The sequence below is a fragment of the Pseudomonas sp. FSL R10-1350 genome, from assembly GCF_009600525.1.
GTDB lineage: Bacteria > Pseudomonadota > Gammaproteobacteria > Pseudomonadales > Pseudomonadaceae > Aquipseudomonas > Aquipseudomonas helleri.
Genome location: NZ_WIVR01000025.1, coordinates 1 through 57,671 on the forward strand (window position 1 = coordinate 1; position 57,671 = coordinate 57,671).

Genomic DNA, 57,671 nt, shown 5'->3' on the forward strand with positions numbered 1-57,671 from the left:
CCGCGCCTGATCGACGCCGATTGGCTCAAGCCCGGCGCCGTGGTGATTGATGTCGGCATCAACCGCATCGATGACAACGGACGCAGCCGCCTGGTCGGCGATGTGGATTTCGACAGCGCACTGACCCGCGTCGCGGCCATCACCCCGGTGCCCGGCGGCGTCGGCCCGATGACCATCGCTTTTCTGATGAAAAACACCGTGACCGCTGCCCTTAACCAATCACAGGCGCAACGCTGCCTGTCGGAGGCCGTATGCCCTTCAATCTCTTGAAATACGGGCTGAGTTCGGAGTACCCGGTAGAGGTCGACTTACCGCCGCCCAAGGCGCTCAAACCCAGCTATGACGTGGTCATCATCGGCGCGGGCGGGCATGGCCTGGCCACCGCTTATTACCTGTCCAAATACCACGGCATCAGCAATATCGCGGTACTCGAAAAGGCCTATCTGGGGGGCGGCAATACGGCGCGCAACACGGCAGTCATTCGCTCCAACTACCTGACCAGCGAAGGCGTGAAGTTTTACGCCGAGTCAGTGCGGATGTTCCAGTCGCTGTCCAACGAATTCGATTTCAACATCATGTATTCGGAGCGCGGCCAACTGACGCTGGCCCACACCGATGCCACCGTGCGTTCGTTCCGCCAGCGGGCCGAGGTCAACAAGCACTTTGGCGGGCGCAGCGAGATGATTGACCGCCAGCAGATCCGCGAACTGGTGCCCACCCTCAACCTTGATCCCGGCCATCTGCCGGTGCTCGCCGGGCTGTGGCACATCGACGGCGCCACCGCCCGTCACGATGCCGTGGCCTGGGGTTATGCCAAGCAGGCGGCCAAGCGCGGGGTGGAGATTCATCAACTGACCGAGGTTCAGGACCTGGTGATCGAGAACGGCGCAATCACCGCCGTCAAAACCAATCGCGGGACGATACGCTGCGGTTGCGCCGTGCAGGCCATTGCCGGACACAGCTCGCTGCTGATGGCCAAAGCCGGGATCCGCTCGCCGATTCAGACCTTCCCGTTGCAAGCCATGGTCACGCAACCTTTCAAGCCGTTTCTCGACCCGCTGGTGAGTTCGTCGGCACTGCACTGTTACGTGCAGCAAACCAGCCGTGGCGAAGTGGTGTTCGGTGGCGGCTCCGACCCCTACCCGCTGTACAACACCCGCTCGACCCTGGACTTGAAAGAAAGCCTACTGGCCCACGCCATCGAGATGTTCCCTTTTTTGGCCAACGCCAAACTGATGCGCCAATGGGCCGGGAGCACCGACATGACCCCCGACTACAGCCCGATCATGGGCTTGTCGCCGGTAAAAAATTACTACCTCGACGCCGGTTGGGGCACGTGGGGCTTCAAGGCCACGCCCATCTGCGGCAAGACCATGGCCGAGCTGGTTGCCAGCGGCGGCAAGGTGCCCGAGCTGATCAAACCGTTCGCCCTCGAACGTTTTTCAACCTTCCAGCAAGTCAACGAAATGGGCGCCACGGCGGCCAGCCACTGACCCGGAGCACGCAATGAAAATCATGATGTGCCCGCTCAACGGGCCGCGCAATATCAGTGAGTTCACCTACGGCGGCGAGTTCAAGGTCATGCCAGATCCGACCACCTGCAGCGATGGCGAATGGGCCGACTACGTGTTCAACAGCGAAAACCTCGCCGGGGTGGTGCGCGAATGGTGGATGCACACGCCGTCCAGCTACTGGTTTATCGCCGAGCGCCACACCGTCAGCGATGAAGTACTGCGCACCTTCGACCCCAAAGAGCTGTTTACACGCCGTGTCGAGTTCAGTACCGCCGCCAAGGAGATTGCAGGATGAACCGCCTCCCCGCCCCGATGGGCCTGCTGATCGACCGTCATCAGCCGCTGGACTTCACCTTCGATGGCGAGCGTTACCAGGGCCTGCAAGGTGACAGCATTGCCAGTGCGCTGCTGGCCAACGGCCGGTTTCTGCTCTCCCGCTCGTTCAAATACCATCGCCCCCGTGGCCCGCTGACCATGGCCGGGCAAGACGCCAACAGTCTGGTGCAATTGCCCAAAGAACCCAACGTGCTGGCCGATGCCTGCCCGCTGACGTCGGGTTTGCAGGTCAGCGCGCAAAACGTCAACGGCAGCCTGGACCATGACCGCGACGCCTGGCTGGGCAAGTTTTCCAAATTCATGCCGGTGGGGTTCTACTACCGCTCGTTCTACAAGCCCAAGGGCATGTGGAAGCTCTGGGAGCCGATGATTCGCAAAAAAGCCGGGCTGGGTGGGCTCGACCTGAATTTCACCCCCGAGTACTACGACAAGGCGTATTTATTCACGGATCTGGCGGTGATCGGCGCCGGACCTGCCGGTTTGCAAGCCGCGTTGACGGCCGCCAATGCCGGGGCCAAGGTGCTGCTGATCGAGCAGCAAGCGGTGCTCGGTGGCTCACTGACCTATGCCCGCTTCGACATTGAAGGCATGCAGGCCAACGCTGTGCGCCATTCGCTGCTGGCGCAAGTGGTGCAGCACGCCAATATTAAAGTGCTCACCGAGGCGACCTGTAACGCCTGGTTCACCGACAACTACCTGCCGGTGATTCAGGGCAAACGCCTGTACAAGGTGCGGGCCAGCCAATGCCTGGTGTGCAGCGGGTCGTTCGATCAGCCGGTGATCTTTCGCAACAACGACCTGCCGGGGGTGATGCTGAGCAGTGCCGCCCAACGCCTGATGAAACTCTATGCGGTCAAGCCCGGCCAACGTGCCGTGGTACTGACCGGCAATGACGACGGGTATCTGGCCGCGCTGGATTTGCATGAGCAAGGCGTGGAGGTTGCATCGCTGATCGACCTGCGGGCCGCGCCGGGTAATCCGGCGCTGCGTGAAGCCTTGCTGCAACGCAAAATCCCGTGCCTGAACAACAGCACCGTGTACGAAGCCCTGCACGAAAAAGGCATGCGCCACGTGACCGGGGTCGAGGTGCGCACCATCCTCGCCCAGGGCCGCGTGGCTGACAGCGGCAAACGTCTGGAGTGCGATCTGTTGTGCATGTCGGCAGGCTATATGCCGGTCTATCAACTGCTGTGCCAGGCGGGCGGAAAACTGGCCTATGACGACCAGCGCGCCGAGTTCACCCTCAGCGGGCTACCGCAAAACTTGCAGGTTGCCGGGTCCGTCAATGGCCGCCACTTACTCGACAACGTACTCGCCGACGGCGCCCGTGCCGGTGCCGCTGCGGCACGGGCACTCGGCCTGAGCGCAGATGCAGCCCCTGAACGGTGGCGGGCAGAAGCGCCAGTCAACTTCAGCTGGCCGATATTCCCGCACCCCAAGGGCAAAGACTTCGTCGACTTTGACGAAGACCTGCAAGTGGCCGACATCGTCAACGCCACGCGCATCGGCTATCGCGACGTGCAACTGGTCAAACGCTACTCCACCGTGGGCATGGGCCCGTCCCAAGGCCGTCACTCGGCACTGCCCACTGCGCGCCTGGTGGCTTGGGCGACGCAACGCAATATCAGCGAGACCGGGGTCACCACCGCACGGCCGCCGTTTGTGGCAGAAAAACTCGCCCATGTGGCCGGTCGCGCGTTTGACCCGTATCGCCAAACACCCATGCACATCCGCCATGTGCGGGCAGGCGCGAAAATGATGCCGGCCGGTATATGGCAACGCCCGGCCTACTACGGCGCGGCCAAAGACCGCGAAGCCTGCGTGCAGGCCGAAGCCCTGCACGTGCGCAACAAGGTCGGCATCATTGACGTGTCGACCCTGGGCGGCCTCGATGTGCGCGGCCCGGATGCCGCTGAGCTGTTGAACCGCCTGTACACCTTTGCCTTCATCAAGCAGCCCGTGGGGCGCTCGCGCTATGCGCTGATGACCAACGAGCATGGGGTGGTGATTGATGATGGCGTGTGCGCACGCTTTGCCGAGCAACACTTTTACGTCACCGCCACCACCAGCGGCGTAGACCGCATTTACCAGCAGATGCTGAAGTGGAACGCGCAATGGCGTCTGGACGTCGACATCACCAACGTGACCGCCGCCATTTGCGCGGTCAACGTAGCCGGGCCGGACTCACGCAAAGTCCTCGAACTGCTCTGTTCTGACCTCGATTTAAGTGCCAGTGCCTTCCCGTATCTGGGCGTGCGCCAAGGCACGGTGGCCGGGATTGCAGCGCGCTTGCTGCGGGTCGGTTTTGTCGGCGAGCTGGGGTATGAGATCCACGTTCCGGCCCGTCACGGGCTGGCGCTCTGGGATGCCCTGATCAGCGCCGGCAAAGCATTTGATATTCGACCGTTTGGCGTTGAAACCCAGCGCTTGCTGCGCCTTGAGAAAGGCCACGTAATCATCAGCCAGGACACCGACGGCATGACCCACCCGGCAGAAATCGACATGGGCTGGGCGGTGAGTCGCAACAAACCCTTCTTCGTCGGGCGGCGCTCGGTGGACATCCTCGAGGCCCAACCGCTCAAGCGCAAACTGGTGGGCTTCAGCTTGCCCAAAGACAGCGCGCAACCGCTTGAAGGGCATTTGGTGCTTAACGGCCCGGACATCAGCGGCAGCGTCACCTCCTGTGAATACTCCGCCAGCCTGGGCAAGATCATTGGCCTGGCCTACGCGGGCATCAACCAGAGCACGCCGGGACAACGCATCCCGATCCGTGTTGAAGGGGGTATGACCGTTCAGGCCGAGGTTGTCGCCCTGCCCTTCTTTGACCCTGAAAACCAGCGCCAGGAGCTTTGACCCATGACCAGCCTGAGACAACAGCAAGTGCCCTTGATTGGCTGTGCCCTGAGCGACTTGACCGACCTGCCCCGGGTCGGCTTTCGCGGGGCTGACAGCGCCGACTACCTGCGCGGCCGCGGCTTCGAACTGCCGACCGCCCCCAACCGCGCCATCACCCAACCTGACGGCAGCCTGGTGGTACGGCTTTCACAGACTGAATACCTGCTGATCGCCAGCCACCTGCAAGACGAACGCATTGCCGACGAAGAAGCACGCTGGGAGATGGACCATCAAGCCAACTACCTGCTGCCGCGCCAGGACAGCCACGGCTGTTTCCAGCTCAGTGGCGAGCACCTGAGCGCGATCATGGCCAAGCTCTGCGGCGTCGACCTGAGTGCCGAAGCTTTCGGGTTTGGCGCCGTGGCGCAAACCTCGGCGGCGCGTATCAACGTCATCGTCATCAACTCGGGCAGTGCGCAGCAGCCGGCTTTGCACATTTTGTTTGACCGTCCCTCGAAAGCCTATTTCCACGAAGCGCTGGTGGATGCGATGCAGGAGTTTATTGGGGGGTAAAAAGGCCTGTAGGAGCTGCCGAAGGCTGCGATCTTTTGATGAATAACGTCAAAAGATCGCGAGGCAAGCTCGCTCCTACAGGTGGGTGACGCTTATCAATGCAGCGAAGCCGCTTCCAGAATCAGGTCCGCGCCGCGCTCTGCCACGGCCATGACCGCGCCCTGGATGTTGCCGGAGACCATTGACGGAATCACCGAGGCGTCGACCACGCGCAACCCCGTCATGCCCCGTACCCGCAGGGACGAGTCGACCACGGCGTCAGCATCTTCGCCCATGCGGCAGGTGGCGATGGGGTGATAGATGGTCTGGCCGTTACGTTGGGCAAATTCAAGCCATTGTTCATCGGTTTGCACGTCAATGCCCGGGCCGGTTTCCAGCTCGACAAAGGCTTGCATGGCTGGCCGCTGCATGATCCGTCGGGCGATTTTCATGCCCTCGATCAGGCTTTGGCGGTCTTCTTCGACGCTCAAGAAGTTCGGCCGAATGGCCGGCATGACTTGCGGGTCGGCTGACTGGATATGGATGCTGCCCTTGGACTTTGGCCGTAACTGGCTAACCCCGATGGTCATGCCCGGGTGCTTGTCGAGAATCCGCTCGGCCGCGTTGGCGTAGCTGGCGTGCACCACAAAGTACTGCACGTCCGGGGTTGGCATCTGCGCCTGGCTTTTGACAAACCCGTGCACCAGCCCGGTACCCAGGGTCAGAATCCCGGTGCGCTGGGTGAAGTACTCGAACACCGCCATGCCCAAGCGCCAGCCACGGGCCATTTGGTTGAGGGTGATCGCGTTTTTGAGCTTCCAGTTCAGGCGGGTGGCAAAGTGGTCGATGTAGTTTTCACCGACCCCGTCCAGCCGGTGCTTGACTGCAATGCCGACTTTTTCGAGGACATCCGGACGACCGATCCCGGACAACTCAAGGATCTGTGGCGACTGGATCGCCCCGGCACAGAGGATCACGTCCTGCAACGCGTTGACGGTGATTTCCCGGCCATTCTGGCGGTAAGTGATGCCCGTGCAGCGATTGCCCTTGAGCTCCAGCCGCAACACATGGGCATGGATTTCAATGCTCAGGTTGGGCCTGCGCCGGGCCGGGTTCAGGTAACCGTCCACCACGCTCCAGCGCCGCCCTTGGTGCTGGACCACCTGGTAGTAGCCGAAACCGGTCTGCTGTTCATTGTTGTAGTCGCTGTTGAACGGCTGATTGTCTTGCTTGGCCGCGAGCATGAACGCGTCGGCAATGGGATAGCGCTCGGACACCTGGCTGAGGTGCATAGGGCCGTCATGACCGCGGCGATGATCGCCCAGCGGATAGTTTTCGATCTTCTTGAAGTACGGCTTGAGGGTGGTGAAGTTCCAGCCCTTGGCGCCAGCGGCCTCCCAGGCGTCGTAATCACCCGGCTGACCGCGCACGTAGATCATCCCGTTGATCAAGGTCGAGCCACCCAGGCCTTTGCCGCGTGGCACGGCAATTTCGCGGCCTTGGGTGTTCTCTTCGGCCTGGGTCTTGAAACGCCAGTTATAGCGTTTGTCGACCAGCAGTTTGCTGAAGCCTGCCGGAATCGGAATCCAGAACCCCTTGGGTTCACCCCCAGCTTCCAGCACCAGGACACGGTACTTGCCGGAGGCAGTCAAACGGTTGGCGAGAATGCAGCCTGCGGTGCCGCCGCCGACGATGATGTAATCAAACGCACTCATGACAGGACTCTTTCTTGCTCGACGACATTGCCGCTGCCATCAACTCAATCTGGCAGAGCAGCATAGGCAGGCCTTCGTGGATCCGGCAGCCAACTTTTTGCGCCGCCGCCAATAATGGGGTGATGACTGGTTTCATGATGATCTCGGCAACCACTTGATCGGCCGTGAGCAGCGTGACGTCACACGGCAGCGGGTCGCCCTCCTTGAGCCCCAGTGACGTGCCGTTGACTACCAGGTCGTAGCCTGAAGGGTCGGAGGTTCCGACCGTGACTTGCAGATCAGGAAACGCCTTGGCGAGACGGTCAACCAGCGACGTGGCTTTCTCGCGACTGCGGTTGGCGATGGTCAGCCAGCCAATCCCGGAGGCTGCCAGGGCAAAAGCGATGGCATTGGCCGCACCGCCTGCGCCCGCCAGGTACACCGCGCGGCCTTCAAGTTCGATGCCCGCTTGCCGCAAGCCGCTGACAAAGCCTTCGCCATCAAGGATTTCACCGTGCAATTTGCCGTCGCAGGTACGGGTCACAACGTTCACCGCACCCACCAGGCGCGCGGCCTCGGAAACGCTGTCGCACAGATCAACAATGGCGGTTTTGTGCGGCACCGTGACGATAAAACCGTCAAGGCTCTTGATACCGCGCAAGCCGTTGACCACCCGCTCAAGGTCAGACGGCGACACATGAAACGGCACCAGCACCTGGTCCAGCCCCATCGAGGAAAACAGCCGGTTCATGGCTTGCGGGGTCTGCACGTGGTGGATCGGGTCGGCAAGGATGGCGAAGACCCGTGTGGTGCCGCTGATTTGAGTGATGTCATTCATTGCTTCAGGCCAGGGTGTAGGCGGTTTTTACGCCTGTATAAAATTCACGGGCATAGCTGCCCTGCTCTCGCGTGCCGTAGCTGGAGGCCTTTCGGCCGCCAAACGGGGCGTGATAGTCGACGCCTGCGGTGGCCACATTGACCATCACCATGCCCGCGCCGGAACGCTGCTTGAAGTCAGCGGCGTATTTGAGCGAGGTGGTGCAGATACCCGAGGACAAGCCAAAATCGGTGTCGTTGGCCAACATTACGGCCTGCTCGTAGTCCTTGACCCGGATCACGCTGGCCACCGGACCAAAGACTTCTTCGCGGTTGATGCGCATGTCATTGGTGGTCTCGGTAATCAGCGCCGGGGACAAGTAAAAGCCCGGGGTTGCACGTTCCAGCCGTTCGCCGCCAAAGACCAGGTTGCCGCCTTCACTGCACGCAATGTCGATGTACTCGCAGTCCTGCTTGAGTTGCGCCTGGGACACCACCGGGCCCATGTCGCAGCCGTCGGCCAGCGCATGGTCGACCCGCAGCCCGGCGAGCCGTTGCTTCACGGCCTCGACAAAACGGTCGTGGATGCCGTCTTGCACGATCAAGCGGCTGGAAGCGGTACAGCGTTGGCCGGTCGAGAAATACGAGCCGGACACCGCGACTTCCACGGCTTGCTGCAAATCGGCGTCATCCAGAATCACCAGCGGGTTTTTACCGCCCATTTCCAGCTGCACCTTGGCGCCCCGTTCCATGCAGGCCAGGCCCACCTGGCGGCCGGTGAAGGTTGAGCCGGTAAAGGTCACCGCGCGCACTTTGCGCGAATGGGCCAAGACGTCACCCACTTTTGAACCCGGCCCCATGACCAGGTTAAACACCCCGGCCGGCAGCGCCCCGGCCCGCACAATGATTTCGGCCAGCGCCCAGGCACTGCCCGGTACCAGATCTGCGGGTTTGAAGACCACGGTATTGCCGAACGCCAATGCGGGGGCGATCTTCCACGCAGGGATCGCGATGGGGAAGTTCCACGGCGTGATGATCCCGATCACCCCTTCAGGCTCACGGCGTACATCGACCTCGACGCCAGGGCGAATGGAAGGCAAACGTTCACCCGACAAACGCAGGGCTTCCCCGGCAAAGAATTTGAACACGCGCCCGGCCCGCACCACTTCCCCGACGCCTTCGGCCAGGGTTTTGCCTTCTTCACGGGCCAGCAAACGCCCGAGTTCTTCGCGACGCGCGAGGACCTCGCTGCCGATACGGTCCAGCGCGTCACTGCGTTGTTCTGCGGTAAATTTTGCCCATGCGGCCTGCGCATCAAACGCCGCTTCAACCGCCGCTTGCGCCTGCGTGGCATCTGCCCGCGCATACTCACCGATTACATCGTTGGTGTCTGACGGATTGATGTTTACGTTCACATCAACGCCGGTAACCCACTCTCCGCCTATATAGTTTTTATTCACGCGTAGTGCTCCAGCGAGGGAATAAACACGTTCCAGGTTCACTATGGGTGTGCTGCCTTGAAGGCAGCCGAACGCCTTGACCATGACGCAGGGCGCCAGCTTTTAGGGGGCGAAATACCCTGGAAAATGCAGTCAATCGCTATTAAGAAGGTGATGGCAAAAACATACGCTGAAGCCCGGACAGCGTCTATGAATTGGCTGTGACGGGGGTTCATACCCGCTGTGCCAGGACGGCACAGGGCTATTGGTTTGCTGCCATCGTCTTCGACGCCGCGCTGTCGCGCAATAAACAGGCCACCGAATATCTTCAGCATCCCCCAATCGGTTCCCTCTCCTTCGGGAGAGGGCTAGGGTGAGGGGGCTCTTAGATCAAGATCAAAAGATCGCGAGCAAGCTCGCTCCTACAGGGGCTTTAGAATCAATCACTTATTTTGTGTTTGACAAGAGTGACCGCCCCGTCTTCGACGCCGCGCTGTCGCGCAGCAAACAGGCCACCGAATATCTTCAGCATCCCCCAATCGGTTCCCTCTCCTTCGGGAGAGGGCTAGGGTGAGGGGCTTTTGACTTGAGTACATATCCATTGCTGCGGCAACGGCTACTTAGGGTTCCGGCCTTACGCCGTGCCACTTTGAAAAGCGCAAAGTGGCAAAACGCTTTTTGCCCCAACCCCTCGGTGCCTCGCTGTGGCTCGGCATGCCCTCACCACAGGCCTTGCTCCGAGGGCCGCCGCGATCGGCCATCCCTGGCCGTGTCGCGGCTAACCCGGCGTCCTGCCGGGTTACCCTCTGCGCAAAACCTGCGTTCGGCCAGCGTGGTTTAACGGGGCCTCTTAGATCAAAAGCCGGATCAAGATCAACAGATCGCGAGCAAGCTCGCTCCTACAGGGCCTTTAGAATCAATCACTTATTTTGTGTTTGATAGGAGCTGCCGAGGAACGAAGGCTGCGATCTTTTGCGGTTAACCCGGGTAGCGGGTTTCCATGACCACGGACAAGGCGTCCGGGCGCCAAAACTCCTGGTCAAACTCAACCGGTTGGCCGGCTTCACCAAAGTTCAGGCGTTCGAGGTACAAGCTGCTGGAGCCGACACTGAGTTGCAGCAGTTCGGCCTGATGCTCGTCTACGGTGCCGGTGTGCATGGCCAGTTCGCAGCGCGACTGGACACGGCCAAAACGTTCTCTCAGCACAGTGGTCAGCGAGGTGTTGAGGTCAGCATCGAGTAACCCCGGGCACCAGTTGGCGACCAGTGCGTTGAATTCCAGGAGCACCGGGCGCCGATCCACCCAGCGCCGCCGTTGCAGATAAAACACCGGCTCGTCAGCCGATGCCAAGCCCATCCGCCGTGCCAGCCAACTGCCCGCCGGGCGCAGTTCGGCGTGCAGGCATTCGGTTAATGGCGTACGCCCTTGGGCGGCAACGTAGTCCATAAAGCCGGTGATGCGCGTCGGGTCGTAGCGAATACGTTGGGGGCTGACGAACCAGCCCCGGCGGTTTTCCCGGTATACCACCCCTTCGGCTTCGAGTTGCTGCAACGCTTGGCGCAATGTCACGCGGGTGCAGCCAAAACGCTCGGCCATCTCACGTTCGGACGGAAATTTGTGGTCGGCGCAGGGCGTCCCGCTGGCGACGTCAGCGGCAATTTCGTCACGAATACGCAAGTAATGAGGGGACACGGGATCAAATGGCATTGGCACATCCACGGGCTTGGGTCTGCGCTTCCTGGCTCAGCAGGTCACGCTTCCAGCTACGGTAGCCATAGAACGCCAGCAGCACAAACCCGGCGTAAAGGCCTGCCGTCAGTTGCAGGTCTTTGCTCAAGTACATGCCCACGTAGACAACGTCCAGGGCTATCCACAACGCCCAACTGGCCACGTATTTACGTGCCGCCCAGACGCTGGCGACCAGACTGAATGCTGTCAGTGATGCGTCCAGCCACGGCACAGCGGCATCGGTAAAACTGGACATCAGGCCGCCCAGCAACACGGTGCCGATGACTCCGGCAATCGCGCCCAGTACGGCATCGCGCAATGGCAGTCGCGCCACGTGCACTTTGCCGTGATCCAGCCCGCCCTGGCTCCAGCGCCACCAACCGTACCCCTGCAGAAAGGCAAAGATGATTTGCAGCAAGGTGTCGGAATAGAGCTTGGCGTCGAAAAAAATCCACGCATACAACAGCACGGCAACGACACTGACCGGCCAGCACCAGCGGATGCGCTGGGTGGTCAGCCAGACCCCGAGGACATTGATCAGCACGGCGACGATTTCCAGATTTGACATTCTTGCGCCCTCAATAAAGTGGTGCAGCACCCAGGGGTGCTGCCCGAATCAGAAGTTCACCGTGGCGGACAAACGCGCGGTTCGCGGCGCACCCTGGAATACGTAGTCGTCGCCCATGTAGGCACCCACGTCACGCCAGTAGCGTTTGTCGAACAGGTTGTCGACCGTCAGGCGAAACACCGTGTCGTAACCTTCGATGCGGGTGCTGTAGCGGCTGCCGACATCGAACACGGTGTAACCGGCGGCTTTGACGCTGCCCTGCTGATTGGCATATTTGCTGGCGCTGTATTGCCCGCCGCCCAGTAAGGCCAACCCCGGCACCCCCGGAATGCTGTAGTCAGCGTGCAGGCTGGCGCGCAGGTTCGGGACGTTGATGGCTTGATGCCCGTCATAGGCGTCGGTGCCGCTGTCGCTGACCCGTGCGCGGATGGCGGCAACACTGGCGGCGATTTGCAGGTTAGTGCTCACGTGGCCATTGGCCGATAACTCGATCCCGGTGTTTTTCTGCTTGCCCTGCTGCACGAAGGTGAAGGTGCCGTCGCCGTTAGGCTTGTTGTACTGGTAGTCCTGGCTGATCTGGAACAGCGCGGCAGTCAGGCTCAGGTTTTGCCAGTCGTGCTTGACCCCCAATTCGATTTGACGCGAGGTGGTGGGTGCGAGGATTTCACTGGCATTGGTGCTGAACCAGGCCGCCTGGCCGCCCAGTGACAAGCCCTTGCTGTAGCTGAGGTACACCGAGGTATCCAGCCATGGCTTGTAGATCAAAGCCGCTTGCGGCAAAAACTCCGAGCGTTGGGTATGCCGATTGGTCGCCCCGTCGCTGTCATAGGCTTTTTCGTCGAGGCGAATCTGCCGCCCGCCGAGCACCGTTTGCCACTGCTCGTTGAAGCTGATGCGGTCGGTCACGAACACGCCGTATTGGCGGCTGTCGAGATGGCGGTAAGTGTGGCCCGGGGTGCCGTCATACGGGTCCAGCGGTTCAGGGGTGGAGCCAATCGTGCCGGAACCGATCATCTGGTTGAACTCAGGGCGGCTGTCGAGCACCCGGCGAAATGCGCTGCTGCCCACCGTCAGTTCGTGCTTGAGCGAACCGGTGTCGAACTGGCCGCTGAGTGCCAGTTGCGCCTCATCATTGCGCCGCGTGTCATCGGGGTTGCGGTAGTCATAAATGTCGTAGTTGCCTTCAGGGCTGAAAGTGTTCGGCACGGCGGCGTCGGCGCAACTGGCCGAGCCGTAGCAGCCCCAGGCGAAGGTGCTGTAGTCATCAATCACCACCCGGCTGCGCGAGGCGCTGAAGCTGGCTTTCCAGTTCTCGTTGAAGCGGTACTCGTACAAACCGTCCATGTTCAACGAGTTGATGGTCACCGGTTTCGACCAGCTTTGATAAGCCAGCAGATCGTGTGGGTTGACGTGATGGGGCAGCTCAGTGCCGCCCAGCAACTGATAGCCCGGCACCGAACGCTGTTGACGGCGCTGGTACTCGGCATTCAGTTGCAACGTGCTGTTGGGGTCGATGTTCCAGTCCAGCGCCAGCGAGGCAAAATCGCGCTTGCCGTCGGCATGGTCGACATAGGAATGGATGTCTTCATGGGCCAAGTTGGTGCGGATACCCACCTGCTGCTCGCTGCCGAACCAGCCACCCAAATCAGTTGCCAAATAGCTACCGCCCTGATCGGTGGTCGATACCGTCACCGAGCGCACATTTTCCGGGCGTTTGGTCACGTAGTTGACCAGGCCGCCAGGCTCGGACACGCCACTTTGCAGGCCCGCCAGGCCTTTGAGCACTTCGACCTGCTGCTTGTTTTCCAGGCCGACGTTTTGCTCGCCGGTGATGGTGCGCCCATTAATCTTGTAGCTGCTGGCCGAATTCAGGGAGAAGCCGCGCACCTCAAAGTTTTCGTAATAACCAATCGGCGCATAGCTTTCGCCCACGGAGGCATCATTGCGCAGCACTTCGCTGAGCAGGCGCGCTTGCTGATCCTTGATCTGCTGATCGGTGATCACGCTGATTGCCGCGGGCGTGTCGAGCAGAGGCGCCGAGTCAAAGCCGCCGACCGAGGCCGAGGTGGCCTGATAACCGCTGTCGTGCTCGCCGACTACGGTTACGGCGTCCAGTTGAACGCTATTGGATGAAGCCGCCGGGCTGTCGGCCCATGCCCCTGCCGGCAGCAAGGTTGTGCCCACACCAAAGGCCATCAATATGCCGGCGCGTAACAGATTTGGCGAAAACCGAGGGAGGGATAACTCGGCAGTTCGATACAACATGACCATGAAAGCTCCTTAACGGGCACCGCCGTCACCGGCGCTATTTGCCAGGCACGGTGCCGCAAACGCGCCAGAACTGCAAAGCCCCGGTACTACTTGGATTGATTGGCCAGTGCCCGAAGGCCCGTGGACGTCAGGCCGGAGCTGCTCCGGTGGTCATTGGCAAGCGCGGGTCGGCGGCCCATTCCTGGAGGGAACCGTCGTAGATATAGACGTCACAGCGACCGACTAATGTAAGGGCCAGCGCCTGCGCGGCAGCAGAAATACCGCCCCCGCAGTACACCACCACGGGTGCCGCGGCCTGCAACAGCGGCGCCAGCACCTCACGCAAAGCATGGGGTTCGAGGTAGCGACCGTGGTCATCGAACACACTGCGGGCTGGCACATTGAGGCTGCCCGGAATATGCCCGCGACGTGCATAACGGGTCACGGCGCTGCCCTCGAACAAACCGGCAGACAAGGCACAGACCAGGGTCGCGGAGCGCTCCCCGGCGAGTACGGCCTCAACGCCTGCACGGTCGATCCAAAAACCTTCGACAAAGGCTGGCAGCCACTGGCTTGGCTGCGACGCCTGCGCCCCGCTCTGCTCGGGCAAACCAGCGCGCTGCCAGGCCCTGAAACCGCCGTCCAGCACTTGGCTGTACAGGCCGACACTGCGCAGCATCCACCACAGCCGCGCCGCCCAAAATCCGTCATTGCGGTCGTAGATCACCACCCGTCGTTGCGGGCTGATGCCCAGTTGCGTCAAACCGTCCGCCAACTGCGCAATGCCCGGCAAAGCAAAACTGAAGGACGCTTGCTGATCTGCCAGAGCGCCGTACAGGTCGGCATGCAACGCTCCCGGAATGTGCGCTTGCAGCCAGCCATCGCGACCGCTGCGCACTTGATAGTCGCCATCAAAACGCGGTGCAGGCAGTTCAACCGTGGCATCGATGATCAACAGATCCGGGTCGTTCAACGCCGCGTGCAGGGCCTGCGGGCTGATCAACGGGCTGTTCGCGACGTCGCTCATGGTTGCTCACCCTCTTTGGCGCGGGCGGCCAAATCGTGCAGATGAGCCAGCAGGCGTTGACCTTCTGCGCCGTTAAACCAGCGCGTATGGCCGATCAAGTAGGCCTCGTAGGCCACCGTGGCATTGGCCTCGGAACCGACGATGCCCTGGTAATAGGCGACTTCTGACAACGCAAAATCGGTGTGCACCAACGGCAGCAAGGCCGCCAGGGTCAGCAAGTCCTGGGCCGACAAAGGCCGCACGCTGTGGTAGCCCTGCAAAATCGCGTCGACCGACTCCAGCGAGGCGGCAGCGCTGCCGCCGATGTCCAGGTCCAGCCAGGGAATGCTGTTGCGCTCCACAGCCGTGGCCAGATCGAACAAGGCAAAGGTCTGATCGGCCAAACCAAAATCCAGCACGCTGCTGACCTGGCTGTCTGGCTGCGTGGTGTCCCAGAGCAAATTGGAGGCATGCCAGTCGTTGTGGGTCCACAAGGGCTGTTGCGTGGCGAGCAACGGATACAACTGCTGATGAAAAGGCAGATGCAGGCTTTGCAGGTCAGCACGCCAATCGCGCTGGCTCAAGTACGCCGCCAGTGCCGGATCATTCACGCAGGCCGCTTCAATGGCGGCAATCGGATCGGGCTGGCTGAACAGACGGAAGTTGGCCAACAGCACCGGCGCCTGACGCGGCGGCGCAGTAAACCCGCTGGCAGCGTCATGCAAACGGGCCAGGCTCTGCCCGGCTGCCCAGGCATGTTGATACGCCTGAAACGGCGTCCACGACAGCGCCTCACGGTAGAGGTCATGCCCGACGGCGATCTGGTGCACTTCATACGTCCACTCGCCAAGGGCAATGGCCGTGTCGCCCTCAGCACTGCTCAGCACCTGGGCCACCGGCGCGCCGTTGCCACGCAGATGGGCCATAAAGCGATGCTCTTCGCGCAACCACTCCGGCTCACGCACCGAGCGATGATGACGTTTGACAAACAGCGGCTGCTCACTGGTGGTGATCAGGCAGGCGGCCGAGAAAGGACGCGGGCTGTGCCAGCTGACTTCACGCAGGCTGCCGACCGCCGGGTAGTGACTGAGCAGTTGCTCAATCGCCGCATCGTCAATCGCTGGCCAGTCGGCTTGTACCGGCTCCCGTCCCACACCATGAGCACTGCTGCGCGCGTCTGCCATCAGAGCGTCTCCGGCAGATAGGCATTGGTGGTTGCACCACGCCAGGCGTGTGCGTCGTTCAGCACCTGATGCTCATGCAGCCACTGGGCATAAGGTTGCAGCAGGCTTTCACGCTGCTCACCCCAACGGCCCTGGTGCAGCCAGGTCGGGGCGATGTGCTGCAAAGACTGCGCGAGCAGTTCACGGGGGAAATACGGCGTGGCGAGTTCATAAGCTTGTAAGGCGCTCAGGGGGTCTTGCGCGGCGGCCAGATAACCGCGAGCGGTGACGGCGAGGAAGGCGCGGGTCAATTCAGGGTCAGCGGCCAGGGTGTCTTCGTGGGCGCCGAGCAAATAGCTGTGATACGCCGGGGCACCGATGTCATCCACCGGCCACACCACGCGACGCTCTTCGGCAACCGGGCTGGCCATCAACGCTTCCCAGGCCCAGTAACCGCCAAAACTGGCATCAGCGGCACCGGCGGCCAACTCTTCGGGGCGCAGTTCGCGCACGCCGCTGTCGACGATGATGACCGCATCCGGATCGCCGCCATCGGCTGCCACTAGGTGACGCACCATGGCCAGACCGCGTGGGGTCGGGTTCAACGCAAGGCGGCGCCCGGCCAGATCACGGGGCCGCGTAATGCCCGAGTCGGTGAGGGTTTGAATCGACTCCAGGCCGCGATGGTTGATCGCCGCAATGCCGCGCAGTGGCTGGCCCAAGGCGCGACGCACCAATAAGCGGTTGCTGGGGAACAAACCGAAGTGCACAACTTTGCCGAGCAAGTGATCCAGCGTGTCACCACGCCATGGGTCATGCACCACCAGTTCGACGTCCAGACCGGCGTCGCTGTACCAGCCCTTTTCACGGGCCAGATAAAGCCCTGCCGAGTTCGGCCAGGGGTGGAAATATTCGAGCATTACGCGTACGCCAATCATTACCGCGCTCCTGCCCTGCCACTCAACGGTGAAGGGCGCTGTTTTTTGAGTAGGCGATTTATAAAGGTGAAATCTGGTCTATACCAATATCGTTTTTTGCTATGGATATAGCTGTTTTGGTTTTGCTGGTGCCATGTACCCCGGTGCGTAGTAGGGGCCGCCCCGTCTACGACGCCGTGCTGTCGCGCAGCAAACAGGACACTGTAGTCGCTGACGAGGTACGAAGGCTGCGATCGGCTGCGTGCAGCCGTAAAACCATCCACCTCCGGATTCTTGGGTACATATCCATTGCTGCGGCAACGGCTACTTAGGGTTCCGCCCTTACGGCGCGTCACTTTGAAAGCGCAAAGTAACCAAACGCTTTTTGCCCCAACCCCTCGGTGCCTCGCTGAGGCTCGGCATGCCCTCACCACAGGCCTTGCTCCGTGGGCCCGCCGCGATCGGCCATCCCTGGCCGTGTCGCGGCTAGCGTGGTTTAACGGGGCCTCTTAGATCAAGATCAAAAGCCAGATCAAGATCAAAAGATCGCGAGGCAAGCTCGCTCCTACGGGGGTTAGTTTATAAAGATGCTCGACCCGGCAGCGGTGACTCGCGCAGCAGGTCTATAACGATGCGCACCCGGGCGGTCATCGCCGGGGACGCTGGCCATACCGCATGAATCGGCAAACCCGGTGCCTGATACGCTTGCAACAACGCCACCAAGGCGCCCGTCTTGATCTGTGCATCGACCAACCAACCGGGCAACTGTGCCACTCCGTGGCCGTCGAGAGCCGCAGCTGCAACGGCTTCCATGTCCCCCAGACGCAATCGCGCAGGTAGTTGCAACAGGCTCGTGCGGCCCTGCAAGCCGCTAAAATGCCAGCCCTCGACACGCCCGTTGCGCAGCGTTCCAATGCAGGCATGGCTGGCCAGGTCTGCGGGAGATTGCGGCTGACCATGCGCCTGCAAATAGGCCGGTGACGCACATACCACCAGGCTTTGGCTGCCTATATGTCTGGCCGCCAAGGTGGTGCTGTCTTCCAGCGTGCCAATGCGAACCGCCAGGTCGTAACCCTCTTCGGCAAAGTCCACCGCGCGGCTGGAGAAGACCATTTCAAGTTCAAGTGCCGGGTACTGCGCTGCCAATTTCAAGAGCAACGGCGCAATCCAGTAGCGCCCCAGCAAGACCGGAACAGCCACGCGCAATCGCCCGGAAGGCACGCGACGACGCTCACTTAAAGAGGACTGCGCGCGCTGTAATTCCTCCAGCGCCAGCACGCAGCTGTCATAGAACGCCAGCCCTTCATCCGTCAGCGACAGGCTGCGGGTGGTGCGGTGCAGCAATCGCGCGTCCAGCCGTTGTTCAAGCCGCGAGACCGCTTTGCCAATACCCGAAGGTGTCTGCCCCAATTGGCGGGCAGCGCCACTGAAACTGCCGGTTTGCACAGCCGCGACGAACGCTTGAATACCGGTCAATCCTTCTACTGAAACCATGGCTGAGGCCTTTTCTATTTGAGACTTCTAGTCCTGAGAGCTTGGTATTTATAGCTGAACTGCGGATTAAACCTCACAGATAAAATACGCAAACTTCTTTTGCACGAGTCTTGTCTGCCATGTCTTCTGCTATCAAAACCCACAGCCGCTGGCTAGCGTTGGGGGGCATTTCCATTGCCAGCTTTCTGGGATGTATCGACTTCACCATCGTCAACACCGCGATACCGGCGATTCAAACCGAGTTGAATGCGAGCATCGATCAAAGCCAATGGGTGGTGACGATGTTTGTCATGGCGCTCTGTTCATTCATGGTCGCAGCCGGACGGCTGGCGGACGTGTATGGCCGCCGTGGCGCGCTGTATACCGGCATGCTGGTATTTGCCCTGGCGTCATTGGGTGCTGGCTTGTCGACTTCAATCGGCATGCTGATTGCCTGGCGCTTTGTGCAAGGGCTGGCCTGCGCCGTGCTCTACACCACCTCGGCCAACCTGGTGGCCGATGCGTTCGCGCCCCGGCAGCGCGGCATGGCCTTGGGGCTTCTGTTTGCCGCCAATGGCCTGGGGCTGGCAGCGGGCCCGGTTGCCGGCGGGTTACTGGTGGCGGCATGGGGCTGGCGCTCGGTGTTTTTACTCAATGTGCCCTTGATCGTGCTCGCCTTTGCGCTGTGTCTGGGGCAGTTGCAAGCCTCACGCCCACCTGCAACGACGCAAAAGCTCGACATCCCCGGCTTGCTCCTGCTCATGCTGGGCATCCCCGGCCTGCTGCTGTTGATCAGCCATGCCGGTGAATGGGGTTGGGGGTCTGTTCAGACGCTGCTGCTGGCGGGGGGAACGGCGGTGCTGCTGGGCCTGTTTATTCGCATCGAGCTAAGGGCTGAACAACCGTTGGTAAACCTCGGGATTTTTACTAACCGGCGCTTTATAGCGGCCAGTATTGCGACGTTTTGCCTGGCGTTTTTTTACTGCGCGGCGTTTTTTCTCATGCCGTTGTATCTGGGTTTAATCCGCGGGCAGGACAGCGCGGGCATTGGCTGGATGCTCCTGCCGACTACCTTGGTGATGGCTGCAGTATCCCCGCTCGCCGGACGACTGGTTGATCGCTACACCACCACGCCAGTGTTGATTGCGGGGCTGCTGTTTCTGGCGCTGTCGGCACTGATTCAGTCGCGTTTTACCCTGAACAGTGACCTGTCCACGGTGTTGCTGGCATTTGCCTGTATGGGCATCGGTTGGGGATGCATGCTCGGCCCTTCGACCATGGCGGCCTTGTCTTCGGTGCCAGAACAACTGGGCGCAGTCGCGATGGGTACGTCATGGACCTTGCATAACCTGGGCGGCGCGCTCGGCGTGACGATTGCTACGGCGCTGTATACCTCGGTGACATCGTCCGCGGGCGTGTGGACACAGGTGGTTTTTTTATCGGGCTTTCAGGCCGCGATGGGCTTGCTGGTCGGTGTTTCACTAGCAGGAGGGCTGGCAGTACTGGCCTTGAGCCGTCGATCGGGCATGACTGCGCCAGCGCAGACGTGGTCTGGTAAGTAGAACACTCACTCCAGCTGCTGCTTGATCGCCTGCAAAACGATGCGTGACAAGCGCTCGACAGCCACGGATCTTTCCGCCTGCTGATAGCGCAAGGTCAAGGCGATGCTCGGCAGTTCTGGCAGTCCGAGGTGCTGCTCATCGAGCACGCAGGTGCCGGCCTGCATGCCCAGGCGGGTTCTGATGGTGTAGCCCAGACCTGCCTGGGTGGCGGCTGCCAGGCCGGGCAAGCTGGAGCTGGTGAACGCCACGCGCCAGTCGATGCCTTGACGGCTCAATGCCTCGGTGCCCGCCGTGTGAAACGGGCAAGGGGTGTCAAACATGATCAGCGGCAGGGGCTCCGCTGCATTGGCTTTCCAGGCGAGTGACTGCTGTTCGGAGCCGATCCAGCGCATGGGCAAACGGGCGATGGTTTCACTGCGCCGGGCGCCCTCGCCCCACACCACTGCCATGTCCAGCGCACCGGACTCCAGGCGGTTGAGCAAATCGGCATTGCGGGCAATTTGCGCCTCGACCCGGACCTGCGGATGGGCACGGGTAAATTGCCCCAACACCGAGGGCAGAAAACCGCTCAAATCTTCTTGCAGGCCGAACCGCACCCAACCTTGCAAGGACGCCTCTGAAACCGCAAACAGCGCTTCGTCATTCAGGCTCAGCAAGCGCCGCGCATAGTCCAGCAATTGCTCGCCCGCCTGAGTCAACTCAAGCCCCCTGCCCGCCTTGCGCAGCAACGGCGCACCCACTTGGGCCTCGAGCTTTTTCATCTGAGCGCTGATGGCCGATGTCGAGCGCGCCAGCTTGTCCGCCGCTGCCGCAAAGCTGCCGGACTCAACCCCGCAGACGAAGCTGCGCAACACATCAAGGTCGAAACTGACTGGTCGCATAATCATCCTGTTTTTCGGGATCATTTTAAAAATTAATTGATTTTGCGCACGATCATGGCATGGGACGCTGGCCGCTCACAAGTCACCCAACGGGAGAGCGTCAATGCCACTCAATCAACAACATCGCTGGAAAGTACTGGCTGCGGGAGTTGGCGCGAACGTCAGTTTTTCCTGCGTGGTCGGCGGTGTACCGGCCACGGCGGTGTATCTGCGCAGCAGCTATCAGTTGTCGAACAGTGAATTGGGGCTAGCACTGGGTATTCTCGGGCTCGGCATTGCCGTGAGTGAAATCCCCTGGGGTTTGCTGACCGATCGTTGGGGCGACCGGCCTGTGCTGCTGACAGGCTTGTTGAGCGCTGCACTGTCTTTACTCTTGCTCGCGGCTTTTGCCGGGCATGCCCCCACCGCGCTGGGATTGTGTCTTGGGCTGTTCGCTACCGGCGTGCTGGGCAGCAGCGTCAACGGCGCCAGTGGCCGGGCGATCATGCTGTGGTTTCAGGAGCGCGAACGCGGGCTGGCCATGAGCATTCGGCAAACCGCCGTACCCACTGGCTATGCATTGGGCGCAATCGTTTTGCCCTGGCTCGCCCACACCTATGGGTTCAGCGCGGTGTTTGCTGCTGCCGCGGCGTTGTGCCTGCTGTGCAGTGGCCTGGTCTGGCGCTGGATTCATGAACCAGAAATCGCCCAGGCCAAGCCTGCGCTCAAGCGTGTCAGCCCGCTGCGTGATCTGAACGTATGGCGCGCCGTGCTCGCCATCAGCCTGCTCTGCGCACCGCAATTTACTCTGGTGACCTATGCCGTGGTGTTCTTCCACGATGGCGTCGGCCTGAGCGTGGCGACGGCTTCGTTGGCGCTGGCAGTGATTCAGGCGGGCGCCATTGTCGGCCGCTTGTGGAGCGGCCACTGGACCGATCAACGCAATAACCGCCCGACCTTTTTAAAAGCCTGCGCCTTGTTCAGCGCCGCAGCGTTCCTGGGGCTGAGCATCGTCACCCGCGTGCTGCCAGTCCCTTCTTCACTGGCCAGCGTTGTGCTGCCCATTGTGCTGATCGTTGCCGGTACGCTGGTGTCGATCTGGCACGGTGTGGCCTACGCCGAACTGGCCACCCTTGCCGGGGCCCAACGCTCAGGCACGGCCATCGCCATGGGCAACAGCGGCGCCTTCCTCGGTTTGTTCCTCGCGCCTCTCGTTGCGTCTGCCGCCGTGAGCCAGTGGGGATGGGGAGCGCTCTGGGCACTGTGCGCGTTGTGCGCGCTGGTGGCGGCCTTGTTATTTACCGTTCAAAACCGGTAGCAACACCTTCACTTCGAGCCCGCCGTCAGGGCGATTGCAGAGGGTTAGCGTGCCGCCCTGCCCCAGCACAATCGCTCTGGCGGCTGACAAGCCCAAGCCCACGCCGCCGGTGTTTTTATTGCGCGACCCTTCAAGGCGAAAGAACGGTGCGAACACCTGTTCCTGGCTCTCCGGTGCAATCCCCGGGCCTCGGTCAAGTACCAGCAAGGTCACCTGCTGGTCATCTGCGCTCAGCTCAATCGTCGGCTCTTGAGCGTATTTGACGGCGTTGTCCAGCAGGTTGCCCACCACCCGCTTGATGCCCATGGGCCGACCAAAAAAGACCAGATGCTGCGGGCTGCTGATTGCGATGTCGATGGACTGATCGCGGTAGTCGTCCGTCAGGGTCCGCAGCAGTTCTGCCAGATCAAATGAAGTCGCCTGCTCAAGGCGGGCGTCGTCGCGGAAGAACTCCAGGCTGGCATTGATCATGGCCTGCATCTCGTCGACGTCGCGAAACAGCCGCTGCTGTTGCTCGGGGTCTTCAATGAACTCGCCGCGCAGACGCATGCGCGTCAGCGGCGTGCGCAAGTCATGGGAAATAGCCGCCAGCATTTGCGTGCGGTCGTTGATGAAATGCTGCAATTGCCCCTGCATGGCATTGAACGCAACGATTACCTGGCGGATTTCTATGGGCCCGACCGGCTCAATCGGCGGAGCAGCGAAGTCTGCGCCGAAACGCCGGGCCCCTTCGGCAAAATGGCGCAACGGTTTGGCCAGATGACGCGTCGCAATCAGCGCGACCAGCACGGTAGAGATCAGCACCAGGACGATCAGGATCAAGTTGCGCTGCCACTCCCCCAACCCCCAACTGCGCGCAGCAGCGCTGAACATCAACCAGGAGCCATCTGACAACTGCACGACCAAGGCGTAATAGCCGTGTCCCTGCGGCCAATCGTCAGGGTGATAAACCTCCAGTTGCTGGTCAGGTTTGTCCAACAGTTGCCTGCCCTCGGGGGTGACGGTTCGACGCAAATCATCATGGACCGCCGGCAAGTTCATTTCTTGATGCGTTGCGTGCCAACTGACGGTGGACTTGGTGTTACTCGCCGTGGCTGCCAGATGCGCACGCAACTCAGGGGGTGCGGCTTCGATCATATGGGTGGTTAACGCGGTACGTTCGAGCAAGCCTATTTCGCTCAAGGGCGGGTAAGCCCAAACACCGGCCAGTTGGGTAAACAGGGCATTGAAAGCCAGCGCAGTGAGCATGGCGGCAAGCGTGGTCAGGGCGATCCAGCGTGTGAGGGTGTCGTGCGAGCGCAGGCTCCAGCCTGAAAACCAGCGCTTCACTTGCGAACCACGCCGAGCGTGAACAGGTAACCGACGTTGCGTACCGTACGAATCATCTCTACCCCGTTGCTGTCGAACTCCAGCTTGCGCCGCAGGCGGCTGACCTGAACGTCGATGCTGCGATCAAACGCTTCATGGGCAGGGCCACGGGCCAGGTCCAGCAACACTTCACGGGTCAGAATGCGCTGCGGGTGCTCCAGAAAAACCAGCAGCAAATCAAACTCGCCGGCCGACAGCGGGATCATTACCTGCTGCGGAGAGCGTAACTCGCGGCGTGTGAGGTCCAGTTGCCAATTGGCAAACACAAGGATTGGCCGCGGCACTTCGCCGGTCACCGGCTGGCTGTCGGCCGCCCGGCGCAGCACCGCACGCACCCGGGCCAGAAGCTCACGGGCGTCAAAAGGTTTGCTCAGGTAATCGTCGGCCCCCATTTCCAGGCCAACCACCCGGTCACTCAACTCGCCCATGGCGGTCAGCATGATAACGGGCGTGGAATACTGCTGGCGCAGGCGTTGGCACAGGGCCAGACCGTTTTCTCCGGGCAGCATCAAGTCAAGAATGATCAAGTCGGGTGACTGGATCGCCACGGCCGCCCACAGCGCCGCGCCATCGATAGCGACCTGCACCGAATAGCCGTGCTGCTCAAAGAATTTTTTCAGTAGCGCAAGGACCTCAAGGTCATCGTCTACGATCAACAGACTGCTCACCGGCGCATCACTTAAGTTCTGTAAGAATTCATATCTAAAACTATTCAGCGCGCCCCGTCATATATTTCAACTTGGCAACAAAGCAGACATACACGCGCAAAACGCGGGTGCGAGCATCAGCCTCCCGCGATCGAGAAGGTGTGCCATGTCTGCTGATAATTCACCCATGCTGCTGGAGCAACGCCTGGTAAAAAGTGACACCGCCAGCCTGCAATGCAGTGAAACCAGCCTGTGCCTGTCGGATGATCGGGATGAAATCGTGCTCACTCGCTACATTGAGCATTACAGCCTCGATGACGTGCACTGGGTTGAGCGCACTCATCGGGTGCCGGTAAGCGCGCTGCTCAAATGGATGATGTCGCAGGGTGAAGCACTGACCGTAAGGCAGGGTCAGGACGGGGGCTAGCCCTCGTCTGGCGGCGGCTCCATTCCGTCCCACAACCAAGAGACACGTTCACCCTCAAGGGTCGGCATCACCACCCCATAGTTCATGTGCACCCGGATGCCCTCTTTGCGTTCAAAGATATACGCACCCGGATAAGGGCAAGGTTCTCCGCTGCAGGCGCGCATCCTGGTGACCGTCCAGCGCCACAGAACCGTGCGACCTTGATGGGTGGGCAGTTTTTCGTTCAGGAGGCGAATGCACGAGATGCACGAATCGGTTTCCAGCTCCCAGCGACCTTCACGAGGCGCCGGTTCCTGACTGTGAGCATGGCGGGCGGGTTCGGGGGCGGTTTGATCCGCATCAAGCTGCCATAGGGTCAGTTGCCCCGCGGATGCTGAATCAACGCTCGGCATGGTCTCGCCGGCCTTGAACGCGCGACGCGTATTGGTCTGACCCACCGCCAACCACCAACCGGCCTGAGTACAGGCCATGCCGGCAATGATCCGCTTGAGCTGTGGCATAAGCCCCTGCCCTGCCGCTTTGGCCGGTGGTGCGTTAAAGCGCTTTTGCGTTGATGGCCAGTCACTGTCTGCATCAAAACGGGCCAACCAGCGACGGCTGTCAGGGTCAGTGAAACGCTCGTTAGGGTCGCCTTCCCATTGGCCAAGCCCCAACAAACCCATTTCGTCATTACGGATTGGTTTGAGGAGTTTGTTCAAAAGCATGGGCAGTTCCGGCACGCCCAGCTCGACCGGATACAGCTCAGGCTGCTCACCCAGTTCAATCCACAGACCGCTATGCAATTCGGTGATGCTGATGCGCGGATGAGTCAGGTTTTCTTGTACCTGTTTGCGGGTCAGATCAAGTTTTTCACGCCAGGGGTCAGACAACAGGAAGCCCCAGGTGGGTGGACGAATGCCGTTTTCCAGATCGCTGTGCATGACAAAGTCGTAGTCGATATCCAGCCCATAGAAAGCAGGAGTCAATGATCGCTCCCAGGTTTCGATGGCCGAGCGCGTTCCGAACTGAAGCGGGTTGGCCATGGCGAAACCGCTGTAGACCTGATCAGCCTTCAGCAGGTCGATAGTCTTGAGCACAAAGCAGCGCCAGGCATCGCGGTTATCCAGCCACCACTGCCAGCGGTAATAGAACGTGATTGAAGAGTACGCCTGCATTTTGCCCTTGTAGGGATTAAACCAGTGGCGCCAGAAATATCCCGCTGTGGTGGGAGATGAGCGGTGGTTTTGCTCATCGGTAAAACAGAACAGAAAGGCCTCGGCCTCGTACGCCTCCATGGCCGCCTTACGCAAATCCGGTATCCGTGAAGAGCCATAAGGGTATGGCCGCTCTGAAACCGGGTGAGTCGCAATGGTGTATGGCTTGCCAAGCATTTGTTCAAAAGCCTCATGGACGTCCAGCATCAGCAGTGTGGCCTCAACGTGATTTCCGGGCTTGGGTGGGAAGTAGAAGCTGATGAATGGGCTGACGCTGTGTCGTGCATAGTCCGTTCCCCAGTCCGTATTGGGCCACTCCTTGAGCTCTGCAATAAACTCTTGGCGCTCTTCTTCATCAAACAATCCATGAGTAGTACTCACGCTTACCTCCTGTTTTTGTTGCCTTTGGCTACTGGTGTCTGCTTCCCCGTGGTTTCAAACCCTGTGCAATCTTCCGGCACCCGCAGCAAGGCCACTTTCTCCCTGCCCGTTTTTATCGGGTTGATGCCCACAGTTGGCGTCATCAGTTCGACATAGGTTTCCAGTTGATTTTTCTTGGCCCAATCCCCCGGAAACTTGATCTCTACCGCTGCGAACACGTTTTCGGTTTCAAAAGGTTCATGGCGGTATTCAACAATCACCAGATCAGGCGCCAATAAACCTTTAGGTCTCGGCCAAAAGGGCTGTATGTCGCTGCCAAAGCGTTTAGGCCGTGTGGCGGGCTCGCCGAGCAAGGCCTTCTTGCTGGTGCCGTTGTAGTTGGGTTCGGACTTGAGCGGGCTGCGCCACTCCAGGGCTTCGTCGACAGCCTCAAAAAACAGCGAGGCGGTGAACTGCTTGAGTGCTATCTCAATCGTCGTTTCCACTGTGTCACCGGCGATTTTCTTGCGAATGCGCCGGGGCACCTTGATCGGCATCTGCAGGGCCACGGTGCAAACCTGGCTGATAGCGGGTCGAAAAGGCACCTTGCGTTCAATGTATTCCTTGAACTCTATGTTCTCCTGCCCCCTGCGCGAGACCGTGCTATTGCCGCCACGGTCGACCACCGCAAACGTCGAACTTTTGGTGTCAATCTCCTGGGTCATGGCCTCGATGGTTGCTCTCAGGGTCTGCTTAATGTGCTCCCTACGCTGCTCGATTTCGCGCACGAGCTGAACCAGCTCAACAGCAGATTTGCCATTTTCAATGGTTTGGTTTGCCCGGTAGGCACGATATGCCCCGTCGACAATGCGACCAATAAGATGAATAAGAGGCGCTGGCATCAGTCAAGGTCCCCACCGTGCAGATCCACAAACTCATCCGCAAAAATGTCCTTCGGATCAATGCTCTCGGCCGGTTCATCAATGCCTTTCAGATACGGCTGCCAAGTCTCAGTAACTCTCTGGTCTTCACGCATGACAGCTTTGTGCGCCTGGACAGATGTGCTGGCATCGGTCACCGTCCAGTCTGTTCCACCCGCCGGGCACGTCAGGCCCTCGGTCAACAGTACCGCGCCCTTAGTGATGCGGTACCGATACCCTGCAAAAGCACGTTGATCGTTCTTCAGTAACGTATAGCGCCCCAGGTAGGCGCCCGGTGGTGCGGGAAGCACTGCGGAGCTGTCCAGTGGATTGCCCGTGCCGAGGGGTGTTGAGGCCACTGGCCCTTTAATGTGGATGGCAAGGCCATCAAGGGTAATGCCATTACTGTCGAGGGTAATGCTGCCGCCGGGCGCCCTCAGGACAATGCGCTGACCTGCTGCAACATCGAACACCGTGGTGTTCTGCTCAATCAATTGCCCTGCCGACAGACTGTACCGATGGCGAACGGCGTGGCTCGACGAGCCACCGATTTGGCTATCACAGTTTGCAGCCACCTTGACGCTGCGGTTATTGGCAATCTCCTCGGTATGATCCCCGCCAATGCTGCTTCGGTAATGACGCCCCAAGGTTTGAATGCGATCACGGCCTACTTTCAGCCTTTGGTCCTGACCAACCGAGACCCGCTCGTCATGCCCTACCCGTTCGGTCCGGTCACGACCAATCTCAAGGGTTTCATCCCGCGCCACCTGCTCCTTCCTGTCATTGCCCACAAACGTCGTGTTGTCATGCTTGATGTAAACGTTCTTGTCCCGCTCGGCATGGATGTAAACCTCTTGCTGGCCCAGCTCATCCTCAAAGCGCAGTTCGTTAAAGCCCGTGCCTTTGTGGGTGCGGCTTTTGATGGTCATGCGGGTTTTGTGTTTGGGCAGTTCGTAGGGCGGCAGGTTGGCCTGGCGGTAGGCTCTGCCGGTGGCGATGGGTTGGTCGGGGTCGCCGTCGAGGTAGCTGATGATCAGTTCCTGGCCTATGCGCGGCACGGCCATGGCGCCCCATAAGGTGCCCGCCCAGCCTTGGGTGACGCGGATCCAGCAGGAGCTGTGGTCGTTTTCCTGGCTGTCGCGGTCCCACGGGAAGCTGACTTTGACCCGGCCCCATTCGTCGCAGTAGATCTCTTCGCCCGGCGGGCCGACCACGGTGGCGGTGTGCGGGCCGTCGATGCAGGGTTTGGGCTGCAACGGGGCTTTCCACTCGGCGTCCCAGCGGATGGCGCTGGCCTTTAAATGGTAGGTGGTGCTGTAGTCGCTACCGCCAGCTTCTTCTTGCAGGCTGCTGTGTTGTTTGCCGGTGTGCTCAAGGGCGATGCTGCGCCAGCGGTCGTTGAAATCGGGGCGCGGGTGTTCGCTCAGGTCGAAGGCCAGACCGGGTTGCAGGCGGGCGTCGTCGCCTTCGAGTTCGGCCATGCGCGCGTCGCTGCGCAAGGCGTGGAGGCGGGTCTTGGTAAAAGGTTTACCCGCCGCATCGCGTTTGTAGCGGCCGGGGTAGTCGTAGCGCTCGTAATCCTTGTGCTGGTTTTTCAGGGCCAGGCCGCCATCGGCGGTGTGTTGCTGGTTGTAGCGCGGATGGGTGAAGGTGTAATCGCGCTGGACTTGCCGAGAAGTGCGCACCTGCTCGGTGTAGCTGAAGCGGTGCAAGGAAGGCTCTGACGAATCGCCGCCGCCCATGGGCTGATATAGCACCGGGCAGTCTTTGTGGGTGCCGATGGTGCCAAGGCCACCGACGCGATCGGTGAGGATCAAGGTATGGCCGTCGGTGCGGTGTTCGAAGGTGTAGAGCAGGCCTTCTTCAGCGGCCAGGCGGGCAATAAAGTCGAGGTCGGTTTCACCCGCCTGCACGCAGTATTCGCGGGTCTGGTGATCGAAACAGATCTGTTTTTCCACGTCGGTGATGCGTTGGCCCTTGAGCACCAGAGTGATGATCTCGGGCACGGTTTTGTACTGAAACATCCGCCAGTTGGAGCGCAGGCCCGCGCGGGCCAAGGTCGGCTCGATCACCGCGTGGTAGCGGGTACGGCGAAAACCGGTGTCGCCCTGACGGAACAGACTGACCAGACCATGGACATAGCGCACCGGCGTTTCGCCGCGCCACACCGTGAACAGCGCGCCCAAATCGAGGACGCAATTAAAGTCCACCGCCGGATCGTGGCTGACAAGGTCCAGGGTTAATTTGAAGGGTTGCGACAAGCCTTCTTCGAGCTTGAACTCGACCACCTCAAAGGCATCGCCTTGCAGGGGCTCGAAGGTAAAACGCAGATCGCTTTGACGGGGCATGGGCGCTCCTGAGGCGGCAAGCACCCTGCCCCGGTTTTCACCGGTAGAAGGCAACTGGCACGGCGTGGATCTAGACCAAGGGGGGGGAGGATTTTGACGGGCGCTAGCCCTGCTCTTGCCTGCCAAGCACAGGCAAGTGAACAGGACGTAAGTTTGGAGTGGTGCCGGGGCATTGTTTCGACATTAGGGATGTCCTTTTTCCTATTCAGAATAGGGAACATTTAACCCTGTAAAGACCCAAACTGTACTGTAGGCCAGATAGCTTTATGGCGTGGGAATAGTCCTAGGAAAAGCCGCCCCGTCTACGACGTCGCGCTATCGCGCAGCACACAGGCCACCGTAGTCGCTGACGAGGTACGAAGGCTGCGATCGGCTGCGTGCAGCCGTAAAACCATCCACCTCGGTATTCTTGGGTGCATATCCATTGCTGCGGCAACGGCCACTTAGGATTCCGGCCTTACGCCATGGGCCCGCCGCGATCGGCCAGCGTGGCTTAACGGGGCCTCTTGGATCAAGATCAAAAGCCACATCAAGATCAACAGATCGCGAGGCAAGCTCGCTCCTACAGAGCCTTTAGAATCAATTACTTATTAGCGCCATCGAGAGGAACTTGTAAGACCTCAAGTTGCTCATTTGACACCGCGCACCTACTGTTCAGGCTGGTTTTTGTGCCATGTGCGAAGCAGTTCCAGAAATTGCTGAGCGGCGTCTGACAGAGGACGGTCCGTTGGGGTGGTCAGGCCAATAGGCGCTCTGAGCAACGGACTGGCAAAGGGTAGCGCACGCACAATGCCCAAACGCAAATCCAGATCAACGAGCCCGCGCTGAACAAACCACACACCGTCGTAATCATGCACATAGACCCGTGAGAAGGTTTCGCTCAACGTCTCCAGAATCTGCAACCCTTCCAGTGAGCTGTTGGAGAGCAAAAAATTGTCGACGCTAATGCGCACCAGAGTGCCTTGAGGAGAGGCCAGCAAGACGTATGGGCGCAGATCGTCCAGCACCACCCGTTCGCGCTGCGCAAGGGGGTGGTCCTTGCGCACCACCAGTACAAGGTCTTCCTCATAGAGCGCTTCGAAGGTAACCCCGAGCATGTCTCGTCCGATTAAACGGCCGACAATCAGGTCGATCTCCCCGGTCCGCAATTTTCCCACCAGATACTCATAAACCCCCGACAACACCTGCACTTTTATACCCGGGTAGCGTTGGCGCATTTGTTCAACCACGGGCGCCAGAATATAGCCAGCCGCCGTTGGCAGTGCCCCTACTCGCAGGACTTGCGGGGCGTCCGGGGTGGACTGCGCCTGGTCCATCGCCTGATTGAAACTGCTCAGTACTTGCACCGCATGTTTATGAAACGCCTCACCAGCCTGGGTCAGGTGCACACCCTTGCGCGTACGTACCAACAACTGCACGCCCAGTTCCTGTTCCAGCTCCTTGAGGCTCTTGGAAACTGCTGGCAGCGTGATATGCATCAGCCTCGAAGCGCTGACCAGACTCCCGCAACTGACCACAGTCGTAAAAGCGCGCAAATGACGCAGATTGATAGCGGACTGGCTCACCGACATTAACCTCTGATAGTTAACCCAAGGGTTAATTTAATACGCAATTTATATCAATTTAATCAACAAAAAGTTTCATCTAGGATGCGTTAAACCACATCCATACGCGGCAATGCGAGGACACATTCAATGAACATTCGGGAACCGCGACTAGGCGTATCGAGCGCGTCGTTGCCCACTCTGAGCCCCGAAGAACTGGCCGATGAAATGGTTCGTCTGGGGTATCAGGGAGTGGAATGGCGGATCGCCGATACCAGTCGATTGAATCCGGCTCAACCTTGGCATGCCAGCACCAACAATCGCTGCACAATTGCGCCCACCTCGGCAGCAGTGCAACGCATCCAGGACCACTGCCAGGCTCTGGGGCTGAACATCTTCGGGCTCAGTCCCTACCTGAAAATAGGTGATCTGGAACAAGGTCTGCGGCTGATCGACCTGGCCGCAATCGCCAGCCAGGCGCGTCTCAGAATATGGGCTCCAGGCTACACCCACGAGCGATACCCAGAGGCTTATGGACGGATGCGCCGGTTTCTTGATCAATTGCTTCCGCGCGCCGAAGCCCAGGGCGTGCAACTGGCGCTGGAGGTTCATCAGCGCACCATCTGCTCCAGCCCGTCACTGGCGATGCGCGTAGCGGAGCACTACCCGGCGCAACACCTGGGGATCATCTATGACATGGGCAATCTGGCCATCGAAGGCCGCGAAGACGTGCAAATGTCGCTGGACTTGATGGGCGCTCACCTGACGCACGTACAGGTCAAAAACGTTGCCTACAAACCGCAAGCTCCCGGTCAAGGCTGGTCGTGGGAGTGGTGCCCGCCGGATGCAGGCGTGTTGCCGTTGCAGACCATGCTCCAGACGCTGCGCGACAACGGTTTCAACGACTGGGTGTCCGTCGAGGACTTTTCTGACTCGCACACCGATCGACACAAATTGGCACGCAACCGGACGCTGATGCTGCAGTACTTGCAGCTCAGCGATAAACCCATCTTTTCTCACCCTCAAGAGGCCTGAACCATGACTGCTCTACCCTCCAACAGATCCGTAGCCGTGGTGACCGGCGCTGCGGGTGAACTCGGGCGGGCCATTTGCCAACGCCTTTACAAGGACGGCCTGCATATCGTCGCAGTGGATATCAACTTCAGCGCCATCGAAGCCTTGGCACAGTCCTTGAGTCTGTCCAGCGATCAACGCGTAGTGGCGATCAAGGCCGACATGGGCGATGAGCGCTCGATTACAGCCATGGTCGATCAAGTAGCCGACATTTTCGGGCGCATCGATGTGGTGGTGAACAATGCGGCCATCAACCTTCGGGGTTCAATCTACGACTTCAATCCTGAACACTGGGACAAGATGATGGCCGTGAATTTGCGTGGCCCTGCACTGCTTTGCCAAAAGGTCGCGCCGCACTGGATCAAGCAGCAAAGCGGCCGAGTGATCAACATCGTCTCACGCTGCTGGGTTGCCGGTGGTCCGCCCGCCTACGTGGCTTGCAAGGCAGGGCTTGTGGGCCTGACGCGCTCCATGGCCCGCGAACTTGCACCCCATAACGTGACCGTCAATGCCATTGCCCCCGGTCTGCTGCCTTCTGCCTTCACCCTGGAGGGACGCAATCCGCAAGACTTCGACCATATGGCCGAAGGTGCCATCAATGTCACACCGCTCAAGCGCCTGACCCGGCCAGAAGACGTTGCTAACACCACGTCCTTTCTGGCCTCCACCGACTCTGCCTTCATCACGGCTGAAGTGATTCATGTGTGTGGCGGCAGCCAACTGGCCCCCTTCGGCACGCGTTAAACGCCTGTCGTCCAACCACCATAAAGACAAGAAAGGTTGCGTATGAACGTTAATCCGCCCAATGACCCGCGCATGGCCAGGAAAGCCGCCTTCGGCAGTTTTCTCGGCAGCGTGGTCGAATACTACGATTTCTTTATCTACGGCTCGGCAGCGGCTCTGGTATTCAACAAACTGTTTTTCCCTTCCGATGATCCGATGGCGGGGACCCTCGCGGCCCTGGCCACGTTCGGTGTCGGTTATATCGCCCGGCCAATTGGCGCAATGCTATTCGGGCACATGGGCGATCGTTTCGGCCGCAAACAGGTCTTGATGTTGACGCTGCTGTTGATGGGCCTGGCCACCTTCACCATCGGCCTGCTGCCCACCCACGCCAGCATTGGCGCCTGGGCCCCGGCCTTGCTGGTTCTTTGCCGGTTGTTGCAAGGGTTGTCTGCAGGAGGCGAACAGGTCGGTGCAAGCCTGCTGACCATGGAGCATGCCCCAGGCAAGAAGAAATCCTTCTATACCAGTTGGCTGATCAACGGTGCCTCCATGGGCTCCATTCTCGCCACCTCAGTCTTCATCCCGTTATCGATGCTGTCCGAAGAACAACTGCTTGCCTGGGGCTGGCGTATTCCGTTCCTGCTCAGCGCGGTGATGGTGGTGATTACCTGGCTGATCCGTCGCGGCGTTGATGAAAGCCCGGAATTCAAGACAAACAAGCCCAAAGACCGGCATCTGCCCATCGCCGAACTGTTTGGTAAGGAATCGCGGGCATTCATCACGGTGTTCTGCTGCGCCCTGATCGTTTCAGTGTCGTCGCTGGTGATGATCTTCGGGCTGTCCTGGGCCACTAACAATCAACACGTTGATCGTGCGTCCATCCTCATGGCAATTGCGGCAAGTCAGGTCGGTGCTCTGATCTGCCAGCCATTTTTCGGCTGGCTGGGCGACCAATGGGACAGGAAGCGCATCTTTGCCATCGGTTCGCTGGCCAGTTGCGCCGGAGTGTTTGTGTTTCTGTGGTCGATTACCACCGGCCAGATCTGGTTGATCGTTTTCACTACCGTGCTGCTCAAAGCGGTGTGCTACAGCGCACCCAACGCCTTGTGGCCATCCTTCTATGCCGAGATGTTCAGCATGCGGGTACGCTACACCGGCGTCGGTCTTGCCACTCAATTGAGCTTCATCGTCGCCGGATTCTCGCCCAGCCTCTGCTATGCACTGCTTGGCCACGATGGCAACTGGTTACCGGTGGCGTACTTCGTCGGCGGCCTGGCACTTATCGCAGCCATTGCCGCCATGACATCCCGCCCTGCGGCAGAGGTTATCAATAGCCGTCAGGCCAGCGCGAACCCCGTCGCGCACTGATCTCCCCTGAGCGTCACCCACTTCGCACATCACAAGGCGCTGGTTTCTCGCACAGCAACGGGAAAACTCGCGCCTTATTTAGGAGTAGCCATGCCATTTGCACTTATTGCTTTTGATCACGATGACGCCCTGGAACGGAGGATGGCCTGCCGTGAGCAGCATCTGCAACGTCTGCAAGCACTCGCCAAAGAAGGAAAGTTCCTCGGCGGCGGGGTCTTGCTGAACGAGCAAGGCAAGATGATTGGCTCCAATGTTCATCTGGGTTTCGACCAGCGTTCAGACTTGCAGAACTGGCTTGAAGACGAACCGTACATCGTCGGCCGGGTATGGGAGCGAATCGAGATCCTGGAAATCAAGCCGTTGACACTGCCCACCTGACTCATCAGACGCAAAGCGGTCTCTCCACTTACCTTAACAACCGGGTCAAGCAGCCTTCAGCGGCTGCGTGGCCTGCTTACGCCAAAAGAAAAATAATAATGAACACACTCTCTCGTCTCAGCTTGTGCATCACCGCTTCCAGCCTGTTCATGGGTACACAGACTCTGCATGCCGAAACTCAAGACGAGGCCAAAATTGGCCTGACGCTGCGCAACTTCTATATCGACCGCAACTTTGTTGGCGACTCGACCAACCAGAACAAAGCCAAGGAATGGACCCAAAGCTTCATCCTCGACGCCAAGTCCGGCTTCACCCAAGGCACAGTGGGTTTCGGCGCCGATGTGCTCGGCCTGTTCTCGGTCAAACTCGATGGCGGCAAAGGGACCAAAGGCACCCAGCTTTTGCCGATAGACAGCGATGGCCGCCCTGCCGATAACTTTGGCCGACTCGCTGTTGCCGGCAAGATGCGTATCTCGCAAACCGACTTGAAGGTCGGCGAGTGGATGCCGGTACTGCCGATTCTGCGCTCCGATGATGGCCGCTCCCTGCCCCAAACCTTTCAAGGCGCTCAGATCACCTCAAAAGAGATCAACGGCCTGACCCTCTATGGCGGGCAAATGCGCAGCAACAGCCCGCGCAACGATTCGAGCATGCAAGACATGTTCATGACCGGACGCGCCGCCTACACCAGCGACCGCTTCAATTTTGCCGGGGGCGAATACACCTTTAATGACAAGCGCACCCTTGTCGGCGTGTGGCATGCCCAGCTCAAAGACATATACCAACAGCAATATCTGCAGGTTCTGCACAGTCAGCCCATGGGTAACTGGACCTTGGGCGCCAACCTTGGCTACTTCACCGGCAAACAGGACGGCAGCGCCCTGGCCGGAGATCTCGACAACCGGACCTGGTCCGCCCTTCTGTCCGCGAAATACGCCAGTCACAGTTTCTACGTGGGCTTGCAACGAGTCAGCGGTGACGACGCCTGGATGCGGGTCAACGGCACCAGTGGCGGCACATTGGCCAACGACAGCTATAACTCCAGTTACGACAATGCCCGGGAAAAATCCTGGCAAGTGCGTCATGACTTCAACTTTGCAGGGGTGGGCGTGCCAGGCCTGACGTTAATGAACCGCTACATCAGCGGCGAAAATGCCCATGTGGGAACAGTCAGCGACGGCAAGGAATGGGGGCGGGAAAGCGAATTGGCGTACGTGGTGCAGTCCGGCAGCTTTAAAGCACTGAGCGTGCGGTGGCGCAACTCTACCCAACGGCGCAATTGGGGCACCAACACCAGCTTCAACGAAAACCGGCTGATTATTTCTTACCCGTTGTCGTTACTGTGACGTGAAACGTAATAGCCAGGACGATGGTCGCGACTCAAGAAAGCCATAAACGAAAAAACCCGCCTTTCGGCGGGTTTTTCGGACGATTAAGAACCGCTGAAAGCGGCTCTGAATCTTTATCTGGCTCCACGACCTGGACTCGAACCAGGGACCCAATGATTAACAGTCATTTGCTCTACCAACTGAGCTATCGCGGAATGAGGGCTATCTTACTGATATCTAAAAAGAAGTCAACGCTTTGGCTGACTTCTCTCCAAAAATTTTTAGATGACCTTCACAATGGCGTCGGTTACGCCTTCGATGTTGCGCTGGTTCAGGGTTGCAACGCAGATCCGGCCAGTGTCGAGCGCGTAGATACCGAACTCGGTGCGCAGGCGCCCTACTTGTTCAGCGGTCAGGCCGGAGTACGAGAACATGCCGCGCTGACGCGCAACAAAGCTGAAGTCGTGGCCTGGTGCTTTTTTCGCGAGCAGTTCAACCATCTGACGGCGCATGCCGCTGATGCGCTCGCGCATTTCAGCCAGCTCGGCTTCCCATTTGGCACGCAGGTCCGGGCTGTTGAGAACGGCCGCGACAATGCTTGCACCGTGAGTCGGCGGGTTGGAGTAGTTGGTGCGGATCACACGCTTGACCTGGGACAGAACGCGAGCGCTCTCGTCTTTGGACTGGGTGACGATCGACAGTGCACCTACACGCTCGCCGTAGATCGAGAACGATTTGGAGAACGAGCTGGACACGAAGAAGCTCAGGCCCGAGTCAGCAAACAGGCGCACGGCAGCGGCGTCTTCGGCGATGCCATCGCCAAAGCCCTGGTAAGCCATGTCCAGGAACGGAATCAGGCCCTTGGCTTTGACAACTTCCAGTACGTTCTGCCAGTCAGCCGGGGTCAGGTCAACGCCGGTCGGGTTGTGGCAGCAGGCGTGCAGCACAACGATCGAGCCGGCAGGCAGGGCGTTGAGGTCTTCGAGCATGCCAGCGCGGTTCACGTCATGGCTGGCGGCGTCGTAGTAACGGTAGTTCTGTACCGGGAAACCCGCGGCTTCGAACAGTGCGCGGTGGTTTTCCCAGCTTGGATCGCTGATGGCGACCACAGCGTCTGGCTGCAGTTGCTTGAGGAAGTCAGCACCGATTTTCAGCGCGCCCGTGCCACCAACCGATTGCGTGGTAATCACACGGCCAGCCGCCAACAGTGCCGAGTCAGCACCGAACAGCAGCTTTTGTACTGCCTGGTCGTAGGCTTGAATACCATCGATCGGCAAGTAGCCGCGCGAAGCGTGCTCTGCTGCCCGGATCGTTTCGGCTTCGATAACGGCACGCAAGAGTGGAATTCGTCCCTCTTCGTTGCAGTAAACACCGACCCCCAAATTCACTTTGTCGGTACGAGTATCGGCATTGAATGCTTCGTTGAGGCCCAGGATAGGATCGCGTGGTGCCATTTCGACAGCGGAGAACAGGCTCATTATTACGGCGGCTCTGAATGGATGATGGAGGGGGTGACAACGCTCCAGCCGATTGCACTAGAGCGGTGCACAAACGGGGAGCAAGTATAAAGCTGATCAGGATTGGGGCAACAGGCGAAACCCGGTTTTGGCCAAGTATTTGAGTTTATTTTTGGCCCACTGGTCTAATTGCAATATTTGCCCAAACCGGCGTGCCAGCCTCACGCCTTGAAACAGTCAGTCACGATCTCCATATTTACACGTATCCTGTTTGCGCTGCGGCATGCGTCGTGTGCAGTCTTTCTCGCTTTGGCCGGGATTATCCCGACTCAAGGAAGCGAAATCAGAGGTCCTTTATGTCCGATTTTCAGCTCGTTACCCGCTTTCAGCCCGCCGGCGACCAGCCCGTGGCCATCCGCCAGATGATCGAAGGCATTGAGGCCGGTCTGTCGCACCAGACCCTGCTCGGGGTAACCGGTTCGGGCAAGACGTTCAGCATTGCCAACGTGATCGCCCATGTCAATCGACCGACGCTGGTGCTGGCGCCGAACAAAACTCTGGCCGCGCAGTTGTACGGCGAGTTCAAGTCGTTCTTCCCGAACAATGCGGTGGAATACTTCGTCTCGTACTACGACTACTACCAGCCGGAAGCGTACGTCCCCTCCTCCGATACCTTTATCGAGAAAGACGCGTCGATCAACGACCACATCGAACAGATGCGACTGTCGGCGACCAAAGCGTTGCTGGAGCGCAAGGACGCGATCATCGTGACAACGGTGTCGTGCATTTATGGTTTGGGCAGTCCGGAAACCTATCTGAAGATGGTGCTGCACATCGACCGTGGCGACAAACTCGACCAGCGCGAGCTGTTGCGCCGTCTGGCCGACCTGCAATACACCCGCAATGACATGGATTTTGCCCGCGCCACCTTCCGCGTGCGCGGCGATGTGATTGATATCTACCCGGCCGAATCGGACCTTGAAGCGATCCGCATCGAACTGTTCGATGACGAAGTCGAAAGCATCAGCGCCTTTGACCCGCTGACCGGCGAAGTGATCCGCAAAATGCCGCGCTTTACCTTCTATCCGAAAAGCCACTATGTGACCCCGCGCGAAACCTTGCTCGAGGCCGTCGAAGGGATCAAGGAAGAACTCAAGGAACGCCTCGACTACCTGCGCACCCACGACAAACTGGTTGAGGCGCAGCGTCTGGAACAGCGCACCCGCTTCGATCTGGAAATGATCATGGAGCTGGGTTATTGCAACGGCATCGAAAACTACTCGCGCTACCTCTCGGGCCGTGAGTCGGGTGCCCCGCCGCCAACGCTGTTTGATTACCTGCCTGCTGACGCGCTGCTGGTAATCGACGAATCCCACGTCAGCGTGCCGCAAGTCGGGGCCATGTATAAAGGCGACCGCTCGCGTAAAGAAACCCTGGTGGAGTACGGTTTCCGTCTGCCTTCGGCGCTGGACAACCGGCCGATGCGCTTTGACGAGTGGGAGCGCATCAGCCCGCAAACGATCTTCGTCTCGGCGACCCCGGGCAACTACGAAGCCGAGCACGCGGGCCAGGTGATTGAGCAGGTAGTACGGCCAACCGGTCTGGTCGACCCGCAAATCGAGATTCGCCCGGCGCTGACCCAGGTCGACGATCTGCTCTCCGAAATCAACAAGCGTGTGGCGATTGAAGAACGCGTGCTGGTGACCACGCTGACCAAGCGCATGTCCGAAGACTTGACCGACTACCTGGCCGATCACGGCGTGCGCGTGCGTTACCTGCACTCGGACATCGACACTGTGGAGCGGGTCGAGATCATTCGCGATTTGCGCCTGGGCGTGTTTGATGTGCTGGTGGGCATCAACTTGCTGCGTGAAGGCCTGGACATGCCCGAAGTGTCGCTGGTGGCGATTCTGGACGCCGACAAGGAGGGCTTCCTGCGCTCTGAACGCTCCTTGATCCAGACCATTGGCCGCGCCGCTCGTAACCTCAATGGCCAGGCGATTCTGTACGCCGACCGCATCACCGGGTCGATGGAACGGGCCATTGGTGAAACCGAACGCCGTCGCGAAAAACAGATCGCGTTCAACGCAGCCAACGGCATCACCCCCAAAGGTGTGTTCAAAGACGTCGCCGATATCATGGAAGGCGCGGTGGTACCGGGTTCGCGCAGCAAGAAGCGCAAAGGCATGGCTAAGGCCGCCGAAGAAAACGCCAAGTACGAAAACGAATTGCGCTCGCCGAGCGAGATCAGCAAACGCATTCGCCAACTGGAAGAAAAAATGTACGCCCTGGCCCGCGACCTGGAATTCGAAGCCGCCGCACAAATGCGCGACGAAATCGGCAAACTCCGGGAGCGGTTGTTGCAGGTTTAAATCTCAAAACCACACACATAACTGTAGGAGCGAGCTTGCCTCGCGATCTTTTGATTATTTAAAAGATCGCGAGGCAAGCTCGCTCCTACAGGTCAATAATGATTTGCATTTCCAAAAACACATATATAAATAGTCGCACTCCAAAGATTCAACACCCGTTTTATTAATCTGAAAGCCCCCTCCCTGACTAACAACCAAAACTTGCTGTTAGTTGTATTTTGGCTATAAACAACTTTCAAAGTATTAACACCGGATGTTAATCAGTTTGCCAGGGTGGGCACTATGTCTATGGATCGTCGCTCCTTTCTTGTATCGCTGGCCTTGATACCGCCTGCCTTGTATTGGTCGAGTGCACTGTGGGCCGCTGGGTCTGCTTCAGATGCGTTTCGCGAGGTGAGCCGGATCATTACCGGCGCCGATAACCTGACCCCCGGCGCTGCCGCCAGGATCGAGGCCTTGCTGACTGAGCGTCATGCAGGCTTTGCCGCACACCTCGCCGCATTGCACAAAACCCTGGCGGCACGCACCAGCCGCGAAGCAGGTCTGTCGGCCCTCAGCGGAACGGATCTGGACACGGCACTGATCATCGCCAAACCTTGGTATTTGGGCTATGTCGGTACGCCGTCAGGGCGAATTCTTGAAGATGACGCCGCCTTCGCCACGTTTCTTGAAATGCAGGCGTATGCCAAGACCGGCGGCATTATCCCTGCGCAGAGCTACCCACCCGGCCCGGCAGGCTGGTGGCGAGACACGCCACGCGGGGTCGACGCTTCCGATTTGCCGGAAGGCGCCACCACCTGGGCTTATCAGCCATTGAAGCATTACACCATCGCCGCCCCTGATCCGGCCTGGCACGCCTATGCCGAAGGCCGGTTCGACTCAATCGAAGCTGCCCGCGCGGCACTGGGCCAGGAGGCAAGGAAATGAGCGATTACGATGCTGACGTGATTGTCGTGGGCTCAGGTTCACTGGGCTCCATGGTGGCGCTGGAACTGGCCCGCGCCGGGAAAAAAGTCATCGTGCTGGAAGCCGGGCCTGAAACCACGGACTGGAAAGTCACCGACAACTTTCGTAACTCGGCGCGGCAAAACAATTTCAACGCGCTGTTCCCGGATGTGCCCTACGCCCCCAACAGCTTCAGCCCCGGCTATATCAGCCCGCACCTTGAAGGGATCGAGGTGTTCCCCGGCACCCTGCGTTCAGTGGGCGGCACCTCACGGCACTGGACGGCGGCCACATGGCGCCTGCTCCCCGAAGACATGACCTTGAAGTCCAGCTTCGGCCTCGCCGTGGACTGGCCCATCACCTATGCCGAGCTTGAGCCGTTCTATTGCGACGCCGAATACGAAATCGGGGTCAACGGCATCGCCGATTACGACGAATCCGGCCAAGGCTTGGGGTACACCTACCCACCCCGCTCCCGGCCCTTTCCACTGCCGCCCGAAGCCAAGCCCTACGCCATTCAGCGCTTGCAGCAACAAATTGCAACCAAGGGTTATCGCATCGACGTCGCCCCTTCGTCACGCATCAGCAAACCCTATGACGGCCGCCCCGCGTGTATTGGCAACAACATGTGCAACTGGAACTGCCCGATCGGCGCCAAGCACTCGGGGTATCACGTCGTTGAAAAGATCCGCAAGTTGGGCGTCGACCTGCGCAGCAACGCCATCGTGCACAAGATCGAAACCGGCGCGGACGGCCAGGTGACCGCCCTCCACTACCTGACGCCTAACCGTGCCGCCACGCGGCTCACGGCCAAAGTTTATGTGCTGGCCGGCCATGGCTTTGAAACCCCCAAGCTGATGCTGATGAACAACCTCGGGGCGCGTTCGGGCATGGTCGGACGCAACCTGATGGTTCACCCCACCATCGACATGACCCTGCTTTCGTCGGAGCCGTTGTGGGCCGGACGCGGGCAGAACATTCATGGCGCGATCATGCAGCGGCGCAATCAGCCAGACCGCACGCGTATTCCTTCGACGCGCTATGACTTGCTGAACAACCCGCCCACTGTCGGCATTGCCAAAACTGCCCTGTCGGAGCGCAAGATCGGCGCCGCGCTGGATGACGAAATCCACGATCGTTCAGCCCGTATTTTCACCTTTGAAGCCCTGACCGAAGATTTGCCCGACAAGGCCAACGGGATATCTCTGAACCCCGGCTTCAAGGATTCGCTCGGTTTACCGGGATTGCGCCTGGACTACCGGATCTCGGACTACACCAACGCCAACCTGCCCCGGCTGATGGACGACTTTGCCAACTTCCTGCAAGCCACCAACGGTACGCGGATCAGTGCACCCACAAAATGGATTTGCCAGCAGCACATCATGGGCACGGTGCGTATGGGCACCCGAGCCGAGGATGCTGTTGTGGACCGGGATCTGCGCTGTTTTGATCACCAGAATCTGTTTCTGGTGACCACCGGGGTCATGCCCACGGCGGGCGGTGTGAACCCCACCCTGACCGGGATGGCGTTGGCCATCCGCGCTGGCAAACATATCGCCAAGGAGGTGTGACATGCGTAAAGCCTTGATAGCCGTCACCCTCGCCCTCGGCACACAGTGGGCCAGTGCTCAGTCAAGCGATGCCAGCACGGTTGAACGCGGAAAATACATCGCCACGGCAGCCGATTGCGCGGGCTGCCATGGCGAAAATCTGGCGGGCGGTGCTGCAATTGCCAGCCCGTTGGGGCCTATTTATGCCTCCAACATCACCCCGGACACACGCACCGGCATCGGCGGCTGGAGCGAAGAACAGTTGCGCGACGCCCTGCGCAAAGGCCGCGCCCCCGGCAAAGGCTGGCTGTATCCGGCAATGCCGTACACGTCATACACCGGCATCAGCGATGCCGATGTGTCAGCGCTCTACGCCTATTTGCAGAGCGTGCCTGCGGTCAACCATGAAGTGCGCGCGACCGATTTGGGCTTTCCGTTCATACGGCCGGCCATGATTGCCTGGAACTTGCTGTACCTGAAGGAAGGACACGCGGCAGGCGAGAAACCTGCGCAAGGCAAGTCGGCAGAACGCGGGCGCTATCTGGTTGAGGCCCTCGGGCATTGCAGCGCGTGTCACACACCACGCGGGGTCCTCATGGCGGAGTTGCCGGAGCAGCACCTGGGCGGCGCGTTTGTCGGCGGCTGGCAAGCCCCCAACCTCACTAACGACCCGTCCGGACTGGGTAGCTGGAGCGATGAGGAACTCAAACAGTTTCTGCAAAAAGGCCATAACTCGGGGGCGGTCGCAGGGGGTGATATGGGCCTGGCCGTGAGTCGCAGCCTGAGCCATCTGGGCGACAGCGACATTGCCGACATCATTGCCTACTTACGCCAGGTGCCACCGGTCATGACTCAAACCTTGCCTGCTGCGCCCTCACGCCCGGCCCGCGTCGGCCCTGACACCGTCGAGGGGCCGATTACCGGCTGGCGTAACCTGGCCAACAACGCCACCACCGATGGTGCCGTGCTGTATCAATCGGCGTGTGCCAGTTGTCACGGGGTCGACGGCACTGGCACCGCAGGGCCGGACTTAGGCGGGTTACGCGACTTGCGCTCGGCCCATCCCAATAACCTGGTGCAAGTCATCGCCGGGGGCATCAACCTCGAAATGGATGGCAGGCACATCCTCATGCCCGGTTTCCGTGACCAAATGAACAACGAGCAAATCGCCGCACTGGCCCGCTATGTGCGTTCGACATTTGGGCAAGTGCCAGGCTCCGGGCCGGATGAACAAGAGGTGGCCAGCATTCTGTCGGATAAAACACCGGTGAGCTGGCTGATCAAATACGCCCCGGCGCTGGCCTGGGGCGCGATTGTCGTGCTGGTGCTGCTGGTGGGTTGGGTGTTCGCGCGGCGTAAAGTCTAGGCCCCCGTGGGAGCGGGCTTGCTCGCGATGCAAACGACTGGGTCTGTCTGTTACACCTCGTCGATCCAATCGCGAGCAAGCCCGCTCCCACAGCGTGATGGCGTTCGCGGGTCGCGAGGTTGGCCGCAACTGTGTAAGGATGTTGCTTTGTTTTTGCCGCTTCTCCTTCAAGGAAGACCATGACCTCCATGCCTAAAGCGCCTCCGGTTCCGGGGCATCTCGAACAACTTTCGACGCGAATTGCCTTTTTTATTGCCGGCTTCGGCATCGCTGCCTGGGCACCGCTGGTGCCTTACGCCAAGGCGCGGGCCGGGCTGGATGACGCGACGCTGGGGCTGTTGCTGCTGTCGCTGGGCGTCGGTTCGATTCTGGCAATGCCGATAGCCGGGGTGCTGGCCACCCGCTTTGGTTGCCGCCGGGTGCTGACCGCCGGGACCCTGCTGATCTGCCTGAGTCTGCCGTTGCTGGCGACAGTCAGTTCCATCCCGTTGCTGATTGCCACGCTGTTTGTCTTTGGCGCTGGGCTGGGCACCGTCGACTCCACCGTCAATCTGCAGGCAGTGATTGTTGAACGCGCCAGCGGGCGCAACATGATGTCCGGCTTTCATGGCTTGTTCAGTGTCGGGGGGATTGTCGGCGCTGCCGGGGTCAGCGGCCTGCTGGCCGTCGGTCTGACGCCTTTGTGGGCCATGGCCGTGGTCATCGTGCTGATCCTCGCAGCGCTGTTCAAGGCCGCTCCGCACCTGTTGCCCTATGGCAGCGAGAGCAGCGGCCCGGCGTTTGCCATTCCCCATGGCGTAGTGCTGTTTATCGGCCTGCTGTGCTTTACCGTGTTTTTGGCTGAAGGCGCGATGCTCGACTGGAGCGCGGTGTTCCTGACCTCTGAAAAACACATCAACGAGGTGTATGCCGGGCTCGGTTATGCCGCGTTTGCCCTGACCATGACGGCAGGCCGCTTGCTCGGCGATACCATCGTCAGCCGCCTGGGCGCACGTCGGGTCATCGTTCTGGGCGGTCTATTTGCCGCCGCCGGGCTGGCGTTGGCGACAGTGGCGCCAGACTGGGAAGTGTCGCTGTTGGGCTACGCGCTGGTGGGTGCCGGCTGCTCGAATATCGTGCCGGTGCTGTACACCGCGGTGGGCAAGCAGACCGTGATGCCTGAGAGCATCGCCGTGCCGGCCATTACTACGCTGGGTTATGCGGGAATTTTGGTTGGGCCTGCGGCCATTGGCTTTATCGCCCATGCCAGCAGTTTGAACATCGCCTTCGGCCTGATCGCCGTGATGCTGGTAGGCGTGGCCATCAGCGGACGCATCTTGAAAGTCTGATTCACTCTGTAGGAGCGAGCTTGCCTCGCGATCTTTTAAGCCATCAAAAGACCGCGAGACAAGCCGTGCTGCTTTAGAACCCTACGCTGGCCTGCACGAAGAACGTGCGCGGCTCACCCACGTAGATACCCGAGTTGTTGTCGCTGGAACGGGTGTAATACTCCTGGTTGAACAGGTTTTTGATGCCCGCGCCCACTTTCAGGTTCGATGCTTCAGGGCCAAAGTCGTAACCGACACGGGTGCTCCAGGTGGCGTAACCCGGAATATCGCCGTACTGGCCGTCCGGCGTCGGGTCGGTGATGTAAACCCCACCAGTGCCCGGTGCATGCTGTTGCGACTGGGCAAACATGTCGAGGTTGTAGCTCCAGCGGTTGACCACGTAGCGGGCGCCCAAGTTGAGCACTTGGCGCGAGTACAACGGCAGGTCACGGCCTTTGAAGTTGGCGATGTCACCCTCGGAGGTGGCTTTGGTGTAGGTGAAACCGGCGTTCACCGACAGGCCGTCAAGGGCCGGGTTAAGCGTCGACATGTCGTAATGAACCGACGTCTCGATACCCTGGTGCTTGGTCGCGCCTAGGTTGGTCCAGCCCACGTCGTTGCTCACGTATTGCAGTTCATCAGCAAAGTCGATGTAGAACAGCGTAACTTCGCCGCCCCACACGCCATTGTCATAACGGGTACCGATTTCATAGGTCTTGGCCTTTTCAGGCTTCAGGCCCGCGGCGGTCTGGTCGCCCTGGCCGCCCTGACCCAACTGGAAGTACTGCAAGCTGCCAAACGAGGTTTCGTAGTTGGCGAACAGTTTCCAGGCATCGGAAAGGTGGTACATCACGCTCAAGGCCGGCAACGCTTCGTTGCTGTCGATGCTGCGGTTTTTTTCCGGGACCGGCACGCCTTTGTTGTCCAGCACCGAGTGGTCCTGCCAGTTGGTGCTGATGCGCTCGAAGCGAATGCCCGGGGTAATGGTCCACTTGCCGACATCGATCTTGTCATCGATGTAGAACGAGTTGGCTTCGGTCCCGCCGGTACGGTCCTGATAAATATGGCCGTCAGCCCCTGGACGGGCCACAGGCACGTTATTGACCAGTTGCAGCTGGCTGGCTTCTTCCTGCATGGCTTCTTTCAAGTAGCGATAGCCAATGCCCACTTCTTGGGTAACCTCACCCAGGGTGAAGACGTGCGACACCCGTGGCTCGATGCCGAAGGTGTGGTAGCTACGCGGGTATGACGCCAGAGTTTGCAGGTTGCGCGCAGCAATGTTGCTGCCACGGAAGCTGTCGGTGTAGTAGGTCAGGACTTCAAACTGGGTCTGGTCATCAATCTGCCGCAGGTATTTGAAGGACACGTCCTTGCGCCGCCCGGTGAAGTTGTCCCAGTCGCGCACGGACTGGTACGGGTCGGCATCAAACTGCTTCTGCGTCAGGCCGCCGGGCATGTCGGCGGTGGCGTCGTAGTAATGGAAGTTAAGGCTGAAATCGTCCTGATCGGTCGGCGCCCAATGGGTTTTCAGCAACACGTCGTCGATGTCGTTGTTGTTATTGCTCGCCCGGTAGCCATCACCTTTGACACCGGAATAAAGCAATGCAGCACCGATACCGTTGTCGGCCGTGCCGCCCAGAAAGGCCGATTCCAGATGCTTCCAGCCGCCACGCTCAGACGTTTCCAGAGTGGTACCGACTTCGCCCTGGAAGGTTTCCGGAATGGCGCGGGTCACAAAGTTGATCACGCCGCCCACGTTCTGTGGTCCGTAGCGCACCGAACCGGCACCGCGGACCACGTCAATGCTGTCGAGGTTGCCCGAGGACCACGGTAAGCTATTTTCTAATAAAATGAGCTAGAACCTAACCGGAGCCGATTCAATGCCCAAGGCATACGCATACGTCAGATGGTCAACCGCCTCGCAAGGCGAAGAAGGCCGAGACAGCCACGACCGTCAGACCACCCCACTCCAAGCATTTACAGATGTCACAGGCGTTCCCGTGGTCGAAACAGTCATCGACAAGGGGATCAGTGCGTTCCGTGGTGCAAACGCCCGGATCGGCCAGTTAAAAGGATTATTGGACAGGATAGAGAGTGGAGAAATTGAGCATGGCGACTACATCATTGTCGAATCAATCGACCGACTAACCCGCCAGAAACTCACCGACTCCGTTGATCTAATCCAGTCAATTCTCAAAAAAGGCGTGCGACTACACACCGTTTTCGACAACAAGACATATTCCTACGATGATCCAAGCCGCGACCTCGAAACCTTAATCCTTGTAGGTGTAATCGCCAAACGAGCACACGAAGAAAGCGACACCAAGAGCAAACGCTTGAAATCCGTGTGGGTAAAGAAGCGAGATACAGCAGAAACCAACGTAATAGGTAAACGATGCCCCTACGGCTTTCGTTTCGATGAACAAAGCCAATCCTTTGTCATCGTAGAAGAAGAAGCCCAAGAAATTCGCCAAATTTTCGAACTACTCAAACACGTAGGAGTATTAGAAAGCGTTAAGCAAGTAAACAAAAATTCAAAACGCCGTTGGACTAGAACAGCAGTTATTCAACTTATAAACAGCAAAAGCCCAATTGGTGTTCTACGTTTGCAACGACGAAACGAGAACGGCACCAAAGCGTTTGACCGTTACGTCCCCGACTACTTCCCAAAAATCATTGATGAAATAGAATTCAGTGCAGCCGTTGCAGCGATGAAAACCCGATTAAATGGACGAAAATACGGACGTAGGACACCCCACCACTACAATATTTTCCGGCACTGCATCCAATGTGAAGAACATAAGTGCGGAATGATTTTCAACCTACAAATATTAGGAACCGAGAAAAAACGCTACGCCTACCTTGTTTGCTCTAACAGAGCCGAACGAGTATGCGAATGTAGTAACAGAATAAGATTTGAGCTTGTTTTCGGCACATTCCTCGCTTTCGTGAGGCAGTTATCGGAAAATCGTTACATTGACGAGCGAACAGATAAGAAGCGAAAAGACTTCACTTGGTTCAGCCAAGACCAATACAAACAAATGGACACCGTAAACGACGCATTTAGCCGTTTCTTTTCCGTTCGTGATATATCGGCACCAAAAGAAGAAATACGAGCCAAGAAAGCCAAGCTAACAACCGAAAAAACCACATTGGAGATGTTAGAGGCTTCGCTAGCTCAGTTTGACGGAATAATCCCAAATACATTTATCAGGCGTGTGGCCGACAGCGAAGCACGGATCACCGTGTTAGAAAGCGAGATCCAAAAACTTGAAGGCACACTAGCAATCGAAGCGGAAACGCTCGAAATCACCACCTACGAGGACATAATAGCCCTATACGAAACAGAAGCAGGCCGATTGAAGCTCAACACATTTTTCATCACCAGAGGAATCACCTTCGACGTTAAAATTGACAAAGAAACAAATCTCGTCGGCATGGACATTCGTATAAAAGGTGAAAAAGACTTTAATCTTTACACCCATCAATTTTTCAAACAAAAAGCCCCACTAACGCCATTCGGAATACCAGACCTTTCCCACATCATAAAATAAACGTACCCCCTCTAAAATTCTGCATCTTGGAGGGGGTTACACATTAACAAATTAAGGCGTTACACGTTAAAACTTAGAACAACAATCAAAGGCTCCATGCTCTTAATCACCAGAATAGCTTTTGACTTTCTCCAAAAGAAGACTTTTTTAAAAAAATCTCTCGCATAATGCACCCCCCTGCATACGCCTCACGTATACACACGCACGCACGCACGTCTTTAGTTATCTATATATAGATATCATATATACTAGATAACAATAATAAAGATTACTACACCGCACGCACATACCCAACCAGCACCGCCATACAAAACCACCAACACTATCATGCTTGATATACATTTTTTATGTGATTAAATATGTGTATATGGTTCAAGTTCTCAAAGAAGCCCCTCAAAGCATACCTGCTATGTTAACAGTCCCACTTTTGCTACGCAAAAGATGTGACGGTTAACGCAGGTGCCTAGTCGGCAAGACAGAAGCAAAAGCCAAAATCAAAAGCAAACCCACTCCACTGAGGATAAAATGAATGATACCAATTTGCAGACAATCACACTGACCAAAAGAGATCGAAACTACTCCAACCTGAAAGGGTTAGAGAGTTCCCTAAGACACTCGCTTAGGCTCGATCAAAACGAGTATGATGAGTTCGAATTCAACCCCAATCCAACCCACCCCAATGTTGCCATTGTTGGTGGTATTGAACAAATATTAACGATGGAATTGGCAGAGCAATTACTGGCCGACTTTAACGAACATCTACAAACCAAACTAAAAGATACAGAAGCGACTGACGAGATAGCAGCAGAAAAAGAAAAGCTCCGAAAACTAAAATCGAAGCTGGTAAAATTCATAAACGCAACCGAACCGACTGAAATAAAAGAATACGTCACATCGGTAATGGAAGGAGAAAAGCCGTTAGTAGTCGGAGACTATGCCGCCCTACTCAATCAACACAAAATTAGCCGTATAGCTCAGCGTATTGACCTTTTAGAGAACTACACCACCAAGAAGCAGGAAATCCAGCAGAACGCACCAGATCGAGCCGTATCAAGGACGGTTAACAGGGTTAAAGAGATAATCCTTGTGATCCCTGAACCCAATAAACTGGCAATCACAAAGGGATACACTGACCTTTTGCAGAGAGCTATACACCAGTTCTATCGAAAAAATTTCCCCAACAACACCATACTTTTTTCATTTAGCCACTTGGACGAGACAACCAACCACGTTCACGCCTTTCTTGACCTTCAAAATACGAAGAGTGGAAAATATGACTTTTCAGCCCAAGAATATGAATTCGCATCACAATACTATTTAAAAAATAAAGCCAACCTTGAAAATATATCCGAACCGCCGACATTGGAAGACTTCAAACTTCCAAACCGTAGCGATGAAAAACAAAACCATAGGTTTATTCGAGAGCGTGAGTCTTGGAAGTCAAAAGTCATGCAGGCGGCGTTCTATGAACACTTTAATGGCTTAGCCTCAGCGTTCGGTTTGCAAGCCAAATTCCTACCAAAGACAAATGAAAAAAAGGAATATTTGAGCAAAATCGAGCAAGAAGCAAAAAAACCTAAAAGCGAGCGAAGCCATAACTATTACACAAGACAAGTAGAAAAACTTGAACAAGAACTAATAGAAAAGAAGGAAGAACTTGCCGAACAAAATACGAATGTCGTGACGCTTAAAGCCACTATGACCGACCTTCAAAATACTGTTTCAACCTACCAAAACAAAATCCAAACCTTGGAAATTCACGCGACGGAGCAGAAAACAGAAAATGAAAAACTCGACAATCATAGAAAAATACTTACCGAAGACATAACCAATAAGACAAACAAAACCGAAGAGCTAAGAGAAAACTTCAAAACCACCAAAGAAAGAATGACCAAGGAACTACATGAGCTAAGGAGAAAGATAGTGGATGACACCAAAAGGAAATCGGTGCTAGAAAATGCCATTAAGGTTTATGAGGAAGAACTTGAACCGTTGATAAAACGCTTTGATATTTTAGTTGATCAAATACTTGAAGCAAAAAGACTTGATAAAAATATCGACCAATATTACAAGAGGCTACGAGAAAACACCTATAAAATGGCAAGCCGCTTGGGTTCCGAGAAACGAAAGGATTATCTATTTAATGCGAGAGAACAGCTTAAAGAACGAGGAATAGACCATACGAAGGTAGAACTAGGCATTGCTGATAGATTTAGATTATGGGCATCCGACAAGTTCACCAACAAGCAAGTCGTTGAATTTGACAAAGAAGAAGCCGATCAAGCGAAACAAGCAAGAAAGATAAGGCTCTTGAAACCTAAACCGCCAAGCCCGTTTCAAGACCCTTACGACCCTTACCAATAAAAAAGCCCCATATAAGGGGCTTCTTTTAAGAATGCATTATAAAATCTAAGGCTTACTAGCCTTAAGATATACCGAGTATTGGGCTCGCTTTAAGTACTCTAGATTCATCATGTATTGTTCCATATACTGATAATCTGGATGTCCAGTATCAGTAACAGGAAGCATTATCTTATCCCTAGCAATACGGGAATCATTAATCTCCCTATTAAAATTATACTTCTCTGAAAGCTTATTCGCTTGAGTTGCTATAAACAGATAGATAAATGAACTAAACTTACTATTCTTTAGATGCGTGACATGATCGCTCGCCACAAACTCATAAGGGTGATAAAAGCTTGCACCAACGCTACCGCTATTTGCAATCGTAAGGCAATTTGAATAAATTCTTACCCCCTCGAAGTTGCCAATAAAATTATCAACCCCATTATTAGCTGCGGTAGACGACACATACGGTTTTTTACCCGGTATTTGATTTGCTTTTGTTAGTCTTTTTCCTCGTTGAACCGTTTCAAAAATATCTGTAAAGAAGAACTCATGCCATTCTTTGTCCGCAAGAGGGGCAACAACTTCAAATTTAACTTCCTTGTCATTTTCGTTTTCAAACAAATATTCTATATTCTGCATAATCATTGAAAATTCAAAATTTAAATATTTTCCAATGGTAGCTTCAAACTCGATTCCATTTGGAACCTCATCATTAAAATAATAAAAGCTATGCAGCCATTCATCTTCTGCCTCGACGCTAGTTTTCACACAGAATTTGCTTTCGGATTCAATCCGTTCAAACCATACATCCAGCAGATGTTGATTTTTATCTTTTGCTTGCTCTGTTTGAACTAATCCTATATGTGGACTAATCCTATAACCGTCATCTCTGAAATCAATGAACTTACATTCTTTATCGGCTGGATGAGGTTCGCCCGCTTTAAAAATAGCAATACATGGCAAAGTTCCAACACCATAAAACGTATCTTTGTTTAGAGTAATTACCCCTTCTAAAGTGTGCTTTTTGAGTATATTTTTCTTTAGCGATTGCTCCTCAATTGTTTTACCAGTAACTGACGATTGAGGAATAATAACTATTACACGCCCCCCCTGTAATCACAGAATTAAGCAGGTGTTCGGTAAAAGCCAATTCATAAAGACCGGGATTTTTCTTTGAGCCTTGTGAGTATGGAGGATTCATCATCCCCACAGAAGCTTGTTTGAGCTGAAGTTTCCTTGGGTCTTCCTTTAGAAAGTCATGATTGATTAAATTACTTTTTCCATCACCACGGAGAATCATGTTTGTTGTTGCAATCGTGAACATGTATGGCTGTAATTCAAAGCCATGCAATTGCTTCTGGCGAATACTTTTCTTTACTACTTCGCTATCTGCTTTCGCAAGCATCTGATGCATTGCAGCGATTAAATACCCTGCTGTTCCAGCACAGGGATCAAGTACGATGTCGTCGGCCTTTATATCCACCAACTCACAGAATAGATCAGTTATATGCTTTGGTGTTAAAACAATACCTAACGTCTGACCATCTCCACCAGAGTAGGACATGAATTCACCATAGAACCTTCCCAAATAATCTTCCGATGAGCTTGTATATTTAATACTCATGTAGATCTTTTTGTATAAAAATTCCGTAAAGTGTTTCAATGGCGTTTTATTAAGGGTTGAATTCACCTCGTTGAGAATGTGAGTGTCTTTAATTATTGAAAACTGACCAAGAATTTTGTCACGCTTAACATCCGGCGATACTTTTGAGCGTGTTAGGTTTTTTTCGATAGCGTTATAGATTTTCTCGCCATCTGTATCAACCTCATCACCTGTGAGGCTAGCGATATTGAAACCACCAAACTCCGCCTCACGCAAAGCCAAAAGAATGCCAGATACAATCAACGGTTTTTGAGTATCCTGTAAACTCGCATAATTTCTTAGAGCTATGTGCAGCTCAGCTGCGTCTTTTAATATTTCAGCCAGTTCTTTCTCTTGATCAGTATCTTCTTGAAGAATTTCTCGAACGTAATACTCATCTATATTTTGCTCATTGAACAAAATAAAAGATTCTACTTCTGGCAACTCTCGATAATATTCTGTCTCATCAATATAAAGCGGGCTAATATTGTGCTTTTTCTCATCGCCCGAAATTCCGAAGGCTATAACTTTTTTATAGGAGGTGTTTTTTGCTAAATGCTGACCATAAAATAATGCACCGTTTACAGCGAAGTTCCTCACATCTTTCGGGCTAAGACTGATCAAGCCATCGCTGTCAATTTTTTTATGGTTTGAAACCATAGCCTTATTTTCAATGACAATTAGGAAGCCCTTGATAACTCCTACAAATTCAGGAAAACCTACTTTACCTGAACCTCTTTTGGATGCTGTTTTAAGGGCTTCGTTAATCTCATATATACTACTCCCCTGTGGCTCTAACTCAACGCCAGCCTCCTTGAGTAATTCATACACCCAAAAATCAGTTACTGCCTCTTTTTTATTCACTTAAAAAATCCATTAGGTACTTACAATTCATCAATTATATACAAACCCAATCAAGTTTTGCAATAATTATGCCGCAGGCTCGCGGGCTTTTTATTTTCTTCAATTTTACTTAATTAAATAAACTGGTAACAACCTGTAATTAAAATTATATCACGCCAAGTTTTAATTTCAACTAATCCGCTGTAAAACCTCATGATTTCAAGCCCCTTACGACCCTTATCAATAGTCAAACCCACAAAATAAAAAACCCGCAATTAAGCGGGCATTTTAACCTTCAAGTTTGACAAACCTAGAAAGTGTGGCAACTTGAAGGAAGCATAAAAAGAAAACCACCCGGCAAGGTGGCTCAACACACAACGACAATATTTTATGATACTTCCACCTCCATTTAATCATCAAAACAAATATTGTCAAGCCCCTACCGGTTTTCTTTTTTCTAAATAACTATTAGAAGAGGATAACAATGGGATGCGTAAAACTATTTGAGGACTACTTACCAAAGAGACCTTATCACACTGACGATTTAACCAGTGGCTTAAAAATAAACAAAAAAGAAAAAGCAAAACTTGCAAGGCTTGTGCAACCTAATGGGCCAACCCATAGATACTGGATGGTTTTCGACCTCGATAAATCCAACGCTGGGATGCACTGGGATGACGTGGGAGCACCAGCCCCAAACCTAATAGCTCGAAATCCGGCCAATGGGCACGCTCATTTGCTTTACCTCCTACAAACACCTGTCCGAACCGCAATCGACGGCAAAACCGCCGCTTTACGATACGCTGCAGCCGTTGAGGCAGGCTTGCGTAGTCGTCTGGGAGCCGACAGAGGCTATTCCGGGTTGATCTGCAAGAATCCGATCAATTCCCACTGGATCGTCCACCAATGGCAGGCCGATCCATACACGTTGGACGACTTGGCCGACTACATCGACCTAACCCCTGAAAAGGCCAAAGAAAAGCCCATAGAGGATTATGGCTTGGGTCGTAACTGTATGCTTTTTGACCAATTAAGAGCGTGGGCATACAAGGCGATTCGTCAGGGTTGGCCGACCTATGAACAATGGCTAAACGCTTGCCTAGACCGTGCCACCGGCTACAACGTTAATTTTACTACGCCGTTGGACATTTCCGAAGTAAAGCACACGGCCAAAAGCGTGGCGAAGTGGACGCATAGAAACTTTAACCGGGGCACCTTTGACGATTATGTCGCAAGAACCCATACAAGCGAGATACAGGCTTTCAGGGGTAAACAGAAGGGCAAGACCAAGAGAGAACGAGGTATTATCTTACTTGAAGCAGGAGCAACCATTAAGGAAGTCATGAAGGAGTTAAATGTAAGCCGTAGAACTGTATTTTATTGGAGAAAGCAACCCTAGCATTATAATTAGTGCAAAAGCCTATATCAGATAATAGCACCCCACCGGGTGTTTCTTCTTTCCACCCCATCCCCCCCTCCCCTCCGTCCGTATTCACCTACCTATATACAAGACCTATGAGCCGTTAGCCCTAGAACGCATTAGAATAGCCAAAATCGGCTCTCTTCCATTCCTTTGACACAATGACACCAACCCACACCACTACACGCCCAAAATAGCCAAATGCGTTACACCTCACAAAGTGCAAAAGCCTATATCAAAAATAGACCCAAACAGCGTTAACCACCCAACCCATCACTTTCATAGGTTTGGAGATATATCCCCCAACCTATATGTATGTATACATACATATCAAATTCTTTTCCTGACGAAAAGTTCACACTTTTCCAAATCCGAACACCGACACACGCACAGTCGAAGACCATGCACATACGCACACGCTTACGCCTAGAAGAAATATATTTCTTCTATGATGCACGCATATGAGCTTGTCAATGGAGTTCAAGACAAATAATGATTTATTTTTCAAAACCTATGACAGCTATGACAAAAATGACAAATGCAAAAAAACCTTTAAAATCAAGATAATATCGACATTAACGCTCAACATGCACAAAAACTAGCTATGACAAAATACATATTTACACGCCCCCCTTTTCCAAACTCATCGAAAATGGTGAATACCGCTCACTGTCCTGATGAACGTAAATGTCCCGGAACCGATTTGGGGCAGTAACCAAAAATCGACTTTTTACAAAAACTAATTTCTTGAAAAAACGACCATGAAAATTTAACATTTTTATCGAAATTTTTAGATATTTAATTTTTTCAACCATTGAATTATGGCTTACTTGCGGCAAAAAACCTTGTCAATAGCAAAACGAAAATAAATATAAGGTCTAACCTTAATTAACAAATAGGGTTCAACTATAGCTAAATTACTTAGTTGGGTTTTGCAACAAAGCACATTAAAAAATCAACCTCAAATAATTCAAAAATCGCCCCCAGATTTATTTCACAAAAAAACATGGGGTATTGGTCACGTTAAAATTTCAAAAAAAACGAAAGTAGCCAATTTCCTACAAGATATATCCCGGAAGCAAAACCTAAAATAGTTGAAGGTTTGGAGATACAACCTTGAAGCATTGACATATCTAAACCCTATGGTATTGGTATTGTATCAACATAGGAGTTCTAATTATGAACAAGATGGAATATGCAGGAAAAATAGGCGGTATGGTTGGTGGTTTTAAAAGGCGTGAGCGTCAAAAATTTTTAATTATGTTCGTGAAAATAATAGAAATGGATGAGCTTGATATACGAATGACCTCCAACCTAGCCAAAAAGCTAATAGTGGCTTTTTCAGGCTACCAATCAATATCTAACGATGCTCTTATTAAAGAGTTTGCTAGAAGCGGAAACAGTGTCAAACAACAAAACCTTGATATGATTGTCCATTCATTAGTAGCACGATGGGAGGATTTTTATAAAGAACAATGGAAAGAGGCAAAAATAAAAATAGACATTGAAGCAGATGAATACAAGCAATCCATTATCGAAAAGCTGGACATTAAATTATAAAAACATGTAAATCCTCACTTTACATACTTATACCCGTGAAGCTAATTTTTGGCTTTGCGGACATACCCACTCCTACACCGTAGGAATTCCCAATCAATATGTATCCCACGACGATACATGCTTATATCTTTGAACCAAGCAATCACCTTCACGGACATATATCCTACTCCCACAGAGTAGAATACCGCCGCCAATACTTTAGCCCGACCTAAACAACCATAGGTTTAGAGATATATCCTTGAACCTTTTTCTGTTACTTCTCGCCCCGCACCTTTGACGACCTCGATCAAAATTATTAGAAAAAGGTAGACCCTGTGAAATCGGCGCCATCGACAGTTGCGGCTGGCCGTACGGGGCAAACGCTGCCGGTACGCCGTCAATCAATACGGTCGAACGGGGTGACAGGCGCGAGGTCAAGCCGCGCACGCCGACGTTGAGGGAGATATCGCTGCCGCCGGTGCCGTTGGATTCCTGTACCTGCACACCGGGAATGGTCTTGAGCACGTCGCCGACGGTCATTGCGCCCTGCTCGACCATCGCCTCGCGGCGCACCACTGTTCGCGCACCGGGGTGGTTCTGCACCACTTGGGCGTTGGCATCGCCCAGCCAGTTACCCACCACTTTCACGTCAACCGGCCCCAGTTCCAGCGGGCCGGAAGCGTCGGAGGCACTCACGGTGGCCGCCGGGGTCAGGGTCACGGCGTCGCCATCAAGCTGGTAGTTCAAGCCGCTGCCTTGCAGCAGTTCACGCAGCGCTTGCTCGGGTGACAGGTTGCCGTTGACCGCAGGCGCCTGCTTGCCGGCCACCAGTTGCGGACTGAAAAACACCTGCAACGAGGTTTGCTGCGCCAACTGGCTCAACGCGGCACCCAACGGCTGGGCCTGGATATGGATGGCGCTGGCAACGGCTTCGCCGGCAAACGCAGCGGGCATCGCCGCACTGACCGCGAGGGCCAGCGCCAGTGGCAACAAGCGCGATCGTGCGCTGGACGATGGAGCTTTCAAAGATGATTTAAGCGAGGAAAACCGCACACAAGGATGGTTGTTTTTCACGTCGAGTCTTGCCCAGTTGATCGCATTTGATTGCGCTTGTTAATGCAAACCAGTTGCAGTTGATCAAGAAGACGAAGAACTCGAAAAAAACCTGAATCCGATCTGAAATTATTTTGCCGAGATGATTTCCTGGCTGCCATCGTCACGGGTTTTGATCGCCACCGGCAGGATGCGCGGCAAGGCGCTGAGCAAGGCGTCGGTGTCGTTGGTCTTGAACACGCTGGTCAGGCGCAACTGCCCCAGCGCTGGCGTACTGACGTGCAGCGGCGTGTCCCGATAGCGCGACACTTCGGCGGCAACCTCAGCCAGGCTGGCGTTATTGAACACCAGTTGCCCTTTGCGCCAGGCCGTCAGTGCTTCGGTATTCACTGGTTGTACGGCCGCCACCTGCCCTTGGGCATTGACCACCGTGCCCAGTCCCGCCGTCAGGTTAACCCGCGATCCGGGTTCGTTACCCTGCACCCGCACAGTGCCCGACTCCACGGCGACTTGCGCCTGGCCGTCCTCGTGGCGCACATCAAAACGGGTGCCGGTGACGGTC

General features: G+C 56.5%; 42 protein-coding genes, 1 tRNA gene and 3 pseudogenes (1 of these 46 running past the window's edge). 22 read left to right on the top strand and 24 right to left on the bottom strand.

Going from position 1 to position 57,671, the window contains the following annotated elements; genetic code table 11:
* The 5 genes and pseudogenes from GHO25_RS13215 to GHO25_RS13235 form a co-directional block, all read left to right on the top strand.
* Nucleotides 1–270: pseudogene (locus GHO25_RS13215) on the top strand (bifunctional methylenetetrahydrofolate dehydrogenase/methenyltetrahydrofolate cyclohydrolase); the annotation flags it as partial.
* On the top strand, nt 252–1,493 hold the full coding sequence (locus tag GHO25_RS13220) for an FAD-dependent oxidoreductase (RefSeq protein ID WP_048387478.1): 1,242 nt from the start codon (nt 252–254) through the stop codon (nt 1,491–1,493). The pseudogene GHO25_RS13215 and the gene GHO25_RS13220, both read left to right, overlap by 19 nt.
* A gap of 13 nt (nt 1,494–1,506) precedes the next feature.
* Complete coding sequence (locus GHO25_RS13225) at nt 1,507–1,809, top strand: sarcosine oxidase subunit delta (RefSeq protein ID WP_048369159.1); 303 nt, start codon at nt 1,507–1,509, stop codon at nt 1,807–1,809.
* On the top strand, nt 1,806–4,703 hold the full coding sequence (locus GHO25_RS13230; RefSeq protein ID WP_153390953.1) for a 2Fe-2S iron-sulfur cluster-binding protein: 2,898 nt from the start codon (nt 1,806–1,808) through the stop codon (nt 4,701–4,703). Before GHO25_RS13225 ends, GHO25_RS13230 begins: the two co-directional genes overlap by 4 nt.
* Nucleotides 4,704–4,706: 3 nt before the next feature.
* Nucleotides 4,707–5,258, top strand: coding sequence for a sarcosine oxidase subunit gamma (locus tag GHO25_RS13235; RefSeq protein ID WP_048369162.1), 552 nt, complete (start codon nt 4,707–4,709; stop codon nt 5,256–5,258).
* Between the two features lie 95 nt (nt 5,259–5,353).
* On the opposite strand, the gene GHO25_RS13240 is transcribed toward GHO25_RS13235, so the two are convergent.
* From GHO25_RS13240 to GHO25_RS13285, 10 genes are all read right to left on the bottom strand, one after another.
* Nucleotides 5,354–6,952: a GMC family oxidoreductase gene (locus tag GHO25_RS13240; protein WP_153390954.1), complete on the bottom strand. Its 1,599-nt coding sequence runs from the start codon at nt 6,950–6,952 to the stop codon at nt 5,354–5,356.
* Nucleotides 6,939–7,769, bottom strand: a complete 831-nt coding sequence (locus GHO25_RS13245; RefSeq protein WP_153390955.1) for a shikimate dehydrogenase — start codon at nt 7,767–7,769, stop codon at nt 6,939–6,941. Before GHO25_RS13245 ends, GHO25_RS13240 begins: the two co-directional genes overlap by 14 nt.
* A gap of 4 nt (nt 7,770–7,773) precedes the next feature.
* On the bottom strand, nt 7,774–9,207 hold the full coding sequence (locus tag GHO25_RS13250; RefSeq protein WP_178110081.1) for an aldehyde dehydrogenase family protein: 1,434 nt from the start codon (nt 9,205–9,207) through the stop codon (nt 7,774–7,776).
* Nucleotides 9,208–10,164: 957 nt separating this feature from the next.
* Nucleotides 10,165–10,893, bottom strand: coding sequence for a UTRA domain-containing protein (locus tag GHO25_RS13255; RefSeq protein ID WP_048369166.1), 729 nt, complete (start codon nt 10,891–10,893; stop codon nt 10,165–10,167).
* Nucleotides 10,883–11,482, bottom strand: a complete 600-nt coding sequence (gene pnuC / locus GHO25_RS13260) for a nicotinamide riboside transporter PnuC (RefSeq protein ID WP_048369167.1) — start codon at nt 11,480–11,482, stop codon at nt 10,883–10,885. Before pnuC ends, GHO25_RS13255 begins: the two co-directional genes overlap by 11 nt.
* Before the next feature lie 48 nt (nt 11,483–11,530).
* Nucleotides 11,531–13,753 (bottom strand): TonB-dependent siderophore receptor, encoded by a 2,223-nt coding sequence (locus GHO25_RS13265; RefSeq protein WP_153390956.1) that lies wholly within the window; start codon nt 13,751–13,753, stop codon nt 11,531–11,533.
* 127 nt (nt 13,754–13,880) lie between these two features.
* Nucleotides 13,881–14,759 carry a sulfurtransferase gene (locus GHO25_RS13270; RefSeq protein ID WP_153390957.1) on the bottom strand — a complete coding sequence of 293 codons (879 nt, stop codon included), beginning with the start codon at nt 14,757–14,759 and terminating at the stop codon, nt 13,881–13,883.
* On the bottom strand, nt 14,756–15,922 hold the full coding sequence (locus GHO25_RS13275; protein ID WP_153390958.1) for a phosphotransferase enzyme family protein: 1,167 nt from the start codon (nt 15,920–15,922) through the stop codon (nt 14,756–14,758). The genes GHO25_RS13270 and GHO25_RS13275 overlap by 4 nt, the downstream gene beginning before the upstream one ends.
* Nucleotides 15,922–16,839: an ABC transporter substrate-binding protein gene (locus GHO25_RS13280; RefSeq protein WP_153390959.1), complete on the bottom strand. Its 918-nt coding sequence runs from the start codon at nt 16,837–16,839 to the stop codon at nt 15,922–15,924. Before GHO25_RS13280 ends, GHO25_RS13275 begins: the two co-directional genes overlap by 1 nt.
* 558 nt (nt 16,840–17,397) lie before the next feature.
* Nucleotides 17,398–18,312, bottom strand: coding sequence for a LysR family transcriptional regulator (locus tag GHO25_RS13285; RefSeq protein ID WP_153390960.1), 915 nt, complete (start codon nt 18,310–18,312; stop codon nt 17,398–17,400).
* 119 nt (nt 18,313–18,431) lie between these two features.
* Between GHO25_RS13285 and GHO25_RS13290 the strand changes: the two genes are divergently transcribed.
* Nucleotides 18,432–19,853 (top strand): MFS transporter, encoded by a 1,422-nt coding sequence (locus tag GHO25_RS13290; protein WP_153390961.1) that lies wholly within the window; start codon nt 18,432–18,434, stop codon nt 19,851–19,853.
* A gap of 5 nt (nt 19,854–19,858) precedes the next feature.
* Here GHO25_RS13290 and GHO25_RS13295 read toward each other — a convergent pair whose 3' ends face one another.
* The gene (locus GHO25_RS13295; RefSeq protein WP_153390962.1) at nt 19,859–20,734 is read right to left on the bottom strand and encodes a LysR substrate-binding domain-containing protein; all 876 of its coding nucleotides are present in this window, start codon (nt 20,732–20,734) and stop codon (nt 19,859–19,861) included.
* Nucleotides 20,735–20,837: 103 nt separating this feature from the next.
* On the opposite strand from GHO25_RS13295, the gene GHO25_RS13300 reads away from it, so the two are divergent.
* Complete coding sequence (locus GHO25_RS13300; protein ID WP_153390963.1) at nt 20,838–22,031, top strand: MFS transporter; 1,194 nt, start codon at nt 20,838–20,840, stop codon at nt 22,029–22,031.
* Here GHO25_RS13300 and GHO25_RS13305 read toward each other — a convergent pair.
* Nucleotides 22,008–23,279 carry a cell wall metabolism sensor histidine kinase WalK gene (locus GHO25_RS13305; protein ID WP_153390978.1) on the bottom strand — a complete coding sequence of 424 codons (1,272 nt, stop codon included), beginning with the start codon at nt 23,277–23,279 and terminating at the stop codon, nt 22,008–22,010. The two genes, GHO25_RS13300 and GHO25_RS13305, sit on opposite strands and share 24 nt — an antisense overlap.
* A gap of 77 nt (nt 23,280–23,356) precedes the next feature.
* Nucleotides 23,357–24,067, bottom strand: coding sequence for a response regulator (locus GHO25_RS13310; RefSeq protein WP_048369177.1), 711 nt, complete (start codon nt 24,065–24,067; stop codon nt 23,357–23,359).
* A gap of 145 nt (nt 24,068–24,212) precedes the next feature.
* Between GHO25_RS13310 and GHO25_RS13315 the strand changes: the two genes are divergently transcribed.
* A complete protein-coding gene (locus GHO25_RS13315; RefSeq protein ID WP_048369178.1) occupies nt 24,213–24,473 on the top strand; it encodes a hypothetical protein in 261 nt (86 codons plus the stop codon).
* Here the strand turns inward: GHO25_RS13315 and GHO25_RS13320 are convergent.
* The 4 genes from GHO25_RS13320 to GHO25_RS13335 all read right to left on the bottom strand — a co-directional run bounded on the left by GHO25_RS13320 (nt 24,470) and on the right by GHO25_RS13335 (nt 30,859).
* Nucleotides 24,470–26,047, bottom strand: a complete 1,578-nt coding sequence (locus GHO25_RS13320; RefSeq protein WP_178110082.1) for a type VI immunity family protein — start codon at nt 26,045–26,047, stop codon at nt 24,470–24,472. The two genes, GHO25_RS13315 and GHO25_RS13320, sit on opposite strands and share 4 nt — an antisense overlap.
* Nucleotides 26,048–26,049: 2 nt before the next feature.
* On the bottom strand, nt 26,050–26,928 hold the full coding sequence (locus GHO25_RS13325) for a VRR-NUC domain-containing protein (protein WP_153390964.1): 879 nt from the start codon (nt 26,926–26,928) through the stop codon (nt 26,050–26,052).
* Nucleotides 26,928–29,294, bottom strand: a complete 2,367-nt coding sequence (locus GHO25_RS13330) for a type VI secretion system Vgr family protein (protein ID WP_153390965.1) — start codon at nt 29,292–29,294, stop codon at nt 26,928–26,930. Before GHO25_RS13330 ends, GHO25_RS13325 begins: the two co-directional genes overlap by 1 nt.
* 647 nt (nt 29,295–29,941) lie before the next feature.
* Nucleotides 29,942–30,859 carry a LysR substrate-binding domain-containing protein gene (locus GHO25_RS13335; RefSeq protein ID WP_178110083.1) on the bottom strand — a complete coding sequence of 306 codons (918 nt, stop codon included), beginning with the start codon at nt 30,857–30,859 and terminating at the stop codon, nt 29,942–29,944.
* A 129-nt stretch (nt 30,860–30,988) separates the two neighbouring features.
* On the opposite strand from GHO25_RS13335, the gene GHO25_RS13340 reads away from it, so the two are divergent.
* From GHO25_RS13340 to GHO25_RS13360, 5 genes are all read left to right on the top strand, one after another.
* Nucleotides 30,989–31,873, top strand: coding sequence for a sugar phosphate isomerase/epimerase (locus GHO25_RS13340; RefSeq protein ID WP_153326435.1), 885 nt, complete (start codon nt 30,989–30,991; stop codon nt 31,871–31,873).
* A 3-nt stretch (nt 31,874–31,876) separates the two neighbouring features.
* The gene (locus GHO25_RS13345; RefSeq protein WP_153326437.1) at nt 31,877–32,656 is read left to right on the top strand and encodes an SDR family NAD(P)-dependent oxidoreductase; all 780 of its coding nucleotides are present in this window, start codon (nt 31,877–31,879) and stop codon (nt 32,654–32,656) included.
* Between the two features lie 42 nt (nt 32,657–32,698).
* Nucleotides 32,699–34,006: an MFS transporter gene (locus GHO25_RS13350; RefSeq protein ID WP_256677222.1), complete on the top strand. Its 1,308-nt coding sequence runs from the start codon at nt 32,699–32,701 to the stop codon at nt 34,004–34,006.
* Nucleotides 34,007–34,096: 90 nt separating this feature from the next.
* Entirely contained in the window at nt 34,097–34,384 is a 288-nt protein-coding gene (locus GHO25_RS13355) for a YciI family protein (RefSeq protein WP_153326439.1), read from the top strand.
* Nucleotides 34,385–34,533: 149 nt separating this feature from the next.
* On the top strand, nt 34,534–35,730 hold the full coding sequence (locus GHO25_RS13360; RefSeq protein ID WP_228392621.1) for an OprD family porin: 1,197 nt from the start codon (nt 34,534–34,536) through the stop codon (nt 35,728–35,730).
* 121 nt (nt 35,731–35,851) lie between these two features.
* On the opposite strand, the gene GHO25_RS13365 is transcribed toward GHO25_RS13360, so the two are convergent.
* Both GHO25_RS13365 and GHO25_RS13370 read right to left on the bottom strand, forming a co-directional pair.
* Nucleotides 35,852–35,927: transfer RNA gene (locus GHO25_RS13365), tRNA-Asn, on the bottom strand.
* Nucleotides 35,928–35,993: 66 nt separating this feature from the next.
* The gene (locus GHO25_RS13370; RefSeq protein ID WP_048369183.1) at nt 35,994–37,190 is read right to left on the bottom strand and encodes an amino acid aminotransferase; all 1,197 of its coding nucleotides are present in this window, start codon (nt 37,188–37,190) and stop codon (nt 35,994–35,996) included.
* Between the two features lie 335 nt (nt 37,191–37,525).
* On the opposite strand from GHO25_RS13370, the gene uvrB reads away from it, so the two are divergent.
* The 5 genes from uvrB (at nt 37,526) to GHO25_RS13395 (ending at nt 44,730) form a co-directional block, all read left to right on the top strand.
* Complete coding sequence (gene uvrB / locus GHO25_RS13375) at nt 37,526–39,541, top strand: excinuclease ABC subunit UvrB (RefSeq protein WP_153390966.1); 2,016 nt, start codon at nt 37,526–37,528, stop codon at nt 39,539–39,541.
* 282 nt (nt 39,542–39,823) lie between these two features.
* A complete protein-coding gene (locus GHO25_RS13380; protein WP_153390967.1) occupies nt 39,824–40,468 on the top strand; it encodes a sugar dehydrogenase complex small subunit in 645 nt (214 codons plus the stop codon).
* Nucleotides 40,465–42,057 carry a GMC family oxidoreductase gene (locus GHO25_RS13385; RefSeq protein WP_153390968.1) on the top strand — a complete coding sequence of 531 codons (1,593 nt, stop codon included), beginning with the start codon at nt 40,465–40,467 and terminating at the stop codon, nt 42,055–42,057. Before GHO25_RS13380 ends, GHO25_RS13385 begins: the two co-directional genes overlap by 4 nt.
* Nucleotide 42,058: 1 nt before the next feature.
* Entirely contained in the window at nt 42,059–43,402 is a 1,344-nt protein-coding gene (locus GHO25_RS13390; RefSeq protein ID WP_153390969.1) for a cytochrome c, read from the top strand.
* A gap of 179 nt (nt 43,403–43,581) precedes the next feature.
* Complete coding sequence (locus GHO25_RS13395; RefSeq protein WP_153390970.1) at nt 43,582–44,730, top strand: MFS transporter; 1,149 nt, start codon at nt 43,582–43,584, stop codon at nt 44,728–44,730.
* A 73-nt stretch (nt 44,731–44,803) separates the two neighbouring features.
* Here the strand turns inward: GHO25_RS13395 and GHO25_RS13400 are convergent.
* A pseudogene (locus GHO25_RS13400) lies at nt 44,804–46,543 on the bottom strand (TonB-dependent receptor family protein); the annotation flags it as partial.
* Nucleotides 46,544–46,589: 46 nt separating this feature from the next.
* On the opposite strand from GHO25_RS13400, the gene GHO25_RS13405 reads away from it, so the two are divergent.
* On the top strand, nt 46,590–48,263 hold the full coding sequence (locus GHO25_RS13405; RefSeq protein WP_153390971.1) for a recombinase family protein: 1,674 nt from the start codon (nt 46,590–46,592) through the stop codon (nt 48,261–48,263).
* 525 nt (nt 48,264–48,788) lie between these two features.
* On the top strand, nt 48,789–50,627 hold the full coding sequence (locus GHO25_RS13410; RefSeq protein ID WP_153390972.1) for a hypothetical protein: 1,839 nt from the start codon (nt 48,789–48,791) through the stop codon (nt 50,625–50,627).
* Between the two features lie 45 nt (nt 50,628–50,672).
* On the opposite strand, the gene GHO25_RS26920 is transcribed toward GHO25_RS13410, so the two are convergent.
* Both GHO25_RS26920 and GHO25_RS26745 read right to left on the bottom strand, forming a co-directional pair.
* Nucleotides 50,673–51,710 (bottom strand): restriction endonuclease subunit S, encoded by a 1,038-nt coding sequence (locus GHO25_RS26920; RefSeq protein WP_372240939.1) that lies wholly within the window; start codon nt 51,708–51,710, stop codon nt 50,673–50,675.
* Nucleotides 51,676–53,118, bottom strand: a complete 1,443-nt coding sequence (locus GHO25_RS26745; RefSeq protein WP_218581079.1) for an N-6 DNA methylase — start codon at nt 53,116–53,118, stop codon at nt 51,676–51,678. Before GHO25_RS26745 ends, GHO25_RS26920 begins: the two co-directional genes overlap by 35 nt.
* A 463-nt stretch (nt 53,119–53,581) precedes the next feature.
* On the opposite strand from GHO25_RS26745, the gene GHO25_RS13420 reads away from it, so the two are divergent.
* Together GHO25_RS13420 and GHO25_RS13425 are read left to right on the top strand one after the other, a co-directional pair.
* A complete protein-coding gene (locus GHO25_RS13420; RefSeq protein ID WP_153390973.1) occupies nt 53,582–54,496 on the top strand; it encodes a replication initiation protein in 915 nt (304 codons plus the stop codon).
* A 1,200-nt stretch (nt 54,497–55,696) separates the two neighbouring features.
* Nucleotides 55,697–56,077 (top strand): hypothetical protein, encoded by a 381-nt coding sequence (locus GHO25_RS13425; RefSeq protein ID WP_153390974.1) that lies wholly within the window; start codon nt 55,697–55,699, stop codon nt 56,075–56,077.
* Nucleotides 56,078–56,386: 309 nt separating this feature from the next.
* Here the strand turns inward: GHO25_RS13425 and GHO25_RS13430 are convergent.
* Nucleotides 56,387–57,010, bottom strand: a pseudogene (locus GHO25_RS13430) (secretin and TonB N-terminal domain-containing protein); the annotation flags it as partial.
* A 228-nt stretch (nt 57,011–57,238) separates the two neighbouring features.
* Nucleotides 57,239–57,671, bottom strand: the final stretch of a protein-coding gene (locus GHO25_RS13435) for a FecR family protein (RefSeq protein WP_153326535.1). The gene runs 545 nt beyond the window's last position; the window shows 433 of its 978 coding nt (coding positions 546–978); the start codon falls outside the window, past its right edge; it ends in the stop codon at nt 57,239–57,241.

Coding starts and splice junctions, on each gene's coding strand:
- GHO25_RS13225 (WP_048369159.1), top strand. CDS start 1,507: ATGAAAATCATGATGTGCCCGCTCAACGGGCCGCGCAATATCAGTGAG.
- GHO25_RS13355 (WP_153326439.1), top strand. CDS start 34,097: ATGCCATTTGCACTTATTGCTTTTGATCACGATGACGCCCTGGAACGG.
- GHO25_RS13390 (WP_153390969.1), top strand. CDS start 42,059: ATGCGTAAAGCCTTGATAGCCGTCACCCTCGCCCTCGGCACACAGTGG.
- GHO25_RS13395 (WP_153390970.1), top strand. CDS start 43,582: ATGACCTCCATGCCTAAAGCGCCTCCGGTTCCGGGGCATCTCGAACAA.
- GHO25_RS13315 (WP_048369178.1), top strand. CDS start 24,213: ATGTCTGCTGATAATTCACCCATGCTGCTGGAGCAACGCCTGGTAAAA.
- GHO25_RS13360 (WP_228392621.1), top strand. CDS start 34,534: ATGGGTACACAGACTCTGCATGCCGAAACTCAAGACGAGGCCAAAATT.
- GHO25_RS13300 (WP_153390963.1), top strand. CDS start 20,838: ATGCCACTCAATCAACAACATCGCTGGAAAGTACTGGCTGCGGGAGTT.
- GHO25_RS13330 (WP_153390965.1), bottom strand. CDS start 29,294: ATGCCCCGTCAAAGCGATCTGCGTTTTACCTTCGAGCCCCTGCAAGGC.
- GHO25_RS13345 (WP_153326437.1), top strand. CDS start 31,877: ATGACTGCTCTACCCTCCAACAGATCCGTAGCCGTGGTGACCGGCGCT.
- GHO25_RS13295 (WP_153390962.1), bottom strand. CDS start 20,734: ATGCGACCAGTCAGTTTCGACCTTGATGTGTTGCGCAGCTTCGTCTGC.
- GHO25_RS13230 (WP_153390953.1), top strand. CDS start 1,806: ATGAACCGCCTCCCCGCCCCGATGGGCCTGCTGATCGACCGTCATCAG.
- GHO25_RS13350 (WP_256677222.1), top strand. CDS start 32,699: ATGAACGTTAATCCGCCCAATGACCCGCGCATGGCCAGGAAAGCCGCC.
- GHO25_RS13290 (WP_153390961.1), top strand. CDS start 18,432: ATGTCTTCTGCTATCAAAACCCACAGCCGCTGGCTAGCGTTGGGGGGC.
- GHO25_RS13370 (WP_048369183.1), bottom strand. CDS start 37,190: ATGAGCCTGTTCTCCGCTGTCGAAATGGCACCACGCGATCCTATCCTG.
- GHO25_RS13385 (WP_153390968.1), top strand. CDS start 40,465: ATGAGCGATTACGATGCTGACGTGATTGTCGTGGGCTCAGGTTCACTG.
- GHO25_RS13285 (WP_153390960.1), bottom strand. CDS start 18,312: ATGGTTTCAGTAGAAGGATTGACCGGTATTCAAGCGTTCGTCGCGGCT.
- GHO25_RS13275 (WP_153390958.1), bottom strand. CDS start 15,922: ATGGCAGACGCGCGCAGCAGTGCTCATGGTGTGGGACGGGAGCCGGTA.
- GHO25_RS13420 (WP_153390973.1), top strand. CDS start 53,582: ATGGGATGCGTAAAACTATTTGAGGACTACTTACCAAAGAGACCTTAT.
- GHO25_RS13305 (WP_153390978.1), bottom strand. CDS start 23,279: ATGCTCACTGCGCTGGCTTTCAATGCCCTGTTTACCCAACTGGCCGGT.
- GHO25_RS13405 (WP_153390971.1), top strand. CDS start 46,590: ATGCCCAAGGCATACGCATACGTCAGATGGTCAACCGCCTCGCAAGGC.
- GHO25_RS13255 (WP_048369166.1), bottom strand. CDS start 10,893: ATGCCATTTGATCCCGTGTCCCCTCATTACTTGCGTATTCGTGACGAA.
- uvrB (WP_153390966.1), top strand. CDS start 37,526: ATGTCCGATTTTCAGCTCGTTACCCGCTTTCAGCCCGCCGGCGACCAG.
- GHO25_RS13340 (WP_153326435.1), top strand. CDS start 30,989: ATGAACATTCGGGAACCGCGACTAGGCGTATCGAGCGCGTCGTTGCCC.
- GHO25_RS13265 (WP_153390956.1), bottom strand. CDS start 13,753: ATGGTCATGTTGTATCGAACTGCCGAGTTATCCCTCCCTCGGTTTTCG.
- GHO25_RS13245 (WP_153390955.1), bottom strand. CDS start 7,769: ATGAATGACATCACTCAAATCAGCGGCACCACACGGGTCTTCGCCATC.
- GHO25_RS13325 (WP_153390964.1), bottom strand. CDS start 26,928: ATGCCAGCGCCTCTTATTCATCTTATTGGTCGCATTGTCGACGGGGCA.
- GHO25_RS13235 (WP_048369162.1), top strand. CDS start 4,707: ATGACCAGCCTGAGACAACAGCAAGTGCCCTTGATTGGCTGTGCCCTG.
- GHO25_RS13380 (WP_153390967.1), top strand. CDS start 39,824: ATGTCTATGGATCGTCGCTCCTTTCTTGTATCGCTGGCCTTGATACCG.
- pnuC (WP_048369167.1), bottom strand. CDS start 11,482: ATGTCAAATCTGGAAATCGTCGCCGTGCTGATCAATGTCCTCGGGGTC.
- GHO25_RS13425 (WP_153390974.1), top strand. CDS start 55,697: ATGAACAAGATGGAATATGCAGGAAAAATAGGCGGTATGGTTGGTGGT.
- GHO25_RS13280 (WP_153390959.1), bottom strand. CDS start 16,839: ATGATTGGCGTACGCGTAATGCTCGAATATTTCCACCCCTGGCCGAAC.
- GHO25_RS13220 (WP_048387478.1), top strand. CDS start 252: ATGCCCTTCAATCTCTTGAAATACGGGCTGAGTTCGGAGTACCCGGTA.
- GHO25_RS13270 (WP_153390957.1), bottom strand. CDS start 14,759: ATGAGCGACGTCGCGAACAGCCCGTTGATCAGCCCGCAGGCCCTGCAC.
- GHO25_RS13410 (WP_153390972.1), top strand. CDS start 48,789: ATGAATGATACCAATTTGCAGACAATCACACTGACCAAAAGAGATCGA.
- GHO25_RS13240 (WP_153390954.1), bottom strand. CDS start 6,952: ATGAGTGCGTTTGATTACATCATCGTCGGCGGCGGCACCGCAGGCTGC.